The sequence below is a fragment of the Bradyrhizobium genosp. SA-3 genome, assembly GCF_004212635.1.
GTDB lineage: Bacteria > Pseudomonadota > Alphaproteobacteria > Rhizobiales > Xanthobacteraceae > Bradyrhizobium.
Genome location: NZ_PSRT01000048.1, coordinates 1 through 55,890, shown reverse-complemented (window position 1 = coordinate 55,890; position 55,890 = coordinate 1). Strand labels below are relative to the sequence as shown.

Genomic DNA, 55,890 nt, shown 5'->3' with positions numbered 1-55,890 from the left:
AGAGGCCGGCGGCGATCAGCGCGCCGATCGAGACCTTGCCGCCCGCGGCAAGGGCATAGATGATCATGTTGTGACTGGTCGGCATCAAGGCTCCGACCAGCGAGGCATGGGTGGTGACGTTGACGGCGTAGTCGGTGTCGAAACCCTCCTTCTTCATCATCGGGATCATCACCGCGCCCATCGCCGACACGTCGGCGACGGGCGAGCCGGAGACGCCGCCGAACAGGGTGCAGGCGACCACGTTCGACATGCCGAGCCCGCCGCGGATGTGCCCGACGAGATTCTTGGCGAGCTGCACGATCTTGTCGGCGACGCCGCCATGCAGCATCAGCTCACCGCTGAAGACGAAGAACGGGATGGCGAGGAACGAGAAGATGTTCATCCCCGACATCATCTGCTGGAAGATGACGGCGACCGGCAGGCCTTCGTAGAGGATGGTGCAGATTGCCGAGAGGCCGATCGCGAACGCGACCGGGACACCGAGGATCAGGAAGCCGAAGAAGGTGGCGCCGAGGATGATCAGTTCCATGAGGGGACGACCTCTTCGCCGCGCGAGAGAGCAATGATGTGCTCGATTGAAAAAGAGATGATCAGGATGCCGGAGGCGATCAGCGGCACGTAGCGGATCACCTCAGGCAGGCCGAGATTGGGGATCTTCACCGTTCCGACCGACGCCCCGAGGATCCAGCCATTGTAGGCCATCGCAATGCCGAACACGGCCACCAGGACGTGGATCACGAGCTCGACCTTCTCCCGCATGTGATCCGGAAGCATCACCAAGAGACTGTCCATCCCGATGTGTCCGGCATCGCGCACGCCGACGGCGGCGCCGATCAAGGTGACATACAGGATCAGGACCAGCGCGAGGTTTTCCGTCCAGGTCGGGCTGGAATTGAGCACGTAACGTCCGAACACCTGGTAGAACACGATGACGACGATGACGAGCAGGCCGGCCACGGACAGATACATGCCCGCGCGCGCGACGGGAGCATTGATCCGCGACAGCAATCCGGTGGACGGGCGACCAGTGACCGCCTCGTGCTCGTGGCTTGCGACGTGTGGGTCTGTCATCCCGCGCCTCCCTCGCGAGGGTCCGGTGCCGCAACTGGCGACTCCGGACCCGACACCGCTATGTTTACTTCGTGTCCTGGATGCGCTTGACGAGGCTCTGGAGCTTCTCGTCACCGGCGAACTTCGTGTACACCGGCTTCATCGCGTCGACGAACTCCGCCTTGTTGGCGATGGTCACGACCTGAACGCCGGCGGCCTCGACGGTCTTGCGGGCGGCCTGCTCGCGCTCATCCCAGAGCTTGCGCATGACGGGCACCGATTCCTTGGCCGCCTTGCGGATCATCGCCTGATCCTCCTTGCTCAGCGTGTCCCAGACCTTCTTCGACATCACGAGAACTTCGGGCGCCAGCGAGTGCTCGGTGACGTTGTAGAACTTGGCGGCCTCGAAATGGCGCGAGGACTCGTAGGACGGCCAGTTGTTCTCGGCAGCGTCCACGAGGCCGGTCTTGAGCGCGGTATAGACCTCGCCATAGGGCATCGGCGTCGGGTTGGCCCCGAGGCTCTGGATCATGCCGACCCACAGGTCGGATTGCTGGACGCGGATCTTCAGGCCCTTGAGGTCGGCGAGCGACTTGACCGGTGCCTTGACGGTGTAGATGGACCGGGCGCCGCTGTCGTAATAGGCAAGGCCGACCAATCCCGCGGGCTCCATCGCCGCCAGGATCTCATCGCCGATGGGCCCGTCGAGGACGGTGCGCATGTGCTGCGTATCCCGGAAGACGAAAGGCAGGCACAACGCGATGGTTTCCGGCACGAAGTTGTTCAGCGGCGATGCGTTGATCCGCATCATGTCGAGCGCGCCGATCTTGAGCTGCTCGATGGTGTCCTTCTCGGATCCCAGGGCTCCGTTGGGAAACACCTTAACGCCGAGCTTGCCGCCGCTCGCCGCCGCGAGCTGCTTGCCCATGAACTTGACGGCCTCGACGGTCGGATAATCGGCGGGGTGGACGTCGGCGGAGCGGAAATCGCGTGCGGTCGCCAGGGGCGCTGAGACCGCCAGTGCAACGGCTGTGATGATACCGGTGAGTGTCTTCATCTGGGCTTTCCTCCTGGTCGACTGGGTTGATTATGTCGTTGTCGGGCCGGCTGCAGGCCGCCTTGGGTCGCCCCACTTCCGGTGTGAAGTCAAGCGCCAATGTCGTCCCTAGGGCGGGCGGCATTCTGAGTCCAAGCCAAATCCAGCATTGATCAATGCAAGAGTTGCATCGATCAATTTCTGGCGCAATTCGCATTAGGGTGGGGTACGGCGGGCTGGCTCGACGTCGCCGGCACGTGACTTGACGCCACCCGCGGAGCCACCTCAACATGTTCGAAACAGCGGACCATCTCGAGGGAATGCCCATGCCGCGGAAGCTGATCGATATCTCAGTGCCGCTCCGAAATGACGTGACGTCCGATCCGCCCGGCAACCATCCGACGATCCAATACATCGATCACCAGCAGGGCCTGCCGCGCATGCTGCAGTTCTTCGACGGCCTCAAGGCGCAGGATTTGCCGGACGGCCAGGGCTGGGCCGTCGAGCAGGTCTCGCTGTCGACCCACAACGGGACGCATCTCGATGCGCCCTGGCACTTCCATCCGACCATGAACCGCGGCGAACGGTCATGGACGATCGACGAGGTGCCGCTGGAATGGTGCTTTCAACCCGGCGTGAAGCTCGACTTCCGGCATCTGCCCGACGGCTACGTGGCGAGCGCCGGCGATGTCGAGAAGGAGCTGAAACGCATCGGACATACGCTGTCGCCGCTGGAGATCGTCGTCGTCAACACCAGCGCCGGCGCGAAATTCGGCCAGGCCGACTACGTCAATTCCGGCTGCGGCATGGGCTATGAAGCCACCATGTACCTGCTCGAACGCGGCGTCCGCCTGACCGGCACCGATGGCTGGAGCTGGGACGCGCCGTTCGTCTACACCGCGAAGAGATACGCCGAAACAAGGGATGCCGGCCTGATCTGGGAAGGCCACAAGGCGGGACGGCACATCGGCTATTGCCATCTCGAGAAGCTGCACAATCTCGATCAATTGCCCTCGACCGGATTCACGGTCTCATGCTTTCCGGTCAAGATCGAACGCGCCTCCGCGGGCTGGACGCGCGCGGTCGCCATCATCGATAGCTAGAGCGTGATGAGATCAGCGATCGCTACAACGGAGGTGCACTCCCTCTCCCGCTTGCGGGAGAGGTTGCACCGAGCCCGCGGCAATCGATTCAACCTAAGGCCATTCCGCTTTAGGCGGACGGCGTCACTCGCCGGCGAGGCCGCTCTCCGCGAGTTCGCGCAGCGCATCGGTATCCAGCACGACGATGGCGCCGTGCTCGAGACGAACCCAGTTGCGGCCGGCCCAGGCGCGCAATTGCTTGTTGATGCTCTCGCGCGTCATCCCCACCATCTCGCTGATCTCCTGCTGGGTGATGGCGAGCGTGCCGCTGCCGGAGTCGAGCTTGCGCTCCTCGGTGAGACCGAGCAGCGCGCTGGCGAGCCGACCCGGCAGATTCTGGAGGATCACCTGCTCGACCTGCTGGCTGGTCCAGCGCAGGCGCGCGCAGAGCAGCTCGATGAATTTCATCGCCAGCGCCGGCTGGCTCTTCACGAATGGCAGGAAGTCCCGGCGATCGATGATGTAGAGCTCACAATTGGTGTTCGCGGTGGCGTCGGCCGACCTGGGCGCGCCGTCGAGCACCGCGATCTCGCCAAAAATTTCTCCGGGACCGATCAGATTGAGAATGGCATTCCGCCCATCCGGCGACGAAGAGGAGATCTTCACCGTCCCCGTGACCACCGCGAATAGATTGTTGCCGGGATCGCCCTTGGCGGCGATCGTCGCACCGCGCTTCACGGTGGCGTGCTTGGCATAGCGGCAGAGCTGATCGAGCGCCTCCGGCTCCAGATCCGCGAAGATCGGGTGCTTGCGCAGCACCGATAGTTTGTTGCCCGCTGACTGTCGGGGGTCGCCGGTCTTGTCCTGAGGCACGCCGCTGGGCTCCTAAGACTGCGAGGCATTGGGGTTCCTGCGTAGTCAACGTTATCAGGCTTTTCAACCGGAAAGCACGGGCGCCGTTTTAGGCAAATGCCCTGAAAACGCCGTGGTTAGGCGGAAGGCGACATCCGAAGGATGCGCCGATGCATTTGGCTCGATGCAGAGTTGCAGATTGCGCAAGTCGCGATTGCGTTGAGGCGCTGCCGAACGGCCGAGACTGGCCGGGCGAGCATCGGCGGTCGGCGCGTCGGATCGGAGGATGATCTCAGGAGCTTCAGCGCCCAGAATTAGGATCGAGCGGCTTTGCGCTGGTTTGCCGGTCCGCCCAGGCCAGAGCTGCGGCGAAAGCGACGAAGATCGCGACGACGACGACAGTCACCAGCAATGCGTCAGCGGGCATCATGCTTCTCCCGGATTGTCTGAGGCACTATTTTGCGGCGAATGGCCGGCGTCATTGATCGGGATCAAAACCGGTGAGTGTTGCCGACAGAATGTCAGGCCGCGGCCAGGGCCTCGACGCGCGCAGGGTCGCGCAGGCTGATACCGCCATGAAGGATTTCGATTGCGCCGTGACGCTCCAGCTTGGTGAAGGTGCGGCTGACGGTTTCGATGGTCAGGCCGAGATAGTCGGCGATGTCCTGCCGGCTCATCGGCAGCGGAACGGTGTCCAGCGATCCCCCGAGCGCCAACAGACGCTGGCGCCAGCCGAGCAGAAACGTTGCGACCTTCTCGTCAGCCGAGCGGCGGCCGAGCAGGACCATGTGGTCGCGTGCCTGGCTCAGCTCGCGAATGGCCAGCTCGTTGATCCGCCTGAGCAGCTGCGGCCGGCTCTCGATGAAACGGCCGAAAGGTACTTTGGCGAACTGGCACACGGTCACCGCGCCGATCGCGTCGGCCGAAAAATTGTGGCGGCCGGAGATGTTCATTCCCAGGAAATCGCCCGGCAAGGCAAAGCCCACGATCTGCCGCCGACCGTCGGGCAGCAGCTTGTACAGCCGCATGACGCCTTCGATAACATTGTAGAACGAGGTCGTGATGTCCTCTTCGGAAAACACGGTCTCGCCTGAGCCAAAATGGACACGGCGCCCCAGATGTTCGAATTCCCTGAGTTCGGCTGCATCCAGTGACGAGCAAACCGCCGATGCGCGTACGGCACAATCGCTGCAGAAATGCCCGTTCGGCTCAATCGTGACCACGGAAGGCTTCATCCACCGCTCCAAGCGTCGGCCCAGCTCTGCCCCCAGGCCGAGTTGCCACGCACCTGCATTTTACTGCGCTGTGACAAAGCCGATTGACTCAGATCAATTTTGACCGAGGTCCCAGCTCTATTCTGTCCTTCCAGAGTACGACGGGGATCACTTTCCATGCTGCAAAGCGCGCTGCGTCACGGCCTGATTGGGCTGCTCCTGATCACGCCTGCGCAAGCCGCCACGACCGCCGAGCAGCGCGGCAAGGCCTTTGCACGGGCAAATTGCGCTCGCTGCCATGCGATCGACCGTGTCTCCGAAAGTCCGCTCAAGAGCGCGCCAGCGCTGCGCAATCTGCATCGGCGTTATCCGATCGAGACCCTTGGTGAGGCACTGGCCGAAGGTATCTACACCGGCCATGCCGACATGCCCGCCTTCGAGCTCAATCCGGACCAGATCCACGACCTCCTGTCCTACCTGAAGACTCTGGAATAGCAGGCATCACACCGCCTGCACGGTCCAGCCGATCAGCTCCTTTGCGATCCGGGCAAAGGCGGCATCGAACGCTGCGACTGAAGCGGCCGGCTCGACCTTGTCGAGCTTCTCGCTGGTCTCAACGAGGCGCGAAGCAATCACCTTGCCGTTCTTGTCGACGATCCGCGCCGACAGTCCGATCTCGACTTTCGCCTCACCGTCCGTCGCGATCCGAAAGCGTCTGATGTCGATCAGGAGCTGGTAGTCCGCCTGACCGAGATCGGTCGTGCGTAGCGGCGCGTGGGCAATGTCGTAATTCTCGAAACTGTCGATCAGGCGTGCCTGCACCAGTTTTGGAATGCTGTCGGCCCAGAGGAAATCGGCAAAGCCTGGATTGTCCCCGACCGGCGAGAACAGCATGCGCTGGGTCTGGAGCATCGCGACCGCGGTCGGCTCGGGAATGGCCAGTGACGCAGACAGCGTCTTGCCGGCCGGTCCCAGATTCTTAGGCGTGCGCAGGTCGTAGGTGACCTTCTGCGCGGGCGCTCCGCCACCGGTCATCTTCTCGAGGCCCGCCAGAATGCCGTCGATCTTGCCGGTGTTGCGCGCGAGCCCGTCGGAGAACGTCTTGAAATTGGCGATGGTGTCCTTCAGCGGGCCGGAATTGTCCTCCAGCACGGTGTCGACCCGCCGCAGCGCATCGCGCGCCGCCTGCGTCATGCTCTGGCCTGCGCCGGCCTCGGCAATCAGGGTCAGCGTCTCGCCGGACTTGGCATCGGACCTGGCATCGGACTTGACATCGGACTTGACATCGGACTTGGCGCCCGACTTGGCGACGATCATGCCGCCCTCCAGCGTCACCACCGGCACGCCGGTCAAGCCCTGGAAATCGAGCCCGACCTTGGTGTCGGCACGCACTGGCGTCGCCGCGGCCACCGAGATCGTCGCATTGACGAAGCGCGGGTTATCCGGCGCGAGCCCCAGCTGGGTCACCTCACCGACGCGGATGCCGTTGAACAGCACGCCGGCGCCGACCAGCAGGCCGGGCACCGGTCCCTGAAATTGCACGTGGTAGTTCGTGCGCGGCCCGATACCGCCGGTGTTGTTCAGCCAATAGACGAAGCCGAACACCGCAAGGATCGCAGCCAGCACGAAGGTGCCGATCAGCACGTAGGAAGCGCGGGTTTCCATGTGTCATCTCATTTCGTGTTGCAGCATCTGCGAGCGCTTGCCGTGGAAATAGGCCCGCACCCAGGGATGCTCGGATTGCAGCAATTCGCGCATCGGGCCGATCGCGACGATCCTGCCGTCGGCGAGGGCGGCGACGCGGTCGCAGACCGTGGTGAGGCTTGCAAGGTCGTGGGTGACCATGAACACGGTGAGGCCCAGGGTCTTTTGCAGCGTCTTGATCAGCGCGTCGAAATCGCCGGCGGCGATCGGGTCGAGGCCGGAGGTCGGCTCGTCCAAGAACAGGATCGGCGGATCGAGCGCGAGCGCGCGCGCCAGCGCCACGCGCTTGGTCATGCCACCCGACAGCTCCGCCGGAAATTTGTCCGCATCCTGCGCCCGCAGCCCGACCATTTCGAGCTTGGCAATCGCGATCTCGTCCATCAGCTCCTGCGACAGGACGAGATTTTCCCGCAGCGGAAACTGGACGTTCTGTCTCACCGTCAGCGATGAGAACAGCGCGCCCTGCTGGAACAGGATGCCCCAAGTCGTGGCCGCACCTTGAGCGCGGCCGCCGATGGGCTGTCCCATGACTTCGATGGTCCCGCTTCGGCGCGGGATGAGGCCGATGATGGTGCGCATCAGCACCGACTTGCCACCGCCGGACGCACCGACCAACCCGAGGATCTCACCGCGGCGGACGTCGAGCGACAGATGGTCGAGCACGGTCTGGCGGCCGAAGCCGACCACGAGGTCGCGGACGCGGATCGCGAACTCCTGCTGTGGGTCTCCCATCGTCACATTCCGATCGAGGCGAAGAAGATCGCGAACAGGCCGTCGAGCACGATCACCAGGAAGATCGACTTCACCACCGACGTCGTGGTCTGCCGTCCGAGCGACTCGGCGCTGCCCTTCACGCGCAATCCTTCGCTGCAGGCGACGATCCCGATCACCAGCGCCATGAACGGCGCCTTGAGGATCCCCACCTCGAAATGGGTGATGGAAATGGCGTCGTGCAGCCGTGCGATGTAGATCGCCGGTCCCATGTCGCCGTAGAACTGCGCCACCAGCCCGCCGCCATAGAGCGCGGCAATCGATCCGATGAAGGCGAGCATCGGCAGCGCGATGACGAGCGCGGCAATCCGCGGCAGGATCAGGACGTCGACGGGGTCGAGGCCCATGGTCGAGAGTGCGTCGATCTCCTCGCGCATCTTCATCGAGCCGAGCTCGGCGGTATAGGCGCTTCCCGACCGTCCGGCGACCATGATGGCGACGATCAGCACGCCGAGCTCGCGCAGCACCAGGATGCCGACCATGTCCACGGTGTAGGACTCCGCGCCGAACCTGCGGAAATGAAAGAATCCCTGCTGGGCGATGATGGCGCCGATCAGGAAGGTGATCAGCACGATGATGGGGATCGCCTGCCATCCGATGCGGTAGAGCTGATAGACCAGCGAGGTCAGCCGCAGCGATCTTGGCCGGCGCAGCACACCGACCAGGGCCACGAACAACGCGCCGAGCATCTGGAGGAAGATCGCGACGTCTTCCCGCGCACCGATCGTGGCCTTGCCGAGATCGCCGAGCCTGAGCAGGAGCGGATTTGACGCAGCCGCCGGCGCCGGCGTGTCGCGGTTGACCTGGCGCACCTCGTCCATCAGCCCGCTGAACTGATCGGCGACACCGACGAATTCAGCCGATCTGCCGGATGATGCAGCCCGGCGCGAGAGCTTCTCCAGGACCCAGGCTCCGAGCGTGTCGAGCGCGCTGACGCCCGACATGTCCAGGGTCACGGCTCTGGACCGATCGACATCCGCCCCGACCGACCGGGACAGCGTTTCGAGCGTCACCACATTCGCTGCGGTCCACGGCCCTTCCGGGCGCAATTTCAGCACATCGCCGGACGGCGTCGCCAGCAATAGCGGTTCGGGGTTCACGCTTCCACCTCATCGGGACGATTGGCGCCCATTCAGCCGGGATTTCTAGGCCAGCATGTGGCGGCCGGGTTGACCTGTCTCAAGACCAGGACAACATCGCACCTCCTTGACACATATCAAGCATCGTTGCGCCCGCGGATCCTAGGTTCGCTGGCGATCAATGGGGATATCAAATCCATGTTCGACAGCGACAAGATGAGCGACGAACTGCGAGCGCTGAAGGTTGACGTCACGCGCCTTTTGAACACCGCCGGCGAGGAGATCTACGACAGTTCGAAAGATCGGGCCGAGGCGCTGGCCGATCGGATCAAGGCTGCGCTCACCGAGCTCGGCGAGACCGTCGACGAAGAGCAGGAGCAGCTTCAGGGCCTCATTGCGGATCGGCCGATCACATCGCTCGCCTTCGCGCTCGGCGTGCTAGTCGGCTTCATGCTGAGGACGCATTAGGTGAATACCGAGAATGTCGTCAAACATCTGCGCGTGCTGTGGCGCACCGATCGGATCATCGCGGACATCAGGCTGCGCCATCTGTTGATGGGGCTTGGCCTTCGCGCCTTGGCGCTAATCGCGGCCTTCGGACTCCTGATGCTGGAGCTCTCGGCCTATTTCGCGCTGGTGCAGATCTGGAGTGCGATTGCCGCAGCCGCCATCCTCGGCGCCGTCAACTTCGCCATCGCGGCCGCTCTGTTCATGGTCGCCGGCCGCGCTCCGTCAGGGCGTGACATCGAACTTGCGAACGAAATTCATGACGCATCCATCGAAGCCCTTCAGCTCGAGGCGCGCGCGCTCCAGGCCCAGGTGTCAGGCGCCGTGCATCATCCGCTCAGCACCGTCGTGCCGGTGCTGGTGCCGCTGATTGCGATCATCGTCAAGAATTTGCGAACGACGGCCAAGAAATCCACCGCAACGTCGGCTGAAGCGCACTCCTAAAGCGCGCGCTCAGAGTTTCAGCCTGACGTCGCAGATATCAGGCTCGGCGGGATCCGGCTTGACCTCGAAGCCGAGCTGCCGGCACATCTCGAGCATCACTATGTTCTCCTGGAGCACGTCGCCCGATATGGTCTTCAACCCTTCCGACTTCGCGTAGTCGATGATCAGCTGCATCAGGGCCCATCCGAGTCCCCTGCCCTTGAGATCGGACCGCAGCAGAATGGCATATTCGCCGCTCTCGTAGATCGAATCCGAATGGAGCCGGACGACGCCGACCATCTCGCCGGTCTCCTGGTCGAATGCGATGAAGGCCATCGCGCGTGCATAATCGAGCTGGGTCAGGCGCGCGATGAACTCGTGGGTGAACTCCTTCATCGGCGCGAAGAAGCGCAGGCGGAGGTCGTGCGGCGTGACGTGACGAAGGAATTCGTGGATGGTCGGCTCGTCCTCGGGGCGCATGGGCCGCACGAAGATCCGCCAGTCGTCCTTGAGCTTGAGGCGGCGCTCCCATTGTGACGGATAGGCCCGAACGGCGAAATTGGCCGGGCCGGAGCCGGCGAACTTTCGCTGCGGCGGCCCCACGGCGACGCGGGCATCGACCGCGGTCACGCCGGTTTCGTCCGCGAGCAGCGGGTTGATGTCGAATTCGCGGATTTCGGGAATGTCAGCGGCCATCTGCGCCAGCTTGACCAGCACCATGGCGACCGCATCCGGCTTCACTGCCGGCACGTCCCGGTAGGCGCGAAGCAGCCGTGACACGCGCGTGCGGTCGATCAGGTCGCGGGCGAGTTGCAGGTCGAGCGGCGGCAGCGCAAGCGCCTTATCATTGATGATCTCCACGGCCGTCCCGCCCCGGCCGAAGACGACGACGGCGCCGAAGGTGGGATCATCGGCGAGACCGAGGATCAGCTCGCGCGCCTTCGCCTTGACCACCATCGCTTGGACGATGACACCGCCGATGCGGGCTTCGGGTCGCAGCTTCCTCGCCCGGTCGAGAATGTCGGTGGCAGCCGCGCGCACCGCATCCGGCGTGGTCAGATTGAGGACGACACCGCCGACATCTGATTTGTGGACGATGTCACGCGACATGATCTTCAGCACGACGGTGGCGCCTTTCGCGAACATGTCGTTCGCATAGGCCACCGCCTGCTCGATATCGGTTGCGGCATAGGTCGGCACCATCGTAATGTCGTAGGCTTCGAGCAGGTGCTTGATCTCGACAGGCTCGAGCCATTGACGGCCGTCTGCGATAGCGGCAGTGACGATCTGCCTCGCCGCCTTGGCGTCCGGCACAAACGTATCGGGCATCGCGGGCGGAACCTGGCTCAGCTCCTCCACCACTTCGCGGTGCCGGACCAGATGCATGAAGCCGCGCACGGCATCATCCTCGGTCGGGTAGTTCGGAATGCCCGCGCCGGAGAGCGTCTGAATGATGTTCTGGTCGGCTCCGACCCAGGCGGCAAGGACGGGCTTTGCCCACCGACGGTGCTGCTCACGGTATTTTCCGACGAGCTCCGTCACCGTCGTGGCGATGTCGGCCGCCGAAGCGATCGCCGTCTGCACGTTGAGGACAAGCACGGCGTCATTGTCGGGATCGGCGAGCAGCACCTCCAGTGCCGCGGCGTAGCGCGCGGCGTCGGCGTCGCCCACGATGTCGACGGGATTTGCACCGGACCAGGTCGGCGGCAGCACGATATCGAGTTTCTTGCGCGCGTCCGCCGAGATCGATGCCGGAATTCCGCCAAGCTCGACCAATCGATCGATGGCGAGGACCCCGATGCCACCGCCATTGGTCAGGATGGCAAGGCGCTTTCCTGCCGGCGATTCGACGCGGCCGAGCGTCTCGGCGCAATCGAACAGCTCGCGCAGATCGGAGACCCGCAGCACACCCGCGCGGCGGAACGCCGCGTCATAGACGGCGTCAGCGCCGGCAAGCGCCCCGGTATGCGTGGCAGCGGCCTTCGCCCCCTGCGCCATCCGGCCGGACTTCACCACGACGACCGGCTTCACGCGTGCGGCGGCGCGCGCCGCCGACATGAACTTGCGAGCATCCTTGATCGCCTCGATATAGAGCAGGATCGCGCGGGTCTTGTGGTCCATCGCGAAATAGTCGAGCAGATCGGCAAGGTCGACGTCGATCTGGTCGCCGATCGAGACGATGCCGGAGAAGCCGACGCCGCGCTGCGCCGCCCAATCGACCATGCCGGCCGCGATCGCGCCCGATTGCGAGATCAGCGCGAGATTTCCCGCGCCTGGCATGTGCGCGGCGAAGCTGGCATTGAGGCTCACGGCGGGCATCATGATTCCGAGACAGTTCGGGCCGATCAGCCGCATGCCGTATTTGCGGGCCGCGGCGATTGCAGCCTCGTGCAGGGATCCCGGTCCGTGGCCGAGCCCGGCCGAGACGATCAGCGCGCCCGCCGAGCCGCGCCGTCCGGCCTGGTCGATGATGCCGGGAACCTCCCGCGCCGGCGCGGTGATGACCACGAGCTCGGGGACGAAGTCCAACCTGTCCAGACTCTTCACCGCGGCGATGCCGCCGATCTCAGCGTGGCGCAGATTGACGAGGCCAAACTCTCCCTTGAATTCAGCGCTGCGGATGTTCTCCAGGACGGCGCGTCCCACCGAGACCGGGCGGGCACTCGCGCCGACCAGCGCGACCGAACGCGGTGACAGCAGATTCTTCAGGCGGTAGGTGGACATGAAAGCAAATGCGCCCAGTCGCTGGCGGTTCCGAGGATGGAAGATCAGGCAGGAAACTGCGTGCCTAGTGCGAGATCATAACCCAGCACGGTGGCTGGCCAATGACGGTCTTTGTCACACCGCCCCAAACGATCTCGTTCAGGCGCGAATGATGATAGGCGCCCATCACGATCGCATCGACGGCATGGGAATTCGCCCAGCTTCCGAGCACCTTGCCGATCGAACTGCCGCCGCATTTCGTCGTTTCGAACGAGGCGTGAACGCCGTGTTCCCTGAGGTGGTCGACGAGTGCCGTTCCGGATTGCACGATCGCGTCGGTCTTCTCGTCCGCCACGGTCACCACGCGGACCGAGGCGGCCGCCTGCACGACCGGCAGCGCATCGCCGACCGCACGCGCCGCACGCGCGGAGTGATCCCACGCGATCATGACGTTCTCGAATTCCGGTCGCAGCTCATCGACGTGCTGTTCCGGGCAGAGCAGGAGCGGCCGCCCGGATTCGAACAGGAGCGTCTCGATGATGTGTTCCGTTCGGCTGTCGTGCGGCTTCACCGGGAGCAACGTGAGATCGCTGAAGCGCGCATGCTCGGCCAGGATCGAAGCGATCTGGTCTGCCGGCACCTTGGCCGATCGGCCATGGGCGCGAATGTCGGCGCGGGACGATGCATCAGCAAAGGCATTCAGGAGCAGCTGCATATCGCCCGCCCCAAGCAACCCCGTTGCCTCGGCCGCAGCGGGATCGTCCGGCAGCAGCACTTTCGGCCGCACGAAAACATCTTCCTCGAGTGCAAGTGCGGTGATCCTGGCGCCGAGGTCCGCGGCGACTGCCACGCATTTCTCGATCGCGGCTAGAAGCGGCCGGCGCGGCTGGCCGACAAGCGGCAGAAAGACGTCCTTGATGGCCATCGGGATTCTCCTTAGCCGCCAGAATAGGCCGTGTTTCGTCGGGACGCTTGATCCTCGTCAAGCCCGGGGAACTCTGCCGGTCGGTTGGCGACGGCCCGTTGACCAACATCAAGGACTGGCCGCTCGACCATTCTATGAATAAGTCAGTCCGAGCGGTTCGCCCGGGAGAGGTTCATGCGTGCGATGGTGTTGCCGGCCTCACGAGCGCAGCTCCGGATGGAGGAGCGGCCCGATCCTATCCCCGGCGAAGGCCAGATCCGGGTGAAGGTCAGCGCCTGCGGAGTATGCCGCACCGATCTTCATGTCGTCGACGCCGAGCTGCCCGATATTCGCTATCCGATCGTGCCTGGCCACGAGATCGTCGGCCGGGTCGATCTCGTGGGTCCGAATGTTGCAACACATGCGATTGGTGATCGGGTTGGCATTCCCTGGCTTGGTTTCACCTGCGGACATTGTCGATTCTGCCGCGAGGGCATGGAAAACCTCTGTGACGCACCCTTGTTCACCGGCTACACACGCGACGGCGGCTATGCCACGCATACCATTGCCGATGCGCGTTATGCGTTTCCGCTCGGTGAGGCCGGCAGCGACGTGGAGATTGCTCCTCTGCTGTGCGCAGGGCTGATCGGCTGGCGCTCGCTGGTAATGGCCGGCTCTGCCAGCAAGCTTGGCCTCTATGGTTTTGGCGCGGCCGGCCACATCATCGCGCAAGTTGCGGTCTGGCAGGGACGATCCGTCTATGCATTCACCCGGCGTGGCGATGCCGCTGCGCAAGGCCTTGCTTATCGTCTCGGCGCCGTCTGGGCGGGGGCATCTGACGAAACGCCGGACGAGCCGCTCGACGCCGCCATCATCTACGCGCCAGCTGGCGAACTCGTCCCGGCCGCGCTGCGCGCCGTACGCAAGGGCGGCCGCGTCGTGTGCGCCGGAATCCACATGTCGGACATTCCAAGCTTTCCATATGAGCTGCTCTGGGAGGAACGGCAGCTGGTCTCGGTGGCCAATCTGACCCGGCAGGATGGCCTCGATTTTCTCAGGATCGTCCCGCAAGCTGGCATACGCACCGAGACCACAGCATTTCCGCTCGATCAGGCCAACGAAGTTCTGAGAATGCTGCGGAATGGCCAGATTCTCGGCGCGGCCGTGCTGACGCCCTGACGGTGACGCAGATGCCAAAATCGATCAGAGATGAGACGGAGGCCCAGGACCGGATATTCCAGTCCCTAACTGGACATCCTGGCGTGAGACGGATCGATACCCACGCGGCTTCAGTATTTCTCGACGGCGACCGCGCGCTGAAGATCAAGCGCGCTGTGCAGTTTCCGTTCCTCGATTATTCGACGATCGACAAGCGCAAGGCGGCCTGCGAGGAGGAGATCAGGATCAACCGGCCGCTGGCGCCGCAGATCTATCATCGCGTCGTGGCGATCACGGAGGAGCCGGATGGGTCGGTGAAGATCGACGGCCCCGGCCGGCCGATCGAGTATGCGGTCGACATGTCGCGCTTCGACGAAAGCCAGACGCTGGATCATCTGGCCAAGGCCGGCCCGATGGATGACAATCTAGCCTCGGATGCCGCCGACGCGATCGTGGCTTCGCATGGGGCGGCGGGCCGCTCCGACGGCAAGGCGTGGATCTCCTCCATCCCAGGCCTGATCGACGGCAACTGCAATGGCCTGGGAAAAGGCAATCATTTTGAAGCTGAAGAAATCGCGCAGCTCGGCAGAGCCTCGCATGCGATGTTTCTGCGCCTCCACACCTTGCTCGAAGAGCGCAGCCGCCACGGCTTTGTGCGGCGCTGCCACGGCGACCTGCATCTTGCAAATATCGTGTTGATCGGCGAACGGCCAGTCCTGTTCGACGCCATCGAGTTCGATGCCCAGATGGCAACTGTCGACGTGCTCTACGATCTCGCATTCACGCTGATGGACCTGTTGCATCACGATCAACCGCTCGCGGCCAACATTGTCCTGAACCGGTATCTCGCTGCGACGCCATCCGACAATCTCGACGCGCTCTCCGTCCTGCCGTTGTTCATGTCGATCCGGGCGGCAATCCGCGCTCAGGTGGCGCTGGCACGGCTGAAGCCGCCGCGTTCTGATGATGCCGGCATCCTCGACGATGCACGGCGCTATTTCGGCCTCGCCCGAGCGCTGATCCACCCCCCAGCTCCGCGGCTGATTGCCGTCGGGGGACTGTCCGGCACCGGAAAGACGGTTTTGGCGCGCGCGCTCGCACCGGTCGTCGCGCCACAGCCGGGGGCGATCGTGCTGCGCAGCGACATCGTCCGCAAGCAGATGTTCGGGATCAAGGACACGCAGCGGCTGCCGCCATTCGCATACACGCCAGAGGTCACGGCCCGGGTTTACGGCACATTGGCTCGTTACGCCCGGCGCGTGCTGGCGCAAGGCCATTCGGCGATCATCGACGGTGTATTCGCCGCCGAGGCCGAACGAGACGCGATCGCCGCACTGGCGCGCGAGCGCAACGTGCCGCTGAGCGGCCTGTTTCTCGTGGCCGACCTCGCGACCCGGCAGGCGCGCATCGGAAGCCGCCGGAGAGATGCATCCGACGCCACGCGAGAGGTTGCCGCGCAACAGGAGCGCTATAATATCGGTCATGTCGGTTGGGCAACCATCGATGCATCCGGGACACAGGAGCAGACGCTCCAGAGCTGCCGGGACGCAATCGCTGAGGTCAAATAAGGCAATCTGATTGACGCGGGCAAGGATGGCGCGACCCAGCACGACCTCGACGGCCGCCCGCGCAATGCCGGCAACGCGGCGCAATGCGCTGCCCGGCCGCCTCAGCCCCGGCATGGCCTGCGACACGGCGTTCCGGATCATCGCACGCCGTAACCTTGATGCCGTCCTCGCCCAGCACGACGGCACCTGCCGCGGCGATCCCGACGCCCTGCACCAGATCCGGATCGCGCTGACGCATCTGCGCACCGCCATCCGCTTCTTCTCGCCGATGGTCGACGACGCGCTGCGGCCGAATGTCTGGGCCGAGCTGAAATGGCTCAACAGCCAGCTCGGCATGGTGAGGGACCTCGACGTGGCGATCGAGCGGGTCTCGCCGAAAGTGGCGACGAGCTCGCGGTGATCGCCGAGCTCCAGCACTGGGACAAGAAGCGCGCCGAGAGCCACCGCCTGCTGGCGCGCGCGCTGCAATCCGCGCGCTATCGCCGCCTGGTCGAGCAGACCTCGGCCTGGATCGAGAGCGGCCCCTGGTCGACCCGGCGCAGCAAGGAAGCCATCAGATTGCGTCGCTGCTCCCTCGCCGACCATGCGACAGCGCGGTTGACCGCGTGGGAGACGACGCTGCTCAAGAAGGCTCGGAAGCTGAGCAAGCTCGACGTCGAGAAACGGCACAGGCTGCGGCTGCTCAACAAGCGGATGACCTATTCGGTCGAGTCGCTGGCGGATCTGTTCACCGACGGATCGGCGACGAAGCAGAAGTCCATCCTCAAGCAATTGCGCAAGGCGCAAAGATCTCTCGGGCAATTGAACGACGATGCGCGAGGGCAAACGCTGGCGGCGTCGTTGAACGGTGTCGGCTTCGAGGCCGGCACTCGCTTCCTCGACCGCAAACGGGAAAAGAGGCTGTTGCGAACCGCCGCAGCGGCTTACCGCAAACTGGACAAGGCCAAGCCCTTCCGCTCCTCGGACCTCGCGCCAAATGCAGAGCCTGAGGACTAGGTGCGGACGTAGTCTCCCGGCGCTTCGGGCAGGCCTCGCGGGTCGCCAAGCCCGATCTGCGGCGGATCACAGGGCTCCCCGGAGCGCGCCGCCAGCCATCCGGCCCATTCCGGCCACCAGGAGCCCTCAACTCGCGGAGCCAGCTTCAGCCACTCATCTGCACCGACATAGGGCGCGTCCGCGGCCTTGGTCATGACCTGATAGCTGTGCCTAGGGTCATCAGGTGGAGCGACGACACCGGCATTGTGGCCACCGCTGGTCAACAGGAACGTCACGTCGGCATCAACCTGATAGTGAATCTTGTAGACGGATCGCCAGGGCGCCACGTGATCGGCCAGCGTGCCGACCACGAACATCGGCGCATGGATGTCCGAGAGCGAAATGCCCCTGCCTTCGACGCGATAGCGGCCTTCGGCCAGCTCATTCTTGAGAAACAGTTGGCGCAAGTACTCCGAGTGCATGCGATAAGGCAGCCGCGTCGCGTCGGCATTCCAGGCCATCAGGTCGCTTGGCGGACTGCTTTCGCCCATCAGATAGTCATGAGAGAGCCGCGACCAAATCAATTCGTTGGAGCGCAGCAGCTGGAACGCACCGGCCATCTGCGCCGTGTCGAGATAACCGCGCTGCCACATCATGTCTTCGAGGAAAGCGACCTGGCTCTCGTTGATGAAGAGCGTCAGTTCGCCGGCCTCGGTGAAGTCGGTCTGGGCGGCAAGGAGCGTGATCGTGCCGAGCCGCCTGTCGCCGTCGCGCGCCATTGCGGCAGCGGCAATCGATAGCAACGTTCCGCCCAGACAATAGCCCAGCGCATGGGTTTTCCGACCCGGCATGATCCGGCCGATCGTGTCCAGCGCGGCCATGACGCCCAGCTTGCGATAATCATCGAAGGCAACATCGCGGTCGTTGGCATCCGGATTGCGCCAGGAGATCGCGAACACGGTGAAGCCTTGAGCGGTCAGATACTTGACCAGCGAATTCTGCGGCGACAGATCGAGGATGTAGTACTTCATGATCCAGGCCGGCACGATCAGGAGCGGCTCGGGCCGCACTTGCGCAGTCGTCGGATGGTACTGGATCAGCTCGATCAGCTCGTTGCGATAGACGACATTGCCGGGCGAAGCCGCCACCGTCTTGCCGACGACAAATTGCGCGTGGCCCGCGGGTTTCGATACCGAAAGCAGACGCATCAGATCGCTGCACCAGTTCTGCCAGCCGAAGACGAAATTTTCCCCGCCGCTCTGGAACGCCTTCTCCAACACCTGCGGATTGGTCGCCGCGAAATTCGACGGCGCCAGCATGTCGAGCATCTGGCGCACCGAGAACTCGACGATGGCTTCATTTGCATGCGACACGCCGCGCACGCCGGTCGTGGCATCGTGCCACCAGCGCTCTGCGAGCAGAAACGCCTGCGCTAGCAGATTGAACGGCGGGACCTCCCATTGCGGTTGCCTGAAGCGGCGATCGCGTCCCTGCGGCTGAATGACGGACCACGGTTTTTGCGACGTCGCGTGCACGACAGCTTCCAGCAGCCGGCCGGTGTCGCGAAGAACGTTGCGGGAAATCTCCATCTGGCGCTGCGGGGCTGCGGCGAGATGCGAGCTCCAATCGAGCCAGGCGATCGACAAGGCCATTGGCGAGATTCCGCCTGTGAACCGTGCCAGCATGGCATGAAACGCGCGGTCGAGGGGATACGGCTCCGATGCTGGCGGCAGATCTGCGGTGACCGGCTTCCCTGCGGGCTTTTCGGGGCCTGCCGCAGCGGCTCGAGGGCCGGCAACGGGATTGACGAGAGCATGCGCCGCCGGCTCATCGACCCGTGGAAATTTCTGCACGACGCTCATGGCTGAATGTTCCCTGCCGGCTTCCGGTCTACGTCGGCAGCAGGATATGGCGACGCTTCGGATGCGCGTTGAGCTGCATCAAATCCGGCCCAGATCACAATCGCTGAACCAGGACCAAGCGGCCTCGTCCACTTGACCTGGGTCAAACCGCATCTCGACGTCCCCGCTAGGTTTTGCGCATCGACATTCGACGAGCCAGCGGAGTTCTTCATGCGCGCCCACCAGATCATGACTCGGTCGGTCATTTCGGTTACTCCTGACACCAGCATCGTCGAGGCGGCGAACATCATGCTGAAGCGGCATGTCAGCGGCCTCACGGTCGTCGACAATACCGGCAAGCTGGTCGGCGTCGTCTCGGAAGGAGATTTCATCCGCCGCAGCGAAATCGGCACCGGACGCAAGCGGGGGCGCTGGCTGAGATTCATCCTTGGTCCGGGCAAATCGGCCAGCGACTTCGTCCACGAGCATGGCCGCAAGGTCTCGGAGGTGATGACAGCCTCGGTCGTGACCATCACCGAGGATACCGCGCTCGCGGAGATCGTCGATCTCATGGAACGGAACAACGTGAAGCGGCTGCCGGTGGTGCGCGGCGACAAGGTCGTCGGAATCGTATCCCGCGCCAATTTGCTACAGGCGGTGGCGGGGCTCGCTCGCGAAGTGCCGGATCCGACGGCGGACGACGATCACATTCGCAGCCGAATCATCGACATCATGGAGAAGAACGACTGGTGCCCATTCGGGCTGAACGTCATCGTCCGTGACGGCATCGTTCACCTCAGTGGCGTCATCACCGAAGAACGCGCACGGCAGGCGGCCATCGTCGCGGCGGAGAACGTCGAAGGCGTGAAGACGGTGCACGACCATCTCTGCTGGGTCGACACCATGTCCGGCGTCTATCTGAACTCGCCCGAGGACGACGAGCTCGCCAAGGCGAGCTGATCAAGCCGAGCTGATCAGGGCCGAACTCAGCGAGGAATGACGGCAGTGGCCTCGATTTCGACGCGCGCCGCCTTCTCGACGAGCCGGACCACCTGAACCAGCGCCATCGCAGGGTAGTGCGCTCCGAAGACGTCGCGGTAGACCCTGCCCAGCTCCTTCAGATTAGCCAGGTACTCGTCCATGTCGACGACATACCAGGTCAGGCGCACGAGGTGTTCGGGCCGGGCGCCCGCTTCGGCCAGGATTTCGGCGATGTTGCTCAGGGTCTGGCGCACCTGCGCGACGAAGCCGTCCGCGAGACGCTCTTGGGCATCCCAGCCGATCACCCCGCCGGTGACGACGATCCGCCCATCGGCAGCCATGCCGTTGGCATAACCCTTTGGCATCGGCCAGCCGGACGGCTGGAGGATTTGCGCGCGGGAGCGGGTTTCGTGCTCGGCTGCTGTCGGCAGCACCGCGAGCTGCGGGCCTTTTGGCGTCGTCACGGACACTTCTCTATCCTTCTCTCATTCCGCAGCGACGCCTGAGGACGTCGCCGCGGCCTGCGCCAGCTGACGCAGGGCGAAACGCTTCAACTTGCCGGTCTCGGTCTTCGGCAATTGCGTCACGAATTCGATCGCGCGCGGATATTTGTACGGCGCGATCTCGCGTTTGACATGTTCCTGCAATTCGGCCACGAGCTGCGCGTCGGGCGTCACACCGGGCGCGGCGACGACATAGGCCTTCACGATCATGCCGCGTGCCTCGTCCGGCGCACCGACGACCCCGCATTCGACGACGGACGGATGCGTGAGCAGCGCTGCCTCGACATCCGTGCCTGCGATATTGTAGCCGGCCGAGACGATCATGTCGTCGGAGCGCGACTGGTACCAGAAATAGCCGTCGCTATCCATCAGATAGGTGTCGCCGGTGATGTTCCAGCCGTTCTGGACGTATTTCCGTTGCCGCTCGTCGGCGAGATAACGGCAGCCGGTCGGCCCACGTACCGCCAGTCGGCCCATCGTGCCCGGCGGCACGTCGTTGCCGGCATCGTCGACGACCTTGGCCTCATAGCCCGGCACCGGCTTGCCGGTCGCGCCGGGGCGGATCTCCTCCTCGGTCGCGCTGATGAAGATGTGCAGCAGTTCGGTCGAACCGATGCCATCCATCAGCTTGATGCCCGTGGCCTTCAGCCAGGCCTCGAATGTCGGCTTGGGCAGCGTCTCGCCCGCGGAGACGCATTTGCGAAGCGAGGAGATGTCACGGCCCGCGAGCTTGCCGAGCATGGCCCGGTATGCGGTTGGTGCGGTGAAGCAGACCGTGGTCTTGTACTGCTCGATCGCATTCAGAATGTCGTCCGGCGTCGTCTTCTCCAGCACCACGAAGGAGGCGCCAATATGCATCGGAAACAACACACCGCCGAAGCCGAAGGTGAAGGCGAGCGGTGCCGAGCCGATGAAGCGATCCTTCTGCTCGGCGCGCAAGATGTTGCGCGCGTAGCCGTCGCAGACCGCCAGCATGTCCCGGTGGAAATGCATGGTGCCCTTGGGATCGCCTGTCGTGCCCGACGTGAAGGCGATCAGGCAGACGTCGTCGGACGCGGTATCGACAGCCTTGAACTCCGGGCTCGCATCCGCGATCAGCGCTTCGAGCGAATCGGCGGCGCCGTTGCCCCAATAGACCACGTGCTTGAAGCCCGGCGCCGCGGCCTTCGCCTTCTCCATCTCCTCGGAGAGCTTTCCGTCACACAGCGCGAGCGTGATCTCCGCCTTCTGGATCGGATATGACAGCTCCTTGGCTCGCAAGAGCGGCATGGTCGCCACGACGATGCCGCCGGCCTTGATGACCGCGAGATAGGTCGCGACCATCATCGGATTGTTGGCCGAGCGCAGCAGCACGCGCCCGCCGGTTACGAGACCCAGCTTGCCGACCAGCACGTTGGCGATGCGGTTCACGAGGGCTTGCAGCTCGCGATAGGTGTAGCTGACTGCAGGACTGATGACGCAAGGCGCATCGCCGTGGCCTTGCTCGACCCAGCGATCGAGGAAATAGCTGACGCAGTTCAATCGCGCTGGGTAGCGCAGCTCCGGCCGCGTGAAGATGAATTCGGGCCAGAGCTCGCGCGGCGGCAGATGTTGCCGCGCGAACGTATCGATATGGGCCGTCGCAGTATTGCCGTCACACGAGCCCGACACTTGAACCTTGGCGGCGTTGGCCATCGCACGCTCCTTTCAGCATGGATTGCACCCGGCAGCACGATCTGGAAAACATTTTAGGCTTAAAACAATTTGGCGCAATAGCGGATTTTGGGCATTCCTTGCTTTTTCCTGCGGCAAATGGTTCGGCGGCCCGCCCGCCTGCTTACGGCCGGCGGCGCGCGGCCGATTTCTGCGCCGACGCCTTGGTCCTGGCCAGGAGCCGCATCAATTCGCGCACATCCTTCGGCGTCAGATCGGCGAGAAGGTCGGCAATCCAGGTTTCGTGTTCCGCAGCCATTCTGCGAAACTCGGCACGCCCGAGTTTTGTGAGGCGGATCACCTGGACGCGGCGGTCCGTCTCCGAGGTACGCCGGTCGAGGTGACCGGATTCCACGAGACGCTCGACAAGGCCGGTGACGTTGCCGTTCGACACCATCATGCGCTTGGAGACATCGGATAGCGTCATGCCGTCCGGCGCCTTGTCGAGCTGCGCCATCAGGTCAAACCGGGGCAAAGTGACGTCGAACCGCTGCCGCAGCCGGCCGCGGACTTCCCCTTCGATCAGGGTCGTGCAGGTCAAGAGCCGCAGCCACAGCCGAAGCTCTTCGGCATGGTCCTCCGGCGTTTCGACGGCCTTGGTCTCGGAATCGAGCATGTTGATGCAGTCACTCACGGCCGGCATTGGCGCCGGCACGGATTCCCTAACGTTTTGAGCTTCAAATAAATCGGGGCCGGCTGCAAGTCCAAAGCTGCAACAATCGACCGCACGTCCAACTTCTTTAGGCTTCAAATAATTGGCGCGCCGCTTGCATGCGCCGCTGCCCGCCGGATGCGACGCCTCGAGCTCGGCTTGCCGCGGCGGCCATCATCGGCATAAGCTTGGATTGGAGTACGCGGCTTGCAGCGCAAGCCGATCGTCACGAGGGACAGATCATGAAGACGCAAATGACCTTGGCCGCAGCCGCCATGCTGCTCGGCACCGCGATGAGCCCTGCCCTCGCCCAGGAGAAAATCAAGCTGGGTGTGGTCGTGACCCTGTCGGGACCTGCCGCTGCGCTGGGCCAGCAAGTCCGCGACGGCTTCGCGCTCGCAGTGAAGGATCTCGGCGGCAAGATGGGCGGCCGCGATGTCGAGGTGATCGTCGCAGATGACGAATTGAAGCCGGATGCGGCGGTGACGAAGGTCAAGGGCTTGCTCGAGCGCGATAAGGTCGACTTCGTGGTCGGCCCGATCTTCTCCAACATCCTCCAGGCGATCCACCGGCCCATCACAGAATCGAAAACCTTCCTGATCAGCCCCAATGCCGGCCCGTCGACGTTTGCCGGCAAGGACTGCAACCCGTTCTTCTATGTGACCTCCTACCAGAACGATCAAGTGCACGAGATCCTTGGCAAGGTCGCGCAGGATCGCGGCTATAAGCGCATGTATCTGATGGTCCCGAACTATCAGGCCGGCAAGGATTCGGTGGCGGGCTTCAAGCTCGACTACAAGGGCGAGATCGTCGAGGAATCCTACATGCCGCTGAACACGCTGGACTTCCAGCCGGAGCTTTCCAAGATCTCGTCGCAGAAGCCCGATGCGCTGTTCACGTTCATGCCGGGCGGCCTCGGCGTCAATCTCGTCAAGCAATACCGCCAGGCAGGGCTGGCCGACACCATTCCGGTGCTCTCGGCGTTCACGGTGGATGAATCGACCTTGCCGGCGCAGCAGGACGCGGCCGTCGGCATGTTCGGCGGCGCGAACTGGGCGCCCAATCTGGATAATCCGCAGAACAAGAAGTTCGTCGCCGCCTATGAGGCCGCCTATAACAGCGTGCCCGGTACCTACGCCTTCCAGGCCTATGACGCCGCGATGCTGATCGACAGCGCGGTCAAGACCGTGAAGGGCGACCTCTCCAACAAGGACGCCGTCGCCGCCGCATTGAAGAAAGCCGACTTTACCTCGCTGCGCGGCGCCTTCAAGTTCAACACCAACGGCTATCCGATCCAGAATTTCTACCTGACCAAGGTCGCCAAGCGTCCGGACGGCAAGTTCCAGACCGAGATCGTGCAGAAGGTCTTCGAGAATTACGGCGACCGCTATGCCAAGGACTGCAAGGCGGCGAACTAAGGACGTGTATCGCGGAGGACTGCAATGAAGAGCGAAATCACCGGCATCACCCGGGCCAATGAGGGCATCCAGGGCATCTCCTGGAACATCCTCGGCCAGACCTATGTGCCGAAGAGCTACGCCGAGAACAGCTTCTCCTGGCATGCGACACTGCCGCCAGGCACGTTCGTGCCGCCGCATATTCACCCTGACCAGGATGAGTATCTCTACATGCTGGAGGGCAAGCTCGATTTCATGCTCGGCAATTCCGAGGCGCAGGCGACCGCGGGCGACCTGATCCGCCTCGGCATGGGCGTGCCGCACGGGATCTTCAACAAGTCGGAGCAGACCGCAAAGGTGCTATTCTGGGTCTCGCCGAGCCGCAAGCTGTTCGATCTGTTCTGGGGCCTTCACAACATGAAGGAGCAGAAGCCCGAGGACGTGGTGGCGATGGCCGCCGAGTTCAACATCCACTTCCTGCCGCCGCCGCCCGGCGGCTAGCGGCGACTTCAGGCGCGCACCGCCGCAAGTCCCGGCACTGCGGCAAAGCCTGCCTTGGTGGCATAGCCGCGCACGATCGCTTCGCGCTGGGAATAGCTCAGGACGTTATCGACATTGTCGAAACCATCAGGCGCGAGCTGTTCGACGGCGTCAATGACGCCTTCGGGGCCGCCGCGCCGGTTGGAGCGGACGATCTCGGCCGTCATCGGCAGACGCTTCTTCTCGTATTCGAGCAACGCCTGACGCGGGTGGTCGGCGCGCACCAGCACGTCGGCAAGACAGCGCGCGTCGAGGATCGCCTGCGAGGCACCATTGGAGCCGACCGGATACATCGGATGCGCGGCGTCGCCGAGCAACGTGACGCGCCCGGACGACCAATAGGGCAAGGGATCGCGGTCGCAGGTCGGATATTCGTAGAATTCGGGCGTCGCCGAGATCAGGCTCTTCACGTCGATATAGGGCACCGAGAAGCGCGCGACATGCGGCATCAGCTCCTCGCGGCGGCCCGGCCGCGACCAATCTTCTTTCCGCGGTGGGGGTGCATTGCCTTCGCCCACTTTGACGAGCACCGCCCAATTGGTCAGACGGCTCGCCGGGCTCGATCCTTCCGCGATCGGATAGATCACCACCTTGGCGTTGAGACCACCGGCCACGATCATCGACTTGCCGGTGAGGAACAGCGGCCAATCGCGGGCGCCGCGCCACAGCATCAGGCCATTCCAGCACGGCGGCCCCTCGTTCGGGAACAGCGTCTCGCGGACGCGCGAATGGATGCCGTCGGCGCCGATCAGGATATCGCCGCGCGCGGTGTGGACATGCGCGCCGACGCGATCGAAGAAATAGGCCGTGACGCCGCCCTCGTCCTGCGTGAACGCACCCAGCCGGCAGCCGGTGTGAATCGCTTGCTGCCCGAGCCGCTCCTCGACGGCGCGATGGATGACGCCCTGAAGGCGCCCACGATGGATCGAGAATTGCGGCACGTCGTGGCCGGCGTCGATGCCGCGAGCTTCGCGCCAGACCTCCTGGCCGTGGCGATTGAGGTAATAGAGCTGATCGGTGCGGATCGCGACCTCGTCGAGCTTCTGCAACAGGCCGAGCCCGGCCAGCTCGCGCATGGCATGCGGCAGCGTGTTGATCCCGACGCCGAGCTCGCGAATGGTGTCGGCCTGCTCGAAGATCTCACAATCGAGGCCGCGCGAGCGCAGCATCAATGCCGTGGTGAGACCACCGATACCGCCACCGACGATAATCGCCTTCATCGCCCTTACTCCACTCGAAACACAGGCAATGGGGCAAGGTCGCACGAGCGGTCACTCCGCCGCAAGCGGCTTTGTCGCCTCCGCCTTGAGCTCGGCCCGCGTCTTGGGCTTAGCCTTAATTCTCAGCTCCTCGAAATCCTGCCGGTCACGGACGCTGTTACGGAAAATCTGATCCTTTCCGGGCAGATATTGCGGCGGGCAGAAAGCGTCGTTTGCCCCGTACCAGGCCGCCGCCTTCATGGTGAAGAACGGGTCGACCAGATGCGGACGGCCGAGGGCGACGAGATCCGCCCGGCCGGCGGCCAAGATGGTGTTGGCCTGGTCCGCCGTCGTGATGTTGCCGACGCACATGGTGGCCACCCGCGCCTCGTTGCGGACCTGGTCGGAGAACGGCGTCTGGAACATGCGCCCGTACACCGGCTGCGCATCGCGCACGGTCTGCCCGGTCGAAACGTCGACGAGATCGACACCCGCCTCGGCAAAGGCGCGCGCGACGGCGACGGCGTCGTCGCCGGTGATGCCGCCCTCCGCCCAGTCAGTCGCAGAGATACGCACCGACATCGGCTTGTGCGACGGCCACACCGCGCGTAGCGCCTCGAAGATCTCGAGCGGAAACCGCAGCCGGTTTTCGAGCGAACCGCCATAATCGTCCGTGCGGGTGTTGGTGAGCGGCGAGATGAAGCTCGCGAGCAGATAGCCGTGGGCGCAGTGCAATTCGAGCATGTCGAAGCCGCAGCGCTCGCCGCGCTCGGCCGCCGCGACGAAAGCGTCCCTTACCGCATTCATGCCGGCGCGATCGAGCTCGCGTGGCACCTGGCTGTCGGGGAAATAGGGCAGCGGCGACGCCGAAAAGACCTCCCAACCGCCCTGCTCCAGCGGCCGGTCCATGCCGTCCCACATCAATCTGGTCGCGCCCTTGCGGCCGGCGTGGCCCAGTTGCAGGCAGATTTTCGCGGCCGAATTGCCGTGGACGAAATCCACGATGCGCCGCCACGCGGCTTCCTGCTCGTCGGTCCAGAGACCGGCGCAGCCGGGCGTGATCCGGGCATCGCGGCTGACGCAGGCCATCTCGGTGAAGATCAGCCCGGCGCCGCCGATCGCGCGCGAGCCGTAATGCACCAGGTGGAAGTCGGTCGGCACACCCTCCCGCGCCGAATACATGCACATCGGCGACATCACCGCGCGATTGGCCAGCTCCATCTCTCGCAAGCGGAACGGCTGGAACAGCGGCACCATCGGCCGGTCGGTGTCGACATCGAAGCCGCTGCTGCGCACCTGCTTGGCGAACGACTTGTCGACCTCGGCCACGAAATCCGGCGCGCGGAGCTTGAGATTGTCGTAGGTGATCGCCTTCGAGCGCGTCATCACGCCGAAGGCGAACTGCACGGGGTCAAAATCCCAGAAGCGGTCGACGTGCTCGAACCAGACCAGCGAGACGTCGGCGGCATGCTGCGTCTTCTCGACCTCCTCGCGGCGGCCGTTCTCATAGACCTCCAGCGCCGCCTCGATGCTGGGCGCCTTCTCCATCGCTTCGGCCAGCGCGATGGCGTCCTCCATCGCGAGCTTGGTGCCCGAGCCGATCGAGAAATGCGCGCTCGCCTTGGCATCGCCGAGCAGGACCATGTTGTCCTTGACCCAGCGCTTGCTGCGGATCATGGGGAAGTTGCGCCACATCGAGCGGTTGGTCAGCAGCTTGTGCCCATCGAGGAACCAGCCGAAGATGTCCGCCATCCGCGCGGCGGACTGAGCCTCGTCCAGCCCCGTCAGCCCTGCCCGCTCGAACGTTTCAGGGTCGGTCTCGAAGATCCAGGTCGAATGCCCGGCCTCATACTGATAGGCATGGGCGATGAAGGCCCCCCACTCGGTTTCCTGGAAGATGAAAGTGAAGGCATCGAGCGGCCTGGTCGAGCCCATCCAGGCGAACTTGTTGGAGCGAACATCGACCTCGGGCTGGAAATGATCGATGTATTTCTCGCGGAAGCGGCTGTTGATACCGTCCGCAAGCAGGATGAGGTCGGCGTCGGCGAAGCGGGATTCGTCGTCGATATCCACTTCGAAATGCAGGGAGACGCCCAGCTCGCGTGCCCGCTCCTGAAGGATCAGCAGCAGCTTCTGCCGTGAGCAGCCGCAAAAGCCGTTGCCGCCGACCCGGTGCACCGTGCCGCGGAAATGCACGGCAATATCGTCCCAATAGGCGAATTCCTGGGTGATGCGGCGGTAGCTTGGAAGATCGTGCTTCTCGAAATTGTCCAGCGTGGCGTCGGAGAACACCACGCCGAAGCCGAACGTGTCATCGGCCCGATTGCGCTCATACACGCTGACTTCGGCGCCTGGGCGCTGCTTCTTGAGCAGGATCGCAGCGTAAAGACCCGCAGGTCCGCCACCGATGATCGCGACTTTCATGGGAGCCTCGCCAATTCACCTGGTCACGAAAACTATTTTAAGCCTAAAATAATTTCGCGCAAGTCCTCCGTTGCCGGGTGCCCCCGTAAAGACGAGCGTCCTAGTCGCCCCTGAAGACCGGCTTGACCTTGTTGGCAAAAGCCTCGAAGGCGCGCTCGAAATCCGCCGTCGTCATGCACAGCGCCTGGGCAACGGCCTCGGCCTCGATCGCCTCCTCCACCGACATCGCCCATTCCATCGCCAGCATCCGCTTGGTCATGGTGTTGGCGAAGGTCGGTCCTTCCGCGACCTGCTTGGCCAGCAATTGCGCCTGGGGCAGCACCTGCTCGGGCGTGACGAGGCGGCTGAAGAAGCCCCAGCGCTCGCCCTCCTCCGCGGTCATGAACCGGCCGGTGTAGAGCAGTTCGGAGGCACGTGACTGTCCGATGATCCGCGGCAGGATCGCGCAGGCGCCCATGTCGCAGCCGGCGAGGCCGACCTTGTTGAACAGGAACGCGACCTTTGTGCCGCTCGCCGCGAGGCGCATATCCGACGCCATGGCGATGATCGCCCCGGCGCCGGCGCAGATGCCCTCGACCGCAGCCACGATCGGCTGCGGGCAGGCCCGCATCGCCTTGACGAGGTCGCCGGTCATGCGCGTGAAGGCGGTCAGCCCCTTGGTATCCATCTTCACGAGCGGGCCGATGATCTCGAACACGTCGCCGCCGGACGAGAAATTGCCGCCGGCTCCGGTGACGACGATGGATTTGACCGCATCATCGAAGGCGCAGGCGCGGAAGAAATCGGTCAGTTCCCGGTAGCTTTCGAAGGTGAGCGGATTCTTTCGTTCGGGGCGATTGAGCGTAACCGTCGCGACACCGTCGACCACGGCCAGCAGGAAGTGCTGCGGCGAGTAATCTGCAAGCGGTATGGTGACGGGATTGGCTGGTCTGCTCATGCGATCTCCTTAGCTTCCTTGTTTCGCGCCTGCGCCACACACGCTAGATTTCACCACCGGCAACCGCGATCGCCTGTCCGGTGATCGCGCCGGCGCCCTCACCGCACAGCCACAGCACGGCATCGGCCACCTCTTGAGGCGTGATCAGTCTTCCTTGCGGATTATGTTTCGCGAGCTCGGCGATCGCCTGCTCGCGGGTTCGGCCGGTCTTCGTCATGATGTTTTCGATGCTGCCGGCGACCAGATCGGTGTCGGTGAAGCCGGGACACACCGCATTCACCGTCACATTGCTTCCGGCCATCTCGAGGGCGAGCGAACGCACGAGGCCGACCACGGCGTGCTTGGCCGCAGCGTAGGCGCTGACATACGCATAGCCCTTGAGCCCGGCCGTCGACGCAACCGCGACAATGCGGCCATAGGGACGGTCTTTCATGCCCGGCAACACGGCGCGGATGGCATGGACCACGCCCATGAAATTGACATCCATCATGCGGCTGAAGAGGGCGCCGTCCGATTTCGCGAATGGCGCCGATTCAGCGCTGCCTGCGTTGGCAATCAGGATGTCGATCGGCTTGCGCGCACTCGCTTCAAGGATGGCCGCCTTCAACGATGCTTCATCAGCGACGTCGGCAACAGCCGCGAAATGCGCGGCGCCTACGTTGACTGCCTCTGCAAGAGGCACCGCATTCCGGCCAAGCACGGTCACGGTCGCGCCAGCACCGACAAGCGAGGCCGCGATAGCGCGTCCGATGCCGCGACCACCACCGGTCACCAACGCGTGCGGCGAATGCGGCAATCCGGACATGCGCTGGCTCCCTGAGATGCTGATCGTTCCCTGGATATATTTTAACCTTCAAATTTTTGCAACGAAAGCGCCGATCGATATGGGGAACGGCCGCATGGCGACCGGCCCGAAAATTGCTTTAAGTATAAAATTATCCCTTCCCATCGTCCGCGAGCCTGTTAGCATCACAGAGCCAAGCAAAAGGATTGTCGCGTGTCGCAGCCTGCGCCAATGATAACAAAGGACGGACGCTTCGCCTACGAAGCCGCGGGCGATCCGGGCGCGACACCTTTGATTTTCCTGCACGGCATTGGCGGCGCGGCGCGAGCCTGGCGGCACCAGCTCGCCACATTCGGCAACCGCTTCCGCGCGATCGCATGGGACATGCCGGGTTATGGCGGATCGGCGCCGCTGGCCAGTGTCAGCATCGCTGCCTTGGCCGATGCGCTCCAGCAATTCATCGAGCAGCTCGGCGCAAGCAAGCCCATTCTGGTCGGCCATTCGATCGGCGGCATGATCGTCCAGAAATGGCTGGTGCAGTCGCCGAAACTGGCGCGCGCAATCGTCCTGGCGCAGACCAGTCCGGCCTTCGGCAAGGCCGACGGCGATTGGCAGAAATCCTTCATCTCAGCGCGGCTCGGGCCGCTGGATCGCGGGGAGACAATGACGTCGCTGGCGCCTTCGCTGGTGAAGGAGCTGGTCGGCGACGATCCCGATCCAAAGGGGATGGAGCTCGCCCGCGAATGCATGGCAAGCGTGCCTGAGGCCAGCTATCGCGCCATGATGCTGGCGCTCATCGGGTTCGATCAGCGCAGCACGCTTAGGGATATTTCCGTCCCGACGCTGCTGCTGTCCGGCTCCAAGGACAACAACGCGCCCGCACCGATGATGGCGAAGACGGCGACGTTTATTCCCGGGGCTGAATATGTCGAGCTCGCTGGCGTGGGCCATCTCGCCAATCTCGAACGCCCCGATGCCTTCAACGAAGCGCTCGGCTGGTTCCTGAACTCTCTCGCGACCAAAGCGTAAGGTGACTGCGCCATGACCATGCAAGTCGGCAAGAATATCGGCGCAAGCGACAAGGCCGTGCTCGATGCTCCGATCTTCGATCCCGTCGCATATCGCCTGGGTGACGAGCAGGCCGGCATCATTGCGCGCGCCCGCGAGATCGGCCAGAGCGTGTTCGCCGGCCGCGCCGCGACCTACGATCGCGAGGCGACCTTCCCGACCGAGAATTATCGCGATCTGCACCGCACCGGCCTGCTCGGCATTGCCGTCCCCAAGAAGCACGGCGGCCTCGGCGCGAACTACCAGACCTATGCCTTGGCCGCCGCCGAAATCGGCCGCTATTGCGGCGCGACGGCGCTGACCTGGAACATGCATGTGTGCTCGACGCTGTGGTCGGGCCCGCTGGCCGACGATCTCGACATGGACGCGCAGACTCGTGCCGAGCACGAGCGGCGGCGCGCGGCCCACTACAAGCGCATCGTCGAGAACGGCGCGATCTACTCGCAGCCCTTCTCCGAAGGCGGCGCGGCGGCGGCAGGCGGTGTCGCTTTCGGCACGGAAGCAAGGCCAGTCGAGGGCGGCTGGATCGTCAACGGCAAGAAGATCTTTGCGTCGCTCTCCGGCCATGCCGACTATTACGGCGTGCTGTGCACCGAGATCGAGGAAGGCGGCAAGGCTTCGCGCCGCAACACCCTTTATTTGGCCATCCCCGCCAAATCGCAAGGCGTCTCGGTCGTCGGCGACTGGGATCCGCTCGGCATGCGTGGCACCGTCTCGCGGACGCTGCTGTTCAAGGACGTGTTCGTGCCGGAGGATTCTGCGCTGATGCCGCGCGGCGTCTATTTCCAGGCCGCAATGCGCTGGCCGCACATGTTCCTGACGCTATCGCCGACCTATATGGGCCTCGCGCAAGCCGCTTACGATTTCACCGTGCGTTATTTGCGCGGCGAGGTGCCCGGCATGCCGCCGGTCAAACGCAGGATGTACCCGACCAAGCAGATCGCGGTCGCGCAGATGCAAATCAAGCTCGAGCAGATCAAGGCGATCTGGTTCCAGGCTGTGACCGAAGCCCGCGCTAATCCGAGCAAGGAACAGGTTCTGCGCGCCTACGCCGCACAATACTCGGTGATGGAGGGTGCCAATGAGCTCGCCGCGCTCGCGATCCGCACCTGCGGCGGTCAGGCCATGCTGCGGTCGCTGCCGCTGGAGCGGATCTATCGCGACAGCCGCTGCGGTTCGCTGATGTTGCCCTGGACCGCCGAGCTCTGCCTCGACCGGATCGGACGCGAGGCGCTGTACGAGGCCGGCGAGACGGACGACTGACGGTGGACCTCTGTAGCCTGATCGACCGCAACGCGGCGTTCGCGCCAGACAAGACGGCCGTTGCCTTCGAAGGCGAACGGCTGAGCTATGCCGCATTCGCCGCACGCATCGAACGGACCGCAACCGCCTTGAAGCAGGAACTCGGCGTCGGCCGCGGCGACCGTGTCGCGATCCTGAGTCTGAACCGGCCGGACTACCTCGTTCTGCTCTACGCTTGTGCGCGGCTCGGGGCGATGCTGGTGCCGCTGAACTGGCGGCTGGCGGTCGCCGAGCAGCTGTTCATTCTGAGTGATGCCGGCGCCAAGGTCCTGGTGCTCGAGCAGGCATTTGAGGGAGTGCTTGCCGAGCTTGGGCGGACCGCGCCGGGGACATCCGTCGTCGGCCTCGACTTCATGCCGCCTCGCGGCGCGACATTCGAAGGTATGCTGGCTCGTAGCCAGGGCAGCGGCCGCAACCCGCACACCGACCTCTCCTGCCCGCTCCTCATCGTCTACACGTCAGGAACGACGGGACGGCCGAAGGGCGCTGTGCTGCGGCAAGAGGCGCTGTTCTGGAACGGCGTCATGAGCCAGCACATGCACAACATGACGTCGGACGACCACGTGCTGACCGTGTTGCCGTTCTTCCATGTCGGCGGCCTCAATATCCAGACCACGCCCGCGCTGCAGTTGGGCGCAACCGTCACGGTCCACGCCCGCTTCATGCCGGATGCGGCGCTCGCGGCGATCGAACGCGAGCGGCCGACGCTGACCGTGATGGTGCCGGCGATCATCCAGGCCGTGAGCGAGCATCCTGCCTGGACGACGGCCGATCTCTCGTCACTCAAGGCCGTCGCCACGGGCTCGACCATCGTGCCGCCGCACCTGATCGATCGCTTCGTCGCGCGGGGCGTTCCCGTGCTTCAGGTCTACGGCTCCACTGAAACCTGCCCCATCGCAATTTACACCCGCCTCGGCGGCGATCTGTCGCGTGTGGGATCGACCGGACTCGCCGGCTTGTGTTGTGAGGCCAAGGTGGTCGATCAGGCCGGCGCCGAGGTGCCGGCTGGCACACCGGGCGAAATCGCGGTGCGCGGCGCCAACGTGTTTTTCGAATATTGGGGCAATGCGGACGCCACGCGCGATGCACTGCAGGACGGCTGGTATCGCACCGGAGATATCGGCCTGTGCGACGCGGATGGCTATTTCTGGATACGGGACCGCAAGAAGAACCTGATCATTTCCGGCGGCGAGAATGTCTACCCAGCGGAGGTCGAGCGCGTCCTGCTCGAACATCCCGATGTCAGCGAATGCGCCGTGATCGGCCGGCCGGACCCGCGCTGGGACGAGGTCCCTATCGCTTATGTGATCCGGCGACCCGGCTCGCATCTCCAAGCGGATGAGCTCAGAACGCACATCCAGGCGCAGCTCGCGCGATTCAAGGTTCCCCGCGATATCGTCTTCGTCACCGACTTGCCGCGCACGGCGCTGGGCAAGGTGCAGCATTTCCTGCTGAAGCAGCTCGATGCGCAATCGCGCGCGCAAGGAGAAACATCTTGAAGATTGCGGTTCTGGGTGGAGGAAACGGCTCTTTCGCGGCCGCGGGCGATTTTGCGCTGTCGGGGCATGAGGTCCGGCTCTGGCGCCGCGATGCGGATCAGGTCGCAGCGCATCGCGCTGCCGGCTCGCGCATCCTGGTCAAGGATCATAACGGCCGCCACGACGTGAAGCTCGCGCTGATCACGGCCGACATCGCCGAAGCCGTCAACGGCGTCGAGCTGATCCTCTGCCCCGCCCCCGCCTTCGCACAGCCGGATATTGCCGGTCTGCTCGCCCCGCATCTGCGGGACGGCCAGGTCGTTTTTCTACCGCCGGCGACATTCGGCTCGATGATCTTCGCCCAAGCGGCCCGAGATGCCGGCAACCATGCCAAGGCTAGCTTTGCCGAGACCGGAACGTTGCCCTGGCTGACCCGCAAGCATGGACCGTTCGAGGTCGCGATCACCATCCGCGCCAAGCGACTGCCGGTCGGCGTGTTCCCGCTCGATCAGGCAGCGCATGCGCTCAAAGTCATTGGACGCGCCTTCCCGGACGCGATCGAACCGTGCGGAGATGCGCTGTCCGGCGCGCTGATGAATGCAGGACCCATCATCCATCCGCCGTTGATCGTGATGAACGCCGGCCCGATCGAACATTTCGAGCGCTGGGACATTCACAAGGAAGGCACGCAAGCCGCGATCCGCCGGGTCACCGACGCGCTCGACGCGGAGCGCATCGCGGTGCGCGAGGCGCTCGGTTACGGCGCGCCGCATTTCCCGCTCGCTCATCACTACGCGAAGGAAGGCGAGATCTGGATGTATGGCCGCGGCTCGCACGACCGCCTGACCGATTCCGGCGACTGGCGCGAACGGATCGTGCTGACCGAGCACCGCTACATGCGTGAGGATCTGCGGCTCGGGCTGTCGTTGCTGGTCTCCGTCGCAGACCTGACTGGCGTGACCACACCGCTGGCCAAAGCATTCCTGGCGATCGGCGGCGCAATCTGCAGCGAGGATTTTTCGCGAAGTGGCCGTACACTCGAGACGCTGGGGCTCGGCGATCTCAGCAAGGCTGAATTGCAGACGCTGCTTCGCAATGGATTCTGATCGATGACCAATCGCGTCAATATTGCCTGTCTCGGGGCCGGCCGCATGGGACGCGGTATCGCCGTCGCGTTCGCCTATGCGGGGCACAGGGTTACGATGATCGACATCAAGGCGCGCTCCGCGGGCGATTTCGCCAAGCTGGAAGCGGACGCGCTCGGCGAAGTCAGGAAGACCTTTGCCAGCCTGTCGAAGCTGGGGCTATTGACCGAGGCGGATGTCGATCCGCTCATCGCGCGGGTCTCGGTGGTGGCGGCCGGCGAAAGCAGTGCAGCGCTCTCCGAGGCCGATATGGTCTTCGAGGGCGTTCCTGAGGTCGTCGAGCTCAAGCGGGAGGTGCTGGCGGCCGCCTCAAGGCAAGTCGGCCCGGACACGATCATTGCATCGACGACGTCGACCATTCTCGTCGACGATCTCTCCGGCGCGATCGTGAACCCTCGCCGTTTCCTCAACGTGCATTGGCTCAATCCGGCCTATCTGATCCCGCTGGTCGAAGTTTCGCCCGGCAAGGCCACTGACCCCGCCGTCATTGACCAGGTCAAGGCGCAGCTCGAAGGCATCGGCAAGGTACCGGTGGTCTGTGCGGCGACGCCCGGCTTCATCGTCCCGCGCATCCAGGCGCTGGCGATGAACGAGGCGGCACGCATGGTCGAGGAAGGCGTCGCCAGCGCGGAAGAAATCGACAAGGCGATCCGCTACGGCTTCGGCTTCCGCTACGCCGTGCTCGGCCTGCTCGAATTCATCGACTGGGGCGGCGGCGACATCCTGTACTACGCGAGCCGCTATCTCGAGGGCGCACTCGGCAGCGACCGCTATCGGGCGCCAGAGGTGATTTCGCGCAACATGAGCGAGGGACGGATCGGCCTGCGGACGGGCGCGGGCTTCCTCGACTATTCCGGCCTCGATGTCGATGCCTATCGTGTCGAGCGGCTCAAAGCCATGGTCGACCTGCTTCGCCACTTTGGCCTGGCGCGGCCGCCCGTGGTCGATCGCGGCTAGCCGAAGACGTCCTGGAGCACACCTTCGCGGACGACGGCAATGCCGTCGAGTTCGATCGTGGTTCCCATCATTGGCAGGTCGAAATGACCCGCCGTGTAGCGGCCTGCGAACTCATTCGCACCGGTCGAGAACAGGAAATTGCCGGACACAGCGCGAAGTTCCGTGCCGTTGGTATCGCGCTGGTCGTACATCGAGAGCGCCTCGTACCGCGCGCCGGGATTCATGCCAAACCCGACATGCGAGACCGCATAGGCTTCGCGATCACCCCAGGCGGCGAGATAACTGCGCATCATCGCGGCATCCGTACCTTCGCCTTCCAGCTCGACGACATAATCGTCCTTCAGCGTCATCTTCACCGGCGACGTCAGATACCGCTTGAAGGTGAGATTGATGTCGCCGGGCGCCATCACCAGGGTGCCGTTGACTGTCCCGCTCTTGGGAAAGCTGACGACGATTCCACCGGGCCAATGCGCCAGCGTACCGGGTTTGTCGGTCCAGCCCCACACACCGACCGTGGAGGCTCCGACCATATCAACATCAAGAGCCGTTCCTGCTTTTGAGGTGACCCGCATCCGCTTGGTCCCGCGCAGCATCTTCGCCGCGGCACGAACACGCTTCTCGAGCGCGGGATCTGGCACCATCCGCTCCAGCGCCTCGGGATGCTCGTTCGAAATCACCAGAATGCGCGCGCCGGCTTTGAGAATTTCCGGCGTCTCCACCGCGTGCATCAGGCCCTCGATGGTGCAATCCACCACAAAGCCGGCCTGCTGAAGCGCGCTGATCACCGGCCCCAGCCGCTGGATCGCCTCGCTCGCCCCGGTCGAGCGAACCGGAACGACATGACGGTTACGCGGTGTCGGCATCACCACGTGAAACGGCCGCGCTCCCATCCGCAGCAGCGCGAGCTCCGCCAGATGCACATTCAGCGCGCGCGACTGGGTTTCCGAGAGGATCGCCGCGGCATCGCCGGCCTTGACGGCGCATCGTTCAAAGATCTCGCAGAATGCGTCGATCCATTTTGCCTCGATGCGATCAGCCAGCATGGTTCACTCCCTGTCTTTCAGGATTCTTATTTGTCTGTTACGCTTCGGGGAAGCCCCGGAGCAGATACGATCGCACGGCTCCAAGCAAGCCGTTCAGGATCAAACCCAGCAGCGAGATCGTGATCAACGGGACGAACATGTCCACGGCCTGAAAGGTTCGGGCCGCCGTCACGAGCGCATGACCCAGTCCGTCCGTTGACGTGATCATCTCGGCCAGAAACACCACGATGCAGGAGATGACAAGGCCGATCCGGCAGCCGGTCAAGATCGACGGCATCGCCGCCGGCAGCACGACCTTGAAGAGTATTTCATAGCGCGGCGTTCCCGCCGCCATGGCCGACCAGATCAGCTTCTGCTCCACGGTCGACGCACCGTAGTAGGTGGACAATAGAATTGGGAAGAGAGCATCGGCAGCCACTAATGTGATCTTCGACCCGTGGCCGAAGCCGAGCAGCAGCAACAATGCTGGATAGAGAGCGACCTTGGGCAACGGCGCCAATACGCGCACGATCGGCCGAACCACAGCGTTGATCGCGGGATTGGCGGCGGCGGCGATGCCGATACTGACACCCAGCACGACCGCAATCGCGAACCCGGCAAACAGCCGGATCAGGGTGGCCGTGATCTCCTGCTGAAACGTCCACGTCACGAGCTGCTGGAACAACCGGCTGAAGACGTAGCCTGGAGGCGGCAGCAAAACTGCAGGTGCGAAGCCGAGTGACACCAAGCCTTGCCACAACGCGACAACCAGCACGATCGGGGCAATGCCAAGAACGACGTTTGGGGCGAGAAGGCGCGACATCATGAGAAGCTCAGCGGCATGTCGAATTGAGGCTCGGACCAACGCACAAGACGGGCACGAACCCTTTCGAAAATCGCGTCGAGGCAGATTCCCATTGCCCCCACGATGATGATCATCGCAAAGACGGTGTCATATTGGCCCATGTCGAGCGCGTTGAACAGGATGTTCCCGGCGCCGGACTGGCGGGCGATCATCTCGCTGGTGATCATCGTGATCAGCGCCAGCACCAATCCCGTGCGGCAGCCCGTCAGAATTTCTGGCAGTGCCGCCGGCAACACGATGCGCACCAGGCGTTGCGCCGGAGAAAGCCCCATCGCGGCGCCTGACCACAGCATCTTCTCTTCCACAGCCTTGGCGCCTTCGAAGCTGTGATAAATCACTGGCAGGCTGACGCCGAGGAAGATCACCAACGTCTTCGTGATGTCGCCTACGCCCAGCCACAGCATGATGATCGGCATCAACGCCGCCTTCGGCACCGGATAGATCACCATCAGGAGTGGATTGAAGAAGGCTGCGACAGCGCGGCTGCGTCCCATTAGGAGACCAAGTGGAATCGATACAAGCACGGCCACGCCAAACCCGATCGCCATGCGGCGGAGCGAGGCCAGAATGTTGATCAGGGATTCCTTATCGCCAAGAATATCCGGGATCGCGCGGATCGCTTCGATCGCCGTCGGAAAACTGTCGTTCTTCAGCGCGAGTGACGCGACCTGCCACACCGCCAGCAATCCGATGCAGGCGAGTACCGGGGCAGCGCGCTTGACTATGGCAGCCGACGACATCATGCGGGTGTGCCGGCTTCGTCGCTCTCATCGAACATGCGCTCGATGTCGACGACGTGCTTCTGGTACCGTGGATCGAGCAACAGCTCGTTGCGACGGCGCGGCCGCGGCAGATCAATGTCGATGACCTGCCGGATGCGGCCGGGCGATTTCGACATCATCACGACCTTGTCGGAGAGGAAGACAGCTTCATCGACCGAGTGGGTGACGAACAACACTGTCTTGCGATCACGCTCCCAGATGTTCAAGAGATCGTTCTGCAAGCGCGTCCGGGTGTGGGCGTCGAGCGCACCGAACGGCTCGTCCATCAACAGGACTTCGGGATGGTAGGCGAGCGTTCGCGCCAGCGCGACGCGCTGCTTCATGCCGCCCGACAGCTCCTTGGGATAGAAGTTCTCGTAACCCTTGAGGCCCACCATTTCGATCAAGGCGCAGCTTTGCGCTTCAGCCTCAGCGGTGCGCACGCCTTGCTGGCGCGGGCCATACATCACATTGCCGAGCACCGTTTTCCAAGGAAACAGGGCAAATTCCTGAAACACGGGTCCGCGATCTGGACCAGGCCCCGTGATCGCCTGCCCCTTCATCTTCGCCGCGCCGCTGGTCGGGCTGACGAAGCCCCCGACGATGTAGAGCAGTGTCGACTTGCCACAGCCGGACGGACCGAGGATTGAGACAAATGCGCCCTCGTCGATCGTGAGCGAGATGTCCGATAACGCCACATGATCCTTGCGCGCCGAGGTTTGAAAAACCTGCGAGACGCGGTCGATCTGAATGATCGCAGAAGCCCGGTTTTGTGACATCACCGGTTTCACCCATTCACTCGATCTCGAAGGCACTGCCGTCATCCCGTCGCTCGCCTCACTTGCGCGTAAACATTACTCGACGAACCTGCCGAACGTTCACCTTCAGCGGCACGAGCTTAGCAAGAAACCTGCCAGACAGTGGTCGTTTTCGCACCCGGCGGTGCGTCATTCGAACCAGGGCCATTCCGCCGGCCCTTCATGCGTGACAGCTCCACCCGGTGCCTGGCCCACCAATCGCGCATATTTCGCCAGCGCGCCGGCTCGATGACGCGGCGGGCGAGGCTTCCAATCGCGTCGGCGCGCCGCAAGTTCCTGCTCGTCGACCAGCATGTCCATCCGCCGGTTTGCGGCATCAATCCGGATCCTATCGCCGTCACGAACAAGCGCCAGGGGACCGCCAACAAACGCCTCAGGGGAGACGTAGCCGATGCACATGCCGCGGGTCGCGCCAGAAAACCGTCCGTCGGTGATCAGGGCCACTTTCTCGCCCATGCCTTGCCCGTAGATCAGCGCGGTGACGCCGAGCATCTCGCGCATGCCGGGGCCACCGACCGGCCCTTCATTGCGGATCACCAGCACCTCGCCCGCCTTGTAGCTGCGGTCACGAACCGCTTTGACGCAAGCCTCCTCGTCTTCGAAAACCCGTGCCACGCCCTCGAAGAACTGGCTCTTCAATCCCGCAACCTTGATCACCGCGCCGTCGGGACAGAGGTTGCCCTTCAGCACCGCCACGCCGCCATCGGGCATGATCGGCGCACGGGCCGCGTAAACGACCTCACCATCGGGCGCGTTAGCCGCACCATATTCTTCGGCAAGCGTGCGGCCCGTGATGGTGATGCAGCTACCATCGATATGCCCGCTCTGGATCAGTTCGCCGATCACCACGGCGGCGCCGCCGATATCGTAGACATCCTTCGCCGTGTATTTGCCTCCGGGCCGCAGATTCCCGATCATCGGTGTCCTGGAAAAGACCTCGCCGACGTCATCGATGGTGAACGCGATGCCCGCCTCGTTCGCGATCGCCGGAAGATGCAGAGCGGCATTGGTCGAGCCGCCCGTCGCAGCGACGATCGCGGCGCCATTCTCCAGGGACTTCCGCGTCACGATGTCGCGCGGCAGCGGCCCGCCGCGTTCCAGCATCTCCATGATCAGGCGTCCGGCCCGGCGTGAGATCTGCGCGCGCTCGGTGTAGACACCGGGGACCATCGAGACGTTGGGGATGGTGAGGCCCATCGCCTCCGACACCATGCCCATGGTATTCGCAGTGAACTGGCCGGCGCACGCACCGATGGTCGGCAGGCAGGCGCGCTCGATCCGCTCGAGCGTGGCGCCGTCGATCTCGCCGGTCATGAAGCTGCCGACAGCCTCATAGGAGTCGAGCACCGTCAGGGTCCGCCCGTCTACGCGGCCGGGCAGCGAGCTGCCGCCGTAAATGAAAATGGATGGCACGTTGCAGCGAACCATGCCCATGATCACGCCGGGAAGCGTCTTGTCGCATCCGCCGTATCCGATCAGGGCATCGTAAGCCAGACCATGGACGACCGCTTCGATGGAGTCGGCGATCAGCTCGCGCGAAAACAGGGAGAACTTCATCCCCTCATGATTCATGCTGATGCCGTCGGAAACCGACACGGTGGAGAATTCCCGCGGCGTGCCACCGGCCTCCTCGATTCCGGTCTTGGCCGCGGCGACCTGAAAGTCGTGGGTCATATTGCAGGGCGTCTGCTCGCCCTTCATGCTGACGACGCCGACCATCGGCTTGGCGATCGCGGCGTCGTCGAGACCCATTGCGCGCATGAACGCACGATGCGGGGCTCGATCGAGACCGTCTGTGGTGATCCGGGATCGCAACTTCTTCATACGTGCATCTTCTTCATGCGGCGTTCCGGATGATCCGGAACGCCACGATCCCTCTCCTCGGATAATTCGCCTGCACGCTTATTGCAGCGGAGCGACGATCGTCGGATGCTTGAACTGGGCGACATCCAGTTTCGGCAGCATTCCTGTCTCTGCATAGATATCCAGCATCTTCTGGATCGCTGGGAAGTTCGGCGCCGCACCTGGATCGCGACCGAAATCGTTGTCCTTGAGCAGATAGGTTTCGAGCACTGGAACGGGCGCTTTCAGCACCTCGGACACGACCTTCAGGGTCTCTTCGCGGTTTGCCAGCGCCTTCTTCATGCCCGACGTGATGTCGCGGACATAAGCCTTGACCAGTTCCGGGTTCTTGTCGACGAAATCGGCGCGGCAGGCTTCCAGGATGTGCACGATGTTCGGCATGACCTGCGACAGCGAGAACAGCTTTCGGGTGCCGCCCTTTGCCTCTGCGCGCGCGGCAAAGGGCTGGTTCATGTTGACCGCATCGACACGGCCCTGCCGGAGCGCGTCTTCGGAGACGGCAAAGCCGACCTCGACCAGCTTGATGTCCTTGGCCGGATCGACGCCATTCTGCTTCAGGAGCAGGTTGAATGGCCCCTGCGTGCCGCCGCCGATCACGGAAATGCCGACCGTCTTGCCCTTGAGATCGGCAATCGTCTTGATCGGCGAGTCATCCATGACAGCCCAATAGACCGAGAAGCCGCCGGGCTTCTCGAAGACGTGCTGTGCCACGATATAGGCCTTGAGATTGCCGCCAACCACGCCGTTGGCGAGCGACAGCGGCGCCTGTGTCGCGCAATCCAGCGCCCCGGCTGCAAGTGCCTGCGTCATCGGCGCGGTGCCCTGAAACTGGGTCCATTCGATATTGTAGGCCTTGCCGAGGTTGGGAAACTCGGCCGGCCGGCGCATCATCCAGTACTTGGATTCTTCGGCCGGGATCGTCCAGCCTACGCGGATGGTTTGCTGCGCCCGCAACGGGCCTGAGCCCGCGATTACGGCCGCAACCGCGCTCAATGCCAGGATCCACCTCGAAACGGTTCGCATCGTGCCTACTCCGCTGCTCCGGCGCCGACGGGCGCCCCCAACCCGACCAGCCCAAATGTTTCATGGTTCAAACAATCAGGCAAGCTATGCATGCCCACCGGTGCCACCGAGCGAAGCGCCATGTAAGGTAAGCCGGCGGTCGCGCGGCGTTGCGCTGCGACAGAAGGAGGCAACCTATGGCTGATGCGAGCAGGACAAACCCGCAAGAGGTCGAGAGGCTCGGCTATATCGGCCTTGGGCTCATGGGCGCACCGATGACCCGGCGCCTGCTTAGGGCTGGCCATCAGGTCACTATCTGGAACCGATCGCAGGACAAGATGGCTCCGCTCGTCGAGGCCGGCGCGAGCCGCGCAGATACGCCCCGCGACGTGATGGCGAGCTCGGAGATCGTCTTCATGTGCGTGACGGACGCCGCCGCCGTCGAAGAGGTGATCTTCGGGCGCGATGGTGTTTCATCGGCTCCCGGCGCCGGCAAGCTTGTCGTCGACTTCTCGTCGATTCATCCTGACGCCGCACGCGACCTTGCAACGCGACTGAAAGACACGAACGGTACCGGCTGGATCGATGCGCCAGTGTCCGGGGGCACGAAGGGCGCGGAGGACGGCACCCTCGCGATCATGGCTGGCGGAGAAGCGGCCGACATCGAGAGGGTGCGGCCCTATGTGCTGGCCATGGCGCGCAGGTTCACTCACATGGGCCCGATCGGCGCCGGCCAGACCACAAAGCTGTGCAATCAGGTGATCGTCGGATGCGCGATGGCCGTCCTCGCCGAAGCAACGCGCCTTGCCGTGAACGCCGGAATTGACGCCAACCGATTGCCCGAAGCGCTCGCCGGCGGCTTCGCGGATTCCATCCCGCTCCAGCTCTTCGTGCCGCGGATGGTTCAGGGCATTCACACCCCACCGCTCGGTCACATCGCCACAATGCTCAAGGACCTCGATACGGTCGCCGATGTCGCACAGGCGACGTCGACGCCGGTGCCGATGGCCTCGCTTGCGGGGCAACTTTTCAGGTTGGCGAAGGCCGCGCGAGGCGCGGAAGCGGACGCGCTGGAGATCTACAAGCTTTCAGCGTCGGAGCGAGCTGTCTAGGACGGAAGCGCGTTACGGCGCCTTCTTGCGCCCAGCGTCGGCCTGAAAGCGACCGAACGTCCCGCGCGCGAAGAGCAGCGGCTCCTTCGCATTGTAGGTATAAGCCTCGACTGCGCCGAGAAAGATCACGTGGTCGCCACCATAGTAGCGATTGACGGAGCGGCATTGGAAATTGGCGACGCTGTCTGCCAGCACCGGCGCATTGCCGAGGCCGGGCGTCCAATCCACGCCAGCGAACTTGTCGTCAGACGACTTGGCGAATTTGTTCGCGAGTGCCTGTTGCGAAGCGCCGAGCACGTTGACCGTGAAATGACTGGCGTTCTGGAATACGGGCAGACTCGAGGAATAGACGACGAGGCTCCACAAAACCAGTGGAGGATTCAGCGAGACCGAGGCGAACGAATTGCACGTCAGACCATACGGCTTGCCATCAGGAGCCGCGGCCGTGATGATCGTCACGCCCGTTGCGTAGGTGCTGAGCGCGTTGCGGAAATCGCGAGGATCGATCGACGAACTGTCGCTCGCGAATTCGTTGGCTGGATCGGGAACGGCCGGCTGCTTCGGCAGATCATTCATCGGCCGGCCTCACAGCGTGAGATTCTCGGACGGCAGGCCCAGCGCCACGCGTCCATAATTGGTCCCGGCCGCGTCGAAGTTGAACGCGAGATGCGAGTTGATCGCGTGCGCATCGCGGAACTGCCGCTGCAGCACGCCGGTCGTGAACAGGCCGCGCGCTCCGCTCGCGGCAAACAGCATGGAGACCGCCTCGGTGCACAGATTCACCGAAAAGGCTCCATCACGCCGATGTCTGGTCTTGGTCGCCATATCAGGAATACGACCGCACCGAGCGTTCTCCATCGCATCCAGGCAGGCCGAGCGCATGATCAGGCGCGCCGCATCGATCTTCGCCGAGGCCTCCGCGATCTTGATCTGCGTGCTTTGAAAGTCGCTCAGCTTGGCACGGTTGTAGGTCGAGATGCGATGACGCGCGACCTCGGCATAATCGTCGAGGCACGCCTGCGCGTTTCCCAGCGCGACACCGGAGAGGACGTAAGGAAACAGCGAGAACACAGGGAGCGCATACAGCGGATTCGGATTGACCTTGCTTCCCGGCGTCGGGCCCCCGGCGAGATCGCCGACGGCGACCGTCATATAGTCAGGCACAAAGGCGTCCCTGACCTCCACGTCGCAAGATCCCGTCCCGCGCAGTCCCGCGACATTCCAGGTGTCGAGGACATTATAGTCGCCTTTCGGCAGCAAAAAGATTCGATACGCGATGCCGTCGGCTTCGTCGTCGGAGTAAACAACGCTTGCAAGCATATTCCATTCGCAGGAGGCGACGCCCGAGGAGAACGGCCAGCTACCATGCAGCCGATATCCACCCGCGACCCTCGTGGCGCGTCCCGCCGGAAAAATGAACGAGGACGCAATCAACACGTCCGGATCGCCGTCCCAGACCAGATCCTGCGCCTTCTGCTCGAACATGCCGAGCATCCAATGATGGCTCGCCAGGTTGGCAAGGTTCCAAGCCACTGACGCATCCGCCGATCCAAGCAGTTCGGCGCAGTCGATCAGGGCGACATAGTCAAGCTCCGCGCCGCCAATCCGTCTCGGCTGGAGCATCCGGAACAGGCCGGCGTCGTGAAGATCCTTTTCAGTCTCCGCCGGAAGATGCCGTAGCTCCTCCGTCCGCGCCGCCCGTTCTCGCAGCCGTGGGAGGAGCGCCCGGGCCCTCGCGATCATTGCCGCATAGGCGCGTTCACCGGCTTTCAGTCCAGCGGGCTCGCTCATGCTCGGCTCTCGACCAGGCGCCATTCGTATCCCTCGCTCTCGCACATTTATGCGGCGGGACCTTCGCCAAATCAAGTCGAGACCACGCTCGCAGTGCGGTCGCGTGGTACCTGCCTAGCTCAAATCGGTCGAAGGCTTGGCCGATCCAAAGGCGCCCTTTTCGGCGAACTCCGCGATGCGACGTTCGTCGTAGCCGAGCGTATCGTGCAAGACTTGCTTCGTATGCTCACCCAGCAGCGGAGCAGCCACGGGATCAATGGCCCCAGTCAGGCTCATCGCAATCGGCGACTCGATGTTGGGGACCCATTCTGCTGTACGATGCGGAATCCGGCTCAAGCGGTGGCGCTCGCGCGCTTCCGGCGCATTGAACCCCTCCTCCACCGTCCGGAGATAGCCGACCGGGATATTGGCCAGCTTCATCTTTGCCATCCAGTTCTCGAGGGTATCGCTTGCAAAGACCTCGGCGATAGCCGCCCGCAGGAGCTCCTTGTTCTCGGAGCGCGCTTTCCGCGTCGCAAATTGCGGATCGGTGATCAGATCGGGCCGGTCGAGCACTTCGACCACGAGACGGCGATAGAGCCGGTCGTTGGCGCAAGCCATGTACAGCGGCCCATCGGACGCCTCGTAGACGCCGACGGTGGGAGATCCGCTCGGCGAATTGCCAAACCGGCCAGGACTCTCGCCGTTGATCAGATAGGCCATGCCGTAGAAACCGGTCATCCCCATCGCAATGTCGAACAGAGCGACCTCGACATGCTGCCCGCGACCGAGCCGGTCCCGCGCCAGTAATGCCAGCAGGATGGCGTTGCAGGCAGACATTCCCGTGGCCATATCCACGATCGGCGGACCGGTACGAACCGCCGGGCCGTCGGCAAACCCGTTGAGCGACATGAAGCCGCTTTCCGCCTGCGTGATCGGATCGAAGCCCGGACGCGCAGCGAACGGTCCGGTGCGTCCGTAGGCGGAGATCGAGCAGTAGACCAGCCGTGGATTGAGCGAAGCGACAGCTTCGTAATCGAGGCCAAATTTCTTCATGACCCCGCTGGAAAAATTCTCGACGACGACGTCCGCCTTGCGGATCAGGTCGAGCGCGATCTCGCGAGCCTCCGGCACGGTAAGGTCGAGCACGATGCCGCGCTTGTTGCGGTTCAGGCTGAGATAGGCGGCACTCTCTCCACCGATTTCGGCGTGTTCGTAGGCGCGTGTGTCGTCGCCGCCGTCGGGGTTTTCAATCTTGATGACCTGCGCGCCGAAATCAGCAAGCGTCTGTGTGCAGGCCGGGCCGGCGACGACACGCGTAAAATCGACGACCAGCAGACCATCGAGCGCAGTTTGCCCTCCCGTCGCCCGCGACGAACGTTCCGGCAATTGAGGCTTGGTGGGCATTGATAGCGCTCCTTTGCATCGGCTTATAGCCGCCGAATTTCCTGCAAGAGCGAACTTAAAGCCCGGCGCCACCGACTTCGCAAGTGTTTCACCTGCATCGCCTGAAAACGCAAAAAGGCCCGGCAGCCATCGGGCTGCCGGGCCTCTCGACATTCTGCGCATATAGGCTGCGCCACATCTCTTACGGACTATTCGACGTTACAGGCCGCGTTCCGCATCACGGGAAACGCCGCTCTACCGCTCATCTCAGCCACTTTCGCCAGTAGAGCGTATGCGACCAGGCCCAGGGTATCTCGGGCTCATAGAGCCGATAGCCCGCCTCGATGAAATTATTGGCGGATACCGGATTGTCCGTCGTATCCGAAACGACGCTGTTCCATCCGATACGACGCCCCCTTGTCTCCATCGCCCGCATCAACCTGATTTGAAGCCCGTGCCCCCAATGCCGCCGCAAGACCCCGACCCTTGAGAAGTAGCCGCCATTTCGCACGTGGGTCGACGGTACAACACCGGCAAAGGCGATCGCGTCATCGCCGTGATAGGCCAGCCACCACACGCCAATGTCGAACCGGGGCATCGCCGCGGCATCGAAAAACGTCAGCTGGTGCAGATCGGCCAAGGTGTCGGCAACGTCATCATCGGACGCATCGGCCACTCGAATTCTGTACATGGCATACCCATTAGCGAGGAGCGACCTCGATCCGTCGCGCGGCGACGTCGTCGCCGCACAAGCCTCATTTGCCCAGCACGACCTTGACACCCAGCCAGACGGCCCCCATCAGACCGGTGGCGATCACCGTGATCACGGCCTTGAACGTATAGCTCTGCGCCTGTTCCACGCTCTTGCGCCATCGCCGCAGGTGCTGGAAGTCCGCCCGGAGCTCTCTCCGATCGTCATCCTCGATTCCGAAAGACGCCAGCACCGACGCCACCGCTTTCAACACGATCGCATCGATGCTCTCCTGCTGGAGTCTGTGCTGCTCAGCCAGCGTCTCGGCGACGATGGCCTTGATTTCATCGTCTGGCATCTTCATCGCCTGATGATCCTTGCAATGTTCTCGAAGCCACGTTTGGCGAAGTAGAAGGAGACCACGAGATTGGCCGTGACCGCCGCAAATCCCGCCAGAGCGTCCGTGGAGCCAAGACCAAGCACCTTGTCCCAGACCAGCAGCTTTGCGAAATAGAGCGCGACGCAATAGCCCATGAGCTTGTCCGGCTCGTACCAATGCCCGAGCTCGGCTCCCGGAAACCGCAGCGGCGCGGGCAACGGGCCCTGCGCCGCGGGCCGGCACGTTCGCGCGTGCGCGGCCAGCAATGGTTCGGACGGCGGCACGCCGATCGGCGCTCCCTCAACGCGTATCAAGCAAGTGCGTGGCCGCAATGCGTGGGCCGCCGTCCGATTCTGGAATCGAGAACGAAAAAACCCGCGGCGGATGTTGTCCGCGCGGGTGAACCAAACTCGTCTCGATGATGTCATCATGCCGGTGTGTTGCCCGACGTGTCAAAACCTATGTTGAAATTGAAACAGCCCGCCGCAGATATTCTCCGCGCGGGCTGAACCAAACTTCTTTCGATGATGCCATTCTGCCAGTGTTTTGCCCGACGTGTCAAACGAACTTACGGGCCCGGCGATAGTTAGCCGATCAGGAGGATCGGCCAATGACACTGAAAACAATGTCACCAAAGACATCACGAAACCTGCCCGGGGCCAGGCCGCGCAGCGATAACAGGCCGCGCAGCGATACCAAGCCGCGCAGCGATAACGAGCCGCGCATCGACAAGGCGCACGATACGCAAGAGGAGATCATTGAAGATTCCGGCGAGACCGAGGACGGGGATCGCGATCTCGTGCACGGCGATGGCGGCACCATCGACCTTCCCACGAAGCCCGGCGATTTGTCGAAGGACGATTAGGCTTGCCGGAACTTACCCGACGAGAGGCGCGTTTATTCCGTCGTCAGAAGGAACGTTCGTTCGATGAGTCACACTGTCCTGGTTGTTGATGACGACGCCGCCGTCCTCGACGTGATCGTCGGCATGCTGGAAGATCTTGGCTGCCAGGTGATCAGTGCCCAAAACGGTTCGGATGCGCTCGATCAGCTCAACGAGAACCGGGACATCTCCATCTTGATCACGGACATCAATATGCCGGGCATGGATGGCCATGAACTGGCCGAGTTGGCCAAACGAGTCCGCCCCGAGTTGACGGTGCTTCAACTATCCGGGCGCGAACCCCGGCGCGGCGGCCTGCCGATGATCAGGAAGCCGTTCTCGTTCGAGGAACTCGCCGACATCATGCAGCGAACCACTGGCATCTGCTGACCGTCACGCCAAAAGAAAACCCGCAGCGGAATGCTCCCGCGCGGGCTGAACCAAACTCTTTCGATGATGCCATTCTGCCAGTGTTTTGCCCGACGTGTCAACGCGGCAAACGCGGAACGGCAAGCCCTTCCTCCCAGCTAGATATGTGGTGCGCAAGGGGCTTGCTTCAAGTCCCCGCTCCTGCCGTAGAACCCGTGGCCCAGCCAACACATCGAGGGGTCACGCCATGCCTGTCTTGCTTCCAAGGTCCCGTTCACACCAGCAGGCGCATCGCGCCGGCGCGAGGACCGCTGCGATGACCGATCATGTCGTGGTGATCGCCGGCGGCGGCCCGACCGGCTTGATGCTGGCCGCGGAGCTCGCGCTCGCCCATGTCGACGTCGCTGTGGTCGAGCGGCGCGCGAACCAGGAGCTGGTCGAGACGCGTGCCGGCGGATTGCACGCCCGCACGATCGAGATCCTCGATCAACGTGGCGTCGCCGACCGCTTCCTGCGCAAGGGCCAGATCACCCAGCTCGCCGGCTTCGCCTGGACGAGGCTCGACATCAGCGATCTCCCCACCCGCCACGCTTACGGCCTCGCGCTGCGGCAGAGCCGCATCGAACGCATCCTGGCCGGCTGGGTCGAGGAGCTCGCGGTGCCGATCTATCGCAACGCCGAGGTGACGGGTTTTGCGCAGGATGAGACCGGCATCGATATCGCGCTGTCGGGCGGCGAGACGTTGCGCGCAGACTATCTCGTCGGCTGCGACGGCGGTCGCAGCACCGTGCGCAAGACTGCCGGCATCGACTTCGCCGGCTTCGATCCGACGCTCAGCAATCTCATGGCCGAGGTCGAGATGAGCGAGGCACCGGCCTTTGGCCTGCGTCACGACGCGCTCGGCTTTCACGGCCTCAGCAAGACGGAGAGCGGACGCGTGCTGGTCGTCGTGACGGAAGCAACCCTCGCGCGCACCGGCGAGCCCACCTTGCGCGATCTCAGCGACGCCCTCGTCGCGGTCTACGGCACCGACTTCGGTCTCGAGAATCCCGCATGGATCTCCCGCTTCACCGACGCGGCACGACAGGCCGTGTCCTATCGCAAAGGACGCGTGCTGCTCGCCGGCGATGCCGCGCATATCCATCACTCCGTCGGCGGGCAAGGCCTCAACACCGGCGTGCAGGACGCCGTCAATCTCGGCTGGAAGCTGGCGCAGGTCGTCAATCGCATCTCGCCCGACAGCCTGCTCGACACCTACCATTCCGAGCGCCATCCCGTCGCGGCACGCGTCCTGCAAAACACCATGGCGCAAATCGCGCTGCTCCGCCGCGGCGACGACGGCCTCAAGGCCGCGCGCGACGTCGTCTCCGAGTTGTTCGCCATGGACCAGCCGCGCCAACGCGTTGGCGCGATGATGAGCGGGCTCGACATCCGCTATGATCTCGGCGAAGGGCATGCGCTGCTCGGGCGCCGCATGCCGGATCTCGATCTGAGCGTCGAAGAACGGAAGCTAAAACTGTTCACGCTGCTGCACGGCGCGCGCGGTGTGCTGCTCAATTTTGGCAGGCGCGGTGGCATCGACATTGCGCCCTGGGCGGATCGCATCGGTGTCGTCGACGCCGCCTATGACGGCCCATGGGAGCTACCGGCCATTGGACAGGTCGCCGCGCCAAGCGCAGTGCTGGTGCGGCCCGACGGCCATGTGGCCTGGGTGGAAGGCGAGAGCGGATGCGGACTTGCGGAGGCGATGACGAGGTGGTTCGGGCCGAATGCGGTGGAGCACAAGAACCATTGCTAAGACGCATAGTCATGAATCGTTCGCGATGTCCGGTTTGCTCTGATACTGACCTCACTTGTGCAACGCCGCAAACGTCGCGATGGGCCATGAGCTGACTATCGGGGAGCGCGTCCGTACTTCGCAGTTGGGCCAATAAGTGACATTCGACATGGAACGTCAACGTCAGCAGGCGCCACCTTATTGCTCCCGGACGCCTCCCTTCCTCAGCCCATCGACAATGCCATCGAACTCCCGACGAAACTGCGGGTTGCTTGAGATTGAGTAACCAAGATCACGGTACCACTGGATCGTAAAGTCTGGTCGGAGCTTGTTCAATTCAGTCAAGCTCTGCTGTGCCTGTTCCAATTGCCCCGTGGCTCCATAAGCCGATGTCAGATCTACATAGCTGTATAAGTTCAAGTTGTTCAGATTGACCGAGCGCCTGCATTCCTCGATGGCTTCTGCATATTGGCGTAGGTGCAAGTGTGCATGGCAGAGCCAGTAGCGCCAAACGGAAGCAAAAGGATCTCTGGGACTGATACGGAGAGCCAATTGGGCCGGCGAGAAAGCTTCGCGCGTCCGCCCGGAGGTGATAAGTGTAATTGCTCTAGCGCCGTAGACTGCTGGATTATTTGGATCAATTTCGAGCGCAGTATCGTATTCAGCCAATGCCCCCTCAGGGTCTCCAAATAGCAGAAGGTTTCCCTTGGCCCAATGAGCACCCGCGCTTGCCGGGCTTTTGGACAGAGCTCTGTCGATGAGGTCGAGCCCTTGTTTTTTGTCTTCAACAACGGAAGCAGACCATCGATTGTTCACATCAGCGGCTAAACACCGCGCTTTCCCGACCATGGCCTCAACGTTGTCGGGATCGAGGCGCAGCGCACTATCGAATAGGTCCTTTGCCTGAGCATTTTGGATCTTCGACTGCGGCTCGTAGAACTTTGCCCAACCGCGCATCGTGAAGTCCATGGCGTCTGGATTCCTCGACCGGTCCGCTTCGCTGCGACGGCTTTCGGCTTGGATCAGTTCAATGTTCAGCGAGCGGGCGAGCCGCGCTGTGATCTGGTCCTGCAAGGCGGCGAGGTTCGTACGATCGCCGTCGAAACGGTCGGACCAAACGTCCCGACCGCTCGCGATATCCGTAAGTGATACGTTGACCCGGACCTGATCCCCGTTGCGCCGCACCGCGCCCTGGACTGCCCAGCGGATGCCAAGGTCCCTGCCGAGCGTCCTGAAGTCGATCTGCTTGTTCTTGTATGTAAAGGCCGTTCCGCGTCCGATAACGAACGCGCCGGGCATTTGCGCGAGGTCGGTCGTCAGATCGGTCGTAATGCCGTCGGCGAAATAGTCCTGCTCCGGATCGTTGTTGAGGTTTGCGAACGGCAGGACGACTAGTGACAAGCGGGGAGCAACGTCGGGCCGGGCCGTGGCCTCCCTCTGCGCCTGTTGCTTGTCCGGAAACACGTCGGTGCGGAGCGTCTTCCACACAGTCCAGTAGCCGACGAGGCCACCCGCGATCGCGCCGATCGCGGCAATCGAAGCGAGCGCCCCGCCGATCAGCTGCAATCGCGCCCGGAGGCGACTCTTAAAGTTAAGATTCGATGCCGGTTTGTTCGGTGGCTCGTTATCAGATGCCGTTTTGTTCAGTGGGTCATTATCGGATGCCGGTTTGCCCGGTAGGTCGCTGGAGACTTCCGAGTTCGTCACCATTGCCTCCCCGCAGGGGCCAAACGCCCGAATTTCTCAAGCTTAGCAGATTTTTGCGACTTCGCTTTGGTCAAGGTTGCTGACTAAGTTCACGTCTCTTACAAGTTGTTGCGGAACGGTCGTCAGTTTTATGACGTCGAATAGATGTCCGGTTGGGGTCATTTTCGACGGTTCGACTGAGTTTATCGGTTGGTTGAATGTCCGCTTCTGTCCAAAAAGCGCCGAATCCAGGATCAGGCCAGGAGCATTTGCGTTCTGTCGCAGCGAACGAGCGGCGCTGGGGCCTAGCGCACCAACGTCACAGCCCTCCAAAGAGGGAAAGCCCGCGGCATCCCGCGGGCTTGATTGAGGCATCAGGTTTTCAAGACACGGTTCAAGGTCCGAATGTCGCGCCGATCGTTGGTTTCTGATGCGGCCGCTTTCTCGGGCGGAGCCAATTCCGGAGCCTGGCTCTCAGGCCTGTATGCAAGCGCGTCGGCGATCCATTGCGGCCATCCGGCTTCTGCACTTGGCCCAACACGCGTTTGAAGCAGCTTCTGCAAGTTCGCGCTCATGCTTTGTCCTGCGAAAGCAGCCAAAGCTCTTCGTGAGAGACGTCGAAATCGTTTGTCGCGCCGATGCTTCCGAGAACGCTGAGCGGTGCTCGCTGAACGCTCTCCTCAATCTCAGCATCGATCGTCACGTTATCGCCGGGATGGACAATGACGCGCTCAATGCGGTGGACAAACTCAAGGGGCTTGCCGTCTTCACTCACGATCGGCTGCAACGGCTTGCCCCATCCGCGATCGAGAATGGCATTGGCCGCCGAGACACGTGCATGCGCGGGAGCGTTCTTATCACGCATGATCTGCAAGAGAGTGTTGACGGCGTGCACGGTGTGCGTCCGTGCCAATGACTTGATTTCAGTCATCGTCCGGTGCTTCAAGGTTCTGCGAGCAGCCTCCCGCGCAAATGCGACTTCGGAACGCTTGTTCTTCACGACCAATTCAGTCATCTGGAAAATCCCATTATAATTTCAGCCAACATTCTGGATCGAGACGCAAAAAACCCGCGGCGGAAATATCCGGCGCGGGCGCAAACAAACTCGTCTCGATGATACTATTTTGCCAGTGTTTTGCCCGACGTGTCAAATCGGGTCGTAGCGAAGCGCTTTTACACCCTTCGAACTCGTGATGGCTCCTTTGAGCTAAAATTTGTGAAGTACATCACATCCCAGACCTATGACCCAAGCTAATGTCTTCGGCGATGTGCAAGCATAGTTCGACAGAAACGCTAACGCGAAGCCTTCAGGCTTATCTGCAGTGCAAAATAGCTCGACAATTCTCGTTTCGGAGGTTGGCGCATGAGCACAGCACAGTCTACGTCAGGACAGACGGGCGACTTCGGTTCGCTGAGCATCCGGGCAATTGTCCTCAGCCTCAAGCCGGGTCAACTTTGGGCCCTTCTGGGAGTGATGGCCGTGCTCCTATTCGGTTCGTTCTCGCTCGGATCATTCATCGCGACCCTGCGTAAAGACCTAGAAGTCAATGAAGCGAAAGGCGTCGTGGCGAAGTTTGAAAGGGACAAAGAACTCGCTATCGCGAAGAAGGATCTAGAAATCAATGATGCGAAAATCGCAGCCGCGAAAACTGAAAGGGACAACGAGGTCATTATCGCCAAGAAGGATCTAGAGATCAACGAGGCGAAAGGCCTAGCCGCAAGACTCGAAAAAGACAAACAACACCTCAATGAGACGCTCGATCAAGCCAAGGGACTTCTCGACACGCAGAAATTTCAGCTTCAACAGCTGGTGTTAAAGTCCGACTTTCTACATAGGTACTATTCGTACGTGGTCTCGAATGAAAATCCAGGAGAGGTTAAGCTCTTCTCCGACGTCGTGTGCATCCTTTGGAAGAGAAGTCAGGAAGCACGATTGAACATTCGACCCGACACGGTGTTCCTCACGCCGAGTGCGTTGAGAAGGGGCCTAGATCAGGCCACAAAGGATGAACTCACGAAGCACGGCATCAACTACGACGAAATCGTAAAAGACCTGAGGGATCTGGACACCCAAGTTCAGCGGACTACTAAGTCTCCAAGGATCTACGGTCCTTCCTCAGCTGCCTGGGAATTGGCTCGAAAGGAGCATCAGTCCAAAGAGTATTCTATTGCAGATAAGCTGCGTTCGGTCCCACCTCGGAAGTTAATAACGTTTTCTGAAGTAACCTACGAGGTACCGCAGCGAGTTGCTGAAGTTGTGCATAATCGCAATGACTGTGCTCCAAGTGACAGGTTGTAGTGCAAGGCTTAGGAAGCCGCTGGATCCGTTTTTGGTGTCCCGAGCAGCAATGCTCTGATTGATCGTAAGATTTTCGCTTGGCCGTCAGAAGCTGACGTTAGTGCCTTTGAGTACACGCCTTGTCGGCCGGACACCCCTCCGCAGGCGCCTCTACTCGCGCTTCATCCCGAGTCGCTCCGCGCACATGCTGCCGGTCCTGATGCCCGTATCGAAAGGCCCATAATAGACCTTGCCGTCCGGGTCTTCGGTGTCGAGCTTCGTTACCGTTCCATTCGGTGATGCGATGATGTTGACCTTGCAGGCATACCCTCGCGACCTTCCCGAAGCGCTCTGTGGGCCGTCTTGAGAGACCGAAAAGGAAGTCCCATTTGCCAGCTGCCACACATAGGCGGTTTCGCCGCTGTTCATCTTGAAGCTGCTCGTCGGCGGCCCCCACTGAAGGACCAAAGCGTCGACGTTTTTTCCGATGTAGTCCTGGCCGAGCTTGGCGCGAACATCCGCGCTCGTAGCGTAACAGCCACCCAACAGACAAGACAGTGTGACGACTTGTAGTATCCGCATTGGTGCGCCCCCCGGCCGGATTGCAATCAATCGCAACCAGGGGACGAGATCAATAGAAACTCTCTCGATTGGCTGACTTTTCTCCTGGCCTCAGCGTCCTAGCTAGCGCTCCACCTTCCGGCTGCTGCCCGCCTTCTTCGCGGTTGAGCCTCCTCTGTTTTCCACACCCACGAAGGGCAGTAGCTCCTCGCCCCACTCGCCCACCAGGAATCGACAATTTGCCAACGCTGTTGGCTCGTGCCTTTGATGATCGGATGTCCACGAAGTCGCGCGAATACCTCTTTGGCACTCAAATCAAGATGTCGGCTGAGCGCGCCAAGCTCGCGCGCAAGGAGGCTGACACGCTTGCCTGCGTGGCATGGAACAATCGGATGCTCGGCTACAAAGGTCCCGCGCAGCCATCGCCAACGATCGGCGATGCGATCAATGGTGGATACCCGTATCTCGAAGTTCGATGTCTTGGCTGCAACACCAATCAAACCGTAGCGCTCGACATCATTCGACGTCCCAAGACAACGCCGGTGCATGAACTCGAACGCTACACGCGTTGCAAGGACTGTTCGCAGGTCCGCGGCTATCCGTACAAGCGGAGCGCGCTCGTGGCTTTGAGGCCAACAAAGATTTCAGTTAATCACCCGCCCTCGACCTGGTGGCCGGGCGAGCGCTGAGGGGCAATTCTCGAAGTCTTTCGGGTCATTCGTCGCTACGAAGGCGACTTGC

55 protein-coding genes and 1 pseudogene (1 of these 56 only partly in view) are annotated in these 55,890 nt (G+C 62.9%); 21 read left to right on the top strand and 35 right to left on the bottom strand.

The features are described 5' to 3' along the window. The 3 genes from CWO91_RS18560 to CWO91_RS18550 form a co-directional block, all read right to left on the bottom strand. Positions 1-529 carry the 5' portion of a TRAP transporter large permease gene (locus CWO91_RS18560; protein ID WP_091890032.1) on the bottom strand. 764 nt of this gene lie to the left of the window's left edge, so only the first 529 of its 1,293 coding nucleotides appear in the window; it begins with the start codon at positions 527-529; its stop codon lies off the left edge, out of view. Next, positions 520-1,071: a TRAP transporter small permease gene (locus CWO91_RS18555; protein WP_130215083.1), complete on the bottom strand. Its 552-nt coding sequence runs from the start codon at positions 1,069-1,071 to the stop codon at positions 520-522. Before CWO91_RS18555 ends, CWO91_RS18560 begins: the two co-directional genes overlap by 10 nt. 64 nt (positions 1,072-1,135) lie before the next feature. After that, on the bottom strand, positions 1,136-2,107 hold the full coding sequence (locus CWO91_RS18550; protein WP_130215081.1) for a TRAP transporter substrate-binding protein: 972 nt from the start codon (positions 2,105-2,107) through the stop codon (positions 1,136-1,138). 305 nt (positions 2,108-2,412) lie between these two features. Between CWO91_RS18550 and CWO91_RS18545 the strand changes: the two genes are divergently transcribed. Next, positions 2,413-3,189: a cyclase family protein gene (locus CWO91_RS18545; RefSeq protein WP_130215097.1), complete on the top strand. Its 777-nt coding sequence runs from the start codon at positions 2,413-2,415 to the stop codon at positions 3,187-3,189. A 123-nt stretch (positions 3,190-3,312) separates the two neighbouring features. On the opposite strand, the gene CWO91_RS18540 is transcribed toward CWO91_RS18545, so the two are convergent. The 3 genes from CWO91_RS18540 to CWO91_RS18535 form a co-directional block, all read right to left on the bottom strand. Further along, positions 3,313-4,041, bottom strand: coding sequence for a Crp/Fnr family transcriptional regulator (locus CWO91_RS18540; protein WP_130215079.1), 729 nt, complete (start codon positions 4,039-4,041; stop codon positions 3,313-3,315). 280 nt (positions 4,042-4,321) lie between these two features. Beyond that, complete coding sequence (locus tag CWO91_RS45015) at positions 4,322-4,450, bottom strand: hypothetical protein (RefSeq protein ID WP_283810977.1); 129 nt, start codon at positions 4,448-4,450, stop codon at positions 4,322-4,324. A 91-nt stretch (positions 4,451-4,541) separates the two neighbouring features. Continuing rightward, complete coding sequence (locus CWO91_RS18535) at positions 4,542-5,255, bottom strand: helix-turn-helix domain-containing protein (protein ID WP_130215077.1); 714 nt, start codon at positions 5,253-5,255, stop codon at positions 4,542-4,544. Positions 5,256-5,411: 156 nt separating this feature from the next. Here CWO91_RS18535 and CWO91_RS18530 point away from each other — a divergent pair, with 156 nt between their 5' ends. Further along, positions 5,412-5,729, top strand: coding sequence for a c-type cytochrome (locus CWO91_RS18530; RefSeq protein ID WP_130215075.1), 318 nt, complete (start codon positions 5,412-5,414; stop codon positions 5,727-5,729). Positions 5,730-5,735: 6 nt separating this feature from the next. On the opposite strand, the gene CWO91_RS18525 is transcribed toward CWO91_RS18530, so the two are convergent. Genes CWO91_RS18525 through CWO91_RS18515 form a run of 3 tightly spaced genes read right to left on the bottom strand, consistent with a single transcriptional unit; the run spans position 5,736 to position 8,809 of the window. Further along, positions 5,736-6,899 carry an ABC-type transport auxiliary lipoprotein family protein gene (locus CWO91_RS18525; RefSeq protein WP_130215073.1) on the bottom strand — a complete coding sequence of 388 codons (1,164 nt, stop codon included), beginning with the start codon at positions 6,897-6,899 and terminating at the stop codon, positions 5,736-5,738. Between the two features lie 3 nt (positions 6,900-6,902). Next, positions 6,903-7,670: an ABC transporter ATP-binding protein gene (locus tag CWO91_RS18520; RefSeq protein WP_165405531.1), complete on the bottom strand. Its 768-nt coding sequence runs from the start codon at positions 7,668-7,670 to the stop codon at positions 6,903-6,905. A gap of 2 nt (positions 7,671-7,672) precedes the next feature. Beyond that, positions 7,673-8,809 (bottom strand): ABC transporter permease, encoded by a 1,137-nt coding sequence (locus tag CWO91_RS18515; RefSeq protein ID WP_130215069.1) that lies wholly within the window; start codon positions 8,807-8,809, stop codon positions 7,673-7,675. Between the two features lie 177 nt (positions 8,810-8,986). On the opposite strand from CWO91_RS18515, the gene CWO91_RS18510 reads away from it, so the two are divergent. Together CWO91_RS18510 and CWO91_RS18505 are read left to right on the top strand one after the other, a co-directional pair. After that, positions 8,987-9,256, top strand: coding sequence for a hypothetical protein (locus tag CWO91_RS18510; protein ID WP_130215067.1), 270 nt, complete (start codon positions 8,987-8,989; stop codon positions 9,254-9,256). After that, positions 9,257-9,739, top strand: coding sequence for a phage holin family protein (locus tag CWO91_RS18505; protein ID WP_130215065.1), 483 nt, complete (start codon positions 9,257-9,259; stop codon positions 9,737-9,739). It begins immediately after the preceding gene. A 9-nt stretch (positions 9,740-9,748) separates the two neighbouring features. On the opposite strand, the gene CWO91_RS18500 is transcribed toward CWO91_RS18505, so the two are convergent. Next, positions 9,749-12,442: a bifunctional acetate--CoA ligase family protein/GNAT family N-acetyltransferase gene (locus tag CWO91_RS18500; RefSeq protein WP_130215063.1), complete on the bottom strand. Its 2,694-nt coding sequence runs from the start codon at positions 12,440-12,442 to the stop codon at positions 9,749-9,751. Positions 12,443-12,506: 64 nt separating this feature from the next. Further along, complete coding sequence (locus CWO91_RS18495) at positions 12,507-13,346, bottom strand: universal stress protein (protein ID WP_130215062.1); 840 nt, start codon at positions 13,344-13,346, stop codon at positions 12,507-12,509. 174 nt (positions 13,347-13,520) lie between these two features. Between CWO91_RS18495 and CWO91_RS18490 the strand changes: the two genes are divergently transcribed. From CWO91_RS18490 to CWO91_RS18480, 3 genes and pseudogenes are all read left to right on the top strand, one after another. Beyond that, positions 13,521-14,504 (top strand): zinc-dependent alcohol dehydrogenase family protein, encoded by a 984-nt coding sequence (locus CWO91_RS18490; protein ID WP_130215060.1) that lies wholly within the window; start codon positions 13,521-13,523, stop codon positions 14,502-14,504. Positions 14,505-14,515: 11 nt separating this feature from the next. Then, positions 14,516-16,051, top strand: coding sequence for an AAA family ATPase (locus CWO91_RS18485; RefSeq protein WP_433995564.1), 1,536 nt, complete (start codon positions 14,516-14,518; stop codon positions 16,049-16,051). Positions 16,052-16,076: 25 nt separating this feature from the next. Further along, positions 16,077-17,047, top strand: a pseudogene (locus tag CWO91_RS18480) (CHAD domain-containing protein). Here CWO91_RS18480 and CWO91_RS18475 read toward each other — a convergent pair. After that, positions 17,044-18,888, bottom strand: coding sequence for a PHA/PHB synthase family protein (locus CWO91_RS18475; protein WP_130215058.1), 1,845 nt, complete (start codon positions 18,886-18,888; stop codon positions 17,044-17,046). The pseudogene CWO91_RS18480 and the gene CWO91_RS18475 sit on opposite strands and share 4 nt — an antisense overlap. Before the next feature lie 210 nt (positions 18,889-19,098). Between CWO91_RS18475 and CWO91_RS18470 the strand changes: the two genes are divergently transcribed. Further along, entirely contained in the window at positions 19,099-19,827 is a 729-nt protein-coding gene (locus CWO91_RS18470) for a CBS domain-containing protein (RefSeq protein ID WP_130215056.1), read from the top strand. 26 nt (positions 19,828-19,853) lie between these two features. Here CWO91_RS18470 and CWO91_RS18465 read toward each other — a convergent pair whose 3' ends face one another. The 3 genes from CWO91_RS18465 to CWO91_RS18455 form a co-directional block, all read right to left on the bottom strand. Then, entirely contained in the window at positions 19,854-20,312 is a 459-nt protein-coding gene (locus CWO91_RS18465) for a RidA family protein (protein WP_130215093.1), read from the bottom strand. Between the two features lie 21 nt (positions 20,313-20,333). After that, complete coding sequence (locus CWO91_RS18460) at positions 20,334-22,025, bottom strand: benzoate-CoA ligase family protein (RefSeq protein WP_130215054.1); 1,692 nt, start codon at positions 22,023-22,025, stop codon at positions 20,334-20,336. 142 nt (positions 22,026-22,167) lie between these two features. After that, positions 22,168-22,686: a MarR family winged helix-turn-helix transcriptional regulator gene (locus CWO91_RS18455; RefSeq protein WP_165405530.1), complete on the bottom strand. Its 519-nt coding sequence runs from the start codon at positions 22,684-22,686 to the stop codon at positions 22,168-22,170. 251 nt (positions 22,687-22,937) lie between these two features. Here CWO91_RS18455 and CWO91_RS18450 point away from each other — a divergent pair, with 251 nt between their 5' ends. Both CWO91_RS18450 and CWO91_RS18445 read left to right on the top strand, forming a co-directional pair. Then, a complete protein-coding gene (locus CWO91_RS18450) occupies positions 22,938-24,113 on the top strand; it encodes an ABC transporter substrate-binding protein (protein ID WP_130215052.1) in 1,176 nt (391 codons plus the stop codon). 24 nt (positions 24,114-24,137) lie between these two features. Then, on the top strand, positions 24,138-24,593 hold the full coding sequence (locus CWO91_RS18445; protein WP_080136282.1) for a cupin domain-containing protein: 456 nt from the start codon (positions 24,138-24,140) through the stop codon (positions 24,591-24,593). Positions 24,594-24,601: 8 nt separating this feature from the next. Here the strand turns inward: CWO91_RS18445 and CWO91_RS18440 are convergent, their stop codons facing one another. The 4 genes from CWO91_RS18440 to CWO91_RS18425 all read right to left on the bottom strand — a co-directional run bounded on the left by CWO91_RS18440 (position 24,602) and on the right by CWO91_RS18425 (position 29,997). Then, complete coding sequence (locus tag CWO91_RS18440; RefSeq protein WP_130215050.1) at positions 24,602-25,852, bottom strand: flavin-dependent oxidoreductase; 1,251 nt, start codon at positions 25,850-25,852, stop codon at positions 24,602-24,604. A 51-nt stretch (positions 25,853-25,903) separates the two neighbouring features. Then, positions 25,904-28,255 (bottom strand): bifunctional salicylyl-CoA 5-hydroxylase/oxidoreductase, encoded by a 2,352-nt coding sequence (locus CWO91_RS18435; protein ID WP_130215048.1) that lies wholly within the window; start codon positions 28,253-28,255, stop codon positions 25,904-25,906. A 100-nt stretch (positions 28,256-28,355) separates the two neighbouring features. Then, complete coding sequence (locus CWO91_RS18430) at positions 28,356-29,192, bottom strand: enoyl-CoA hydratase family protein (protein WP_130215046.1); 837 nt, start codon at positions 29,190-29,192, stop codon at positions 28,356-28,358. Positions 29,193-29,235: 43 nt separating this feature from the next. Continuing rightward, positions 29,236-29,997, bottom strand: coding sequence for an SDR family NAD(P)-dependent oxidoreductase (locus CWO91_RS18425; protein ID WP_130215044.1), 762 nt, complete (start codon positions 29,995-29,997; stop codon positions 29,236-29,238). A 210-nt stretch (positions 29,998-30,207) separates the two neighbouring features. On the opposite strand from CWO91_RS18425, the gene CWO91_RS18420 reads away from it, so the two are divergent. From CWO91_RS18420 to CWO91_RS18400, 5 genes are read left to right on the top strand one after another with little or no spacing between them, the layout of a single operon-like run. Beyond that, a complete protein-coding gene (locus CWO91_RS18420) occupies positions 30,208-31,005 on the top strand; it encodes an alpha/beta fold hydrolase (protein ID WP_245471298.1) in 798 nt (265 codons plus the stop codon). A gap of 12 nt (positions 31,006-31,017) precedes the next feature. Continuing rightward, positions 31,018-32,307, top strand: coding sequence for an acyl-CoA dehydrogenase family protein (locus CWO91_RS18415; protein ID WP_130215039.1), 1,290 nt, complete (start codon positions 31,018-31,020; stop codon positions 32,305-32,307). Positions 32,308-32,309: 2 nt separating this feature from the next. Next, complete coding sequence (locus tag CWO91_RS18410; RefSeq protein WP_130215037.1) at positions 32,310-33,845, top strand: class I adenylate-forming enzyme family protein; 1,536 nt, start codon at positions 32,310-32,312, stop codon at positions 33,843-33,845. Then, positions 33,842-34,930: an NAD/NADP-dependent octopine/nopaline dehydrogenase family protein gene (locus CWO91_RS18405; RefSeq protein ID WP_130215035.1), complete on the top strand. Its 1,089-nt coding sequence runs from the start codon at positions 33,842-33,844 to the stop codon at positions 34,928-34,930. The genes CWO91_RS18410 and CWO91_RS18405 overlap by 4 nt, the downstream gene beginning before the upstream one ends. Before the next feature lie 3 nt (positions 34,931-34,933). Then, positions 34,934-35,926: a 3-hydroxybutyryl-CoA dehydrogenase gene (locus tag CWO91_RS18400; protein WP_130215033.1), complete on the top strand. Its 993-nt coding sequence runs from the start codon at positions 34,934-34,936 to the stop codon at positions 35,924-35,926. Here CWO91_RS18400 and CWO91_RS18395 read toward each other — a convergent pair. The 6 genes from CWO91_RS18395 to CWO91_RS18370 form a co-directional block, all read right to left on the bottom strand. Beyond that, positions 35,923-36,969, bottom strand: a complete 1,047-nt coding sequence (locus CWO91_RS18395) for a peptidase M29 (RefSeq protein ID WP_130215031.1) — start codon at positions 36,967-36,969, stop codon at positions 35,923-35,925. The genes CWO91_RS18400 and CWO91_RS18395 overlap by 4 nt on opposite strands. A gap of 37 nt (positions 36,970-37,006) precedes the next feature. Further along, positions 37,007-37,774 carry an ABC transporter permease gene (locus CWO91_RS18390; protein ID WP_130215029.1) on the bottom strand — a complete coding sequence of 256 codons (768 nt, stop codon included), beginning with the start codon at positions 37,772-37,774 and terminating at the stop codon, positions 37,007-37,009. Then, positions 37,771-38,556, bottom strand: coding sequence for an ABC transporter permease (locus tag CWO91_RS18385; protein WP_130215027.1), 786 nt, complete (start codon positions 38,554-38,556; stop codon positions 37,771-37,773). Before CWO91_RS18385 ends, CWO91_RS18390 begins: the two co-directional genes overlap by 4 nt. Then, positions 38,553-39,398, bottom strand: coding sequence for an ABC transporter ATP-binding protein (locus CWO91_RS18380; RefSeq protein ID WP_130215025.1), 846 nt, complete (start codon positions 39,396-39,398; stop codon positions 38,553-38,555). The genes CWO91_RS18385 and CWO91_RS18380 overlap by 4 nt, the downstream gene beginning before the upstream one ends. A 123-nt stretch (positions 39,399-39,521) precedes the next feature. Beyond that, entirely contained in the window at positions 39,522-41,216 is a 1,695-nt protein-coding gene (ilvD, locus tag CWO91_RS18375) for a dihydroxy-acid dehydratase (protein ID WP_130215023.1), read from the bottom strand. 78 nt (positions 41,217-41,294) lie between these two features. Continuing rightward, positions 41,295-42,278, bottom strand: coding sequence for an ABC transporter substrate-binding protein (locus tag CWO91_RS18370; RefSeq protein WP_130215021.1), 984 nt, complete (start codon positions 42,276-42,278; stop codon positions 41,295-41,297). Positions 42,279-42,454: 176 nt separating this feature from the next. Between CWO91_RS18370 and CWO91_RS18365 the strand changes: the two genes are divergently transcribed. Beyond that, positions 42,455-43,369, top strand: a complete 915-nt coding sequence (locus tag CWO91_RS18365) for an NAD(P)-dependent oxidoreductase (RefSeq protein ID WP_130215019.1) — start codon at positions 42,455-42,457, stop codon at positions 43,367-43,369. Positions 43,370-43,381: 12 nt separating this feature from the next. On the opposite strand, the gene CWO91_RS18360 is transcribed toward CWO91_RS18365, so the two are convergent. From CWO91_RS18360 to CWO91_RS18335, 6 genes are all read right to left on the bottom strand, one after another. After that, positions 43,382-43,945: a flavin reductase family protein gene (locus CWO91_RS18360; RefSeq protein ID WP_130215017.1), complete on the bottom strand. Its 564-nt coding sequence runs from the start codon at positions 43,943-43,945 to the stop codon at positions 43,382-43,384. A 9-nt stretch (positions 43,946-43,954) separates the two neighbouring features. Beyond that, positions 43,955-45,184 carry an acyl-CoA dehydrogenase family protein gene (locus tag CWO91_RS18355; RefSeq protein WP_165405529.1) on the bottom strand — a complete coding sequence of 410 codons (1,230 nt, stop codon included), beginning with the start codon at positions 45,182-45,184 and terminating at the stop codon, positions 43,955-43,957. A gap of 90 nt (positions 45,185-45,274) precedes the next feature. Further along, on the bottom strand, positions 45,275-46,546 hold the full coding sequence (locus CWO91_RS18350; protein ID WP_165405528.1) for a CaiB/BaiF CoA transferase family protein: 1,272 nt from the start codon (positions 46,544-46,546) through the stop codon (positions 45,275-45,277). 241 nt (positions 46,547-46,787) lie between these two features. Further along, positions 46,788-47,216: a GNAT family N-acetyltransferase gene (locus CWO91_RS18345; RefSeq protein WP_130215013.1), complete on the bottom strand. Its 429-nt coding sequence runs from the start codon at positions 47,214-47,216 to the stop codon at positions 46,788-46,790. 64 nt (positions 47,217-47,280) lie between these two features. Next, positions 47,281-47,580 carry a hypothetical protein gene (locus tag CWO91_RS18340; RefSeq protein ID WP_130215011.1) on the bottom strand — a complete coding sequence of 100 codons (300 nt, stop codon included), beginning with the start codon at positions 47,578-47,580 and terminating at the stop codon, positions 47,281-47,283. Beyond that, positions 47,577-47,879 (bottom strand): hypothetical protein, encoded by a 303-nt coding sequence (locus tag CWO91_RS18335; protein WP_130215009.1) that lies wholly within the window; start codon positions 47,877-47,879, stop codon positions 47,577-47,579. The genes CWO91_RS18340 and CWO91_RS18335 overlap by 4 nt, the downstream gene beginning before the upstream one ends. Positions 47,880-48,205: 326 nt before the next feature. Here CWO91_RS18335 and CWO91_RS18330 point away from each other — a divergent pair, with 326 nt between their 5' ends. The 3 genes from CWO91_RS18330 (at position 48,206) to CWO91_RS18320 (ending at position 50,645) form a co-directional block, all read left to right on the top strand. After that, positions 48,206-48,460, top strand: coding sequence for a hypothetical protein (locus CWO91_RS18330; protein ID WP_130215007.1), 255 nt, complete (start codon positions 48,206-48,208; stop codon positions 48,458-48,460). A gap of 63 nt (positions 48,461-48,523) precedes the next feature. Then, positions 48,524-48,868, top strand: a complete 345-nt coding sequence (locus CWO91_RS18325; protein ID WP_130215005.1) for a response regulator — start codon at positions 48,524-48,526, stop codon at positions 48,866-48,868. A gap of 226 nt (positions 48,869-49,094) precedes the next feature. Further along, entirely contained in the window at positions 49,095-50,645 is a 1,551-nt protein-coding gene (locus CWO91_RS18320; RefSeq protein ID WP_130215003.1) for an FAD-dependent monooxygenase, read from the top strand. A gap of 177 nt (positions 50,646-50,822) precedes the next feature. On the opposite strand, the gene CWO91_RS18315 is transcribed toward CWO91_RS18320, so the two are convergent. The 3 genes from CWO91_RS18315 to CWO91_RS18305 form a co-directional block, all read right to left on the bottom strand. Continuing rightward, the gene (locus CWO91_RS18315; RefSeq protein ID WP_245471296.1) at positions 50,823-52,334 is read right to left on the bottom strand and encodes a tetratricopeptide repeat protein; all 1,512 of its coding nucleotides are present in this window, start codon (positions 52,332-52,334) and stop codon (positions 50,823-50,825) included. Between the two features lie 350 nt (positions 52,335-52,684). After that, positions 52,685-52,885: a hypothetical protein gene (locus CWO91_RS18310; protein WP_130215001.1), complete on the bottom strand. Its 201-nt coding sequence runs from the start codon at positions 52,883-52,885 to the stop codon at positions 52,685-52,687. Next, on the bottom strand, positions 52,882-53,325 hold the full coding sequence (locus CWO91_RS18305; RefSeq protein ID WP_245471295.1) for a hypothetical protein: 444 nt from the start codon (positions 53,323-53,325) through the stop codon (positions 52,882-52,884). The genes CWO91_RS18310 and CWO91_RS18305 overlap by 4 nt, the downstream gene beginning before the upstream one ends. A 348-nt stretch (positions 53,326-53,673) precedes the next feature. Between CWO91_RS18305 and CWO91_RS18300 the strand changes: the two genes are divergently transcribed. Next, on the top strand, positions 53,674-54,609 hold the full coding sequence (locus CWO91_RS18300) for a hypothetical protein (RefSeq protein ID WP_130214999.1): 936 nt from the start codon (positions 53,674-53,676) through the stop codon (positions 54,607-54,609). Positions 54,610-54,759: 150 nt separating this feature from the next. Here CWO91_RS18300 and CWO91_RS44335 read toward each other — a convergent pair whose 3' ends face one another. Next, positions 54,760-55,017 carry a hypothetical protein gene (locus CWO91_RS44335; RefSeq protein WP_245471294.1) on the bottom strand — a complete coding sequence of 86 codons (258 nt, stop codon included), beginning with the start codon at positions 55,015-55,017 and terminating at the stop codon, positions 54,760-54,762. Between the two features lie 407 nt (positions 55,018-55,424). On the opposite strand from CWO91_RS44335, the gene CWO91_RS18290 reads away from it, so the two are divergent. Continuing rightward, positions 55,425-55,838: a hypothetical protein gene (locus CWO91_RS18290; RefSeq protein ID WP_130215085.1), complete on the top strand. Its 414-nt coding sequence runs from the start codon at positions 55,425-55,427 to the stop codon at positions 55,836-55,838. The last annotated feature ends 52 nt before the right edge of the window (positions 55,839-55,890 follow it).

What these genes read in the sequence shown, in the direction of transcription:
- CWO91_RS18555 (WP_130215083.1), bottom strand. Translation starts at nt 1,071, where the DNA reads ATGACAGACCCACACGTCGCAAGCCACGAGCACGAGGCGGTCACTGGT.
- CWO91_RS18550 (WP_130215081.1), bottom strand. Translation starts at nt 2,107, where the DNA reads ATGAAGACACTCACCGGTATCATCACAGCCGTTGCACTGGCGGTCTCA.
- CWO91_RS18545 (WP_130215097.1), top strand. Translation starts at nt 2,413, where the DNA reads ATGCCGCGGAAGCTGATCGATATCTCAGTGCCGCTCCGAAATGACGTG.
- CWO91_RS45015 (WP_283810977.1), bottom strand. Translation starts at nt 4,450, where the DNA reads ATGATGCCCGCTGACGCATTGCTGGTGACTGTCGTCGTCGTCGCGATC.
- CWO91_RS18535 (WP_130215077.1), bottom strand. Translation starts at nt 5,255, where the DNA reads ATGAAGCCTTCCGTGGTCACGATTGAGCCGAACGGGCATTTCTGCAGC.
- CWO91_RS18530 (WP_130215075.1), top strand. Translation starts at nt 5,412, where the DNA reads ATGCTGCAAAGCGCGCTGCGTCACGGCCTGATTGGGCTGCTCCTGATC.
- CWO91_RS18525 (WP_130215073.1), bottom strand. Translation starts at nt 6,899, where the DNA reads ATGGAAACCCGCGCTTCCTACGTGCTGATCGGCACCTTCGTGCTGGCT.
- CWO91_RS18520 (WP_165405531.1), bottom strand. Translation starts at nt 7,670, where the DNA reads ATGGGAGACCCACAGCAGGAGTTCGCGATCCGCGTCCGCGACCTCGTG.
- CWO91_RS18510 (WP_130215067.1), top strand. Translation starts at nt 8,987, where the DNA reads ATGTTCGACAGCGACAAGATGAGCGACGAACTGCGAGCGCTGAAGGTT.
- CWO91_RS18500 (WP_130215063.1), bottom strand. Translation starts at nt 12,442, where the DNA reads ATGTCCACCTACCGCCTGAAGAATCTGCTGTCACCGCGTTCGGTCGCG.
- CWO91_RS18495 (WP_130215062.1), bottom strand. Translation starts at nt 13,346, where the DNA reads ATGGCCATCAAGGACGTCTTTCTGCCGCTTGTCGGCCAGCCGCGCCGG.
- CWO91_RS18490 (WP_130215060.1), top strand. Translation starts at nt 13,521, where the DNA reads ATGCGTGCGATGGTGTTGCCGGCCTCACGAGCGCAGCTCCGGATGGAG.
- CWO91_RS18485 (WP_433995564.1), top strand. Translation starts at nt 14,516, where the DNA reads ATGCCAAAATCGATCAGAGATGAGACGGAGGCCCAGGACCGGATATTC.
- CWO91_RS18475 (WP_130215058.1), bottom strand. Translation starts at nt 18,888, where the DNA reads ATGAGCGTCGTGCAGAAATTTCCACGGGTCGATGAGCCGGCGGCGCAT.
- CWO91_RS18470 (WP_130215056.1), top strand. Translation starts at nt 19,099, where the DNA reads ATGCGCGCCCACCAGATCATGACTCGGTCGGTCATTTCGGTTACTCCT.
- CWO91_RS18460 (WP_130215054.1), bottom strand. Translation starts at nt 22,025, where the DNA reads ATGGCCAACGCCGCCAAGGTTCAAGTGTCGGGCTCGTGTGACGGCAAT.
- CWO91_RS18455 (WP_165405530.1), bottom strand. Translation starts at nt 22,686, where the DNA reads ATGCCGGCCGTGAGTGACTGCATCAACATGCTCGATTCCGAGACCAAG.
- CWO91_RS18450 (WP_130215052.1), top strand. Translation starts at nt 22,938, where the DNA reads ATGAAGACGCAAATGACCTTGGCCGCAGCCGCCATGCTGCTCGGCACC.
- CWO91_RS18445 (WP_080136282.1), top strand. Translation starts at nt 24,138, where the DNA reads ATGAAGAGCGAAATCACCGGCATCACCCGGGCCAATGAGGGCATCCAG.
- CWO91_RS18440 (WP_130215050.1), bottom strand. Translation starts at nt 25,852, where the DNA reads ATGAAGGCGATTATCGTCGGTGGCGGTATCGGTGGTCTCACCACGGCA.
- CWO91_RS18435 (WP_130215048.1), bottom strand. Translation starts at nt 28,255, where the DNA reads ATGAAAGTCGCGATCATCGGTGGCGGACCTGCGGGTCTTTACGCTGCG.
- CWO91_RS18430 (WP_130215046.1), bottom strand. Translation starts at nt 29,192, where the DNA reads ATGAGCAGACCAGCCAATCCCGTCACCATACCGCTTGCAGATTACTCG.
- CWO91_RS18425 (WP_130215044.1), bottom strand. Translation starts at nt 29,997, where the DNA reads ATGTCCGGATTGCCGCATTCGCCGCACGCGTTGGTGACCGGTGGTGGT.
- CWO91_RS18420 (WP_245471298.1), top strand. Translation starts at nt 30,208, where the DNA reads ATGATAACAAAGGACGGACGCTTCGCCTACGAAGCCGCGGGCGATCCG.
- CWO91_RS18415 (WP_130215039.1), top strand. Translation starts at nt 31,018, where the DNA reads ATGACCATGCAAGTCGGCAAGAATATCGGCGCAAGCGACAAGGCCGTG.
- CWO91_RS18400 (WP_130215033.1), top strand. Translation starts at nt 34,934, where the DNA reads ATGACCAATCGCGTCAATATTGCCTGTCTCGGGGCCGGCCGCATGGGA.
- CWO91_RS18395 (WP_130215031.1), bottom strand. Translation starts at nt 36,969, where the DNA reads ATGCTGGCTGATCGCATCGAGGCAAAATGGATCGACGCATTCTGCGAG.
- CWO91_RS18390 (WP_130215029.1), bottom strand. Translation starts at nt 37,774, where the DNA reads ATGATGTCGCGCCTTCTCGCCCCAAACGTCGTTCTTGGCATTGCCCCG.
- CWO91_RS18385 (WP_130215027.1), bottom strand. Translation starts at nt 38,556, where the DNA reads ATGATGTCGTCGGCTGCCATAGTCAAGCGCGCTGCCCCGGTACTCGCC.
- CWO91_RS18380 (WP_130215025.1), bottom strand. Translation starts at nt 39,398, where the DNA reads ATGACGGCAGTGCCTTCGAGATCGAGTGAATGGGTGAAACCGGTGATG.
- ilvD (WP_130215023.1), bottom strand. Translation starts at nt 41,216, where the DNA reads ATGAAGAAGTTGCGATCCCGGATCACCACAGACGGTCTCGATCGAGCC.
- CWO91_RS18370 (WP_130215021.1), bottom strand. Translation starts at nt 42,278, where the DNA reads ATGCGAACCGTTTCGAGGTGGATCCTGGCATTGAGCGCGGTTGCGGCC.
- CWO91_RS18365 (WP_130215019.1), top strand. Translation starts at nt 42,455, where the DNA reads ATGGCTGATGCGAGCAGGACAAACCCGCAAGAGGTCGAGAGGCTCGGC.
- CWO91_RS18360 (WP_130215017.1), bottom strand. Translation starts at nt 43,945, where the DNA reads ATGAATGATCTGCCGAAGCAGCCGGCCGTTCCCGATCCAGCCAACGAA.
- CWO91_RS18355 (WP_165405529.1), bottom strand. Translation starts at nt 45,184, where the DNA reads ATGGCGCCTGGTCGAGAGCCGAGCATGAGCGAGCCCGCTGGACTGAAA.
- CWO91_RS18350 (WP_165405528.1), bottom strand. Translation starts at nt 46,546, where the DNA reads ATGCCCACCAAGCCTCAATTGCCGGAACGTTCGTCGCGGGCGACGGGA.
- CWO91_RS18345 (WP_130215013.1), bottom strand. Translation starts at nt 47,216, where the DNA reads ATGTACAGAATTCGAGTGGCCGATGCGTCCGATGATGACGTTGCCGAC.
- CWO91_RS18340 (WP_130215011.1), bottom strand. Translation starts at nt 47,580, where the DNA reads ATGAAGATGCCAGACGATGAAATCAAGGCCATCGTCGCCGAGACGCTG.
- CWO91_RS18330 (WP_130215007.1), top strand. Translation starts at nt 48,206, where the DNA reads ATGACACTGAAAACAATGTCACCAAAGACATCACGAAACCTGCCCGGG.
- CWO91_RS18325 (WP_130215005.1), top strand. Translation starts at nt 48,524, where the DNA reads ATGAGTCACACTGTCCTGGTTGTTGATGACGACGCCGCCGTCCTCGAC.
- CWO91_RS18320 (WP_130215003.1), top strand. Translation starts at nt 49,095, where the DNA reads ATGCCTGTCTTGCTTCCAAGGTCCCGTTCACACCAGCAGGCGCATCGC.
- CWO91_RS18315 (WP_245471296.1), bottom strand. Translation starts at nt 52,334, where the DNA reads ATGGTGACGAACTCGGAAGTCTCCAGCGACCTACCGGGCAAACCGGCA.
- CWO91_RS18310 (WP_130215001.1), bottom strand. Translation starts at nt 52,885, where the DNA reads ATGAGCGCGAACTTGCAGAAGCTGCTTCAAACGCGTGTTGGGCCAAGT.
- CWO91_RS18305 (WP_245471295.1), bottom strand. Translation starts at nt 53,325, where the DNA reads ATGACTGAATTGGTCGTGAAGAACAAGCGTTCCGAAGTCGCATTTGCG.
- CWO91_RS18300 (WP_130214999.1), top strand. Translation starts at nt 53,674, where the DNA reads ATGAGCACAGCACAGTCTACGTCAGGACAGACGGGCGACTTCGGTTCG.
- CWO91_RS44335 (WP_245471294.1), bottom strand. Translation starts at nt 55,017, where the DNA reads ATGAACAGCGGCGAAACCGCCTATGTGTGGCAGCTGGCAAATGGGACT.
- CWO91_RS18290 (WP_130215085.1), top strand. Translation starts at nt 55,425, where the DNA reads ATGTCCACGAAGTCGCGCGAATACCTCTTTGGCACTCAAATCAAGATG.